Origin of the sequence: Pseudomonas sp. HD6515 (assembly GCF_024971855.1) — a bacterium.
Classification (GTDB): Bacteria; Pseudomonadota; Gammaproteobacteria; order Pseudomonadales; family Pseudomonadaceae; genus Aquipseudomonas; species Aquipseudomonas alloputida.
The window spans coordinates 1,909,238-1,966,908 of record NZ_CP079827.1; the positions used below are offsets into that span (position 1 = coordinate 1,909,238).

General features: G+C 64.1%; 25 protein-coding genes (1 of these 25 cut by a window edge). 20 read left to right on the forward strand and 5 right to left on the reverse strand.

The annotated features are described in order from the left end of the window. Positions 1–113: 113 nt before the first annotated feature. The 4 genes from KW568_RS08905 (at position 114) to KW568_RS08920 (ending at position 3,078) form a co-directional block, all read left to right on the forward strand. Entirely contained in the window at positions 114–1,556 is a 1,443-nt protein-coding gene (locus KW568_RS08905) for a PLP-dependent aminotransferase family protein (RefSeq protein ID WP_003254223.1), read from the forward strand. Between the two features lie 64 nt (positions 1,557–1,620). Continuing rightward, complete coding sequence (locus KW568_RS08910; protein ID WP_033726331.1) at positions 1,621–2,055, forward strand: hypothetical protein; 435 nt, start codon at positions 1,621–1,623, stop codon at positions 2,053–2,055. Positions 2,056–2,184: 129 nt separating this feature from the next. Further along, positions 2,185–2,439 carry a YkgJ family cysteine cluster protein gene (locus KW568_RS08915; protein WP_003254220.1) on the forward strand — a complete coding sequence of 85 codons (255 nt, stop codon included), beginning with the start codon at positions 2,185–2,187 and terminating at the stop codon, positions 2,437–2,439. Between the two features lie 33 nt (positions 2,440–2,472). Then, positions 2,473–3,078, forward strand: coding sequence for an START domain-containing protein (locus KW568_RS08920; RefSeq protein WP_003254219.1), 606 nt, complete (start codon positions 2,473–2,475; stop codon positions 3,076–3,078). A gap of 217 nt (positions 3,079–3,295) precedes the next feature. Here KW568_RS08920 and gltA read toward each other — a convergent pair whose 3' ends face one another. Further along, on the reverse strand, positions 3,296–4,585 hold the full coding sequence (gltA, locus tag KW568_RS08925) for a citrate synthase (protein WP_003254218.1): 1,290 nt from the start codon (positions 4,583–4,585) through the stop codon (positions 3,296–3,298). 352 nt (positions 4,586–4,937) lie between these two features. Between gltA and sdhC the strand changes: the two genes are divergently transcribed. The 11 genes from sdhC (at position 4,938) to KW568_RS08980 (ending at position 18,976) form a co-directional block, all read left to right on the forward strand. Further along, positions 4,938–5,324, forward strand: a complete 387-nt coding sequence (sdhC, locus tag KW568_RS08930; RefSeq protein WP_008091902.1) for a succinate dehydrogenase, cytochrome b556 subunit — start codon at positions 4,938–4,940, stop codon at positions 5,322–5,324. Then, positions 5,318–5,686: a succinate dehydrogenase, hydrophobic membrane anchor protein gene (gene sdhD, locus KW568_RS08935; RefSeq protein WP_003254214.1), complete on the forward strand. Its 369-nt coding sequence runs from the start codon at positions 5,318–5,320 to the stop codon at positions 5,684–5,686. Before sdhC ends, sdhD begins: the two co-directional genes overlap by 7 nt. A gap of 3 nt (positions 5,687–5,689) precedes the next feature. Beyond that, positions 5,690–7,462, forward strand: a complete 1,773-nt coding sequence (sdhA, locus tag KW568_RS08940; protein WP_003254213.1) for a succinate dehydrogenase flavoprotein subunit — start codon at positions 5,690–5,692, stop codon at positions 7,460–7,462. A gap of 11 nt (positions 7,463–7,473) precedes the next feature. Beyond that, on the forward strand, positions 7,474–8,178 hold the full coding sequence (locus KW568_RS08945) for a succinate dehydrogenase iron-sulfur subunit (protein ID WP_003254212.1): 705 nt from the start codon (positions 7,474–7,476) through the stop codon (positions 8,176–8,178). A gap of 246 nt (positions 8,179–8,424) precedes the next feature. Next, positions 8,425–11,256: a 2-oxoglutarate dehydrogenase E1 component gene (locus KW568_RS08950; protein ID WP_003254210.1), complete on the forward strand. Its 2,832-nt coding sequence runs from the start codon at positions 8,425–8,427 to the stop codon at positions 11,254–11,256. 42 nt (positions 11,257–11,298) lie between these two features. Continuing rightward, positions 11,299–12,522 (forward strand): 2-oxoglutarate dehydrogenase complex dihydrolipoyllysine-residue succinyltransferase, encoded by a 1,224-nt coding sequence (gene odhB, locus KW568_RS08955; protein WP_003254209.1) that lies wholly within the window; start codon positions 11,299–11,301, stop codon positions 12,520–12,522. Between the two features lie 93 nt (positions 12,523–12,615). Continuing rightward, positions 12,616–14,052: a dihydrolipoyl dehydrogenase gene (gene lpdA / locus KW568_RS08960; RefSeq protein WP_003254207.1), complete on the forward strand. Its 1,437-nt coding sequence runs from the start codon at positions 12,616–12,618 to the stop codon at positions 14,050–14,052. A 171-nt stretch (positions 14,053–14,223) separates the two neighbouring features. Beyond that, positions 14,224–15,390, forward strand: coding sequence for an ADP-forming succinate--CoA ligase subunit beta (sucC, locus tag KW568_RS08965; RefSeq protein ID WP_003254205.1), 1,167 nt, complete (start codon positions 14,224–14,226; stop codon positions 15,388–15,390). Further along, a complete protein-coding gene (sucD, locus tag KW568_RS08970) occupies positions 15,390–16,274 on the forward strand; it encodes a succinate--CoA ligase subunit alpha (protein ID WP_003254203.1) in 885 nt (294 codons plus the stop codon). Before sucC ends, sucD begins: the two co-directional genes overlap by 1 nt. 403 nt (positions 16,275–16,677) lie before the next feature. Then, on the forward strand, positions 16,678–17,991 hold the full coding sequence (brnQ, locus tag KW568_RS08975) for a branched-chain amino acid transport system II carrier protein (RefSeq protein WP_003254201.1): 1,314 nt from the start codon (positions 16,678–16,680) through the stop codon (positions 17,989–17,991). A 235-nt stretch (positions 17,992–18,226) separates the two neighbouring features. Then, a complete protein-coding gene (locus KW568_RS08980; protein ID WP_003254200.1) occupies positions 18,227–18,976 on the forward strand; it encodes a DUF599 domain-containing protein in 750 nt (249 codons plus the stop codon). 29 nt (positions 18,977–19,005) lie between these two features. On the opposite strand, the gene KW568_RS08985 is transcribed toward KW568_RS08980, so the two are convergent. Both KW568_RS08985 and KW568_RS08990 read right to left on the reverse strand, forming a co-directional pair. After that, positions 19,006–19,548: a hypothetical protein gene (locus KW568_RS08985; RefSeq protein ID WP_004573639.1), complete on the reverse strand. Its 543-nt coding sequence runs from the start codon at positions 19,546–19,548 to the stop codon at positions 19,006–19,008. Then, entirely contained in the window at positions 19,545–20,741 is a 1,197-nt protein-coding gene (locus KW568_RS08990) for a PepSY domain-containing protein (RefSeq protein WP_004573638.1), read from the reverse strand. Before KW568_RS08990 ends, KW568_RS08985 begins: the two co-directional genes overlap by 4 nt. A gap of 248 nt (positions 20,742–20,989) precedes the next feature. On the opposite strand from KW568_RS08990, the gene KW568_RS08995 reads away from it, so the two are divergent. From KW568_RS08995 to KW568_RS09015, 5 genes are all read left to right on the forward strand, one after another. Further along, on the forward strand, positions 20,990–36,679 hold the full coding sequence (locus KW568_RS08995; RefSeq protein WP_004573637.1) for a non-ribosomal peptide synthase/polyketide synthase: 15,690 nt from the start codon (positions 20,990–20,992) through the stop codon (positions 36,677–36,679). Beyond that, a complete protein-coding gene (locus KW568_RS09000) occupies positions 36,679–40,068 on the forward strand; it encodes a non-ribosomal peptide synthetase (RefSeq protein WP_004573636.1) in 3,390 nt (1,129 codons plus the stop codon). The genes KW568_RS08995 and KW568_RS09000 overlap by 1 nt, the downstream gene beginning before the upstream one ends. A gap of 12 nt (positions 40,069–40,080) precedes the next feature. Continuing rightward, complete coding sequence (locus KW568_RS09005; RefSeq protein WP_259538089.1) at positions 40,081–50,379, forward strand: non-ribosomal peptide synthetase; 10,299 nt, start codon at positions 40,081–40,083, stop codon at positions 50,377–50,379. Beyond that, positions 50,376–53,552: an amino acid adenylation domain-containing protein gene (locus tag KW568_RS09010; protein ID WP_004577159.1), complete on the forward strand. Its 3,177-nt coding sequence runs from the start codon at positions 50,376–50,378 to the stop codon at positions 53,550–53,552. Before KW568_RS09005 ends, KW568_RS09010 begins: the two co-directional genes overlap by 4 nt. A gap of 308 nt (positions 53,553–53,860) precedes the next feature. Continuing rightward, complete coding sequence (locus KW568_RS09015; protein ID WP_033726943.1) at positions 53,861–56,353, forward strand: TonB-dependent siderophore receptor; 2,493 nt, start codon at positions 53,861–53,863, stop codon at positions 56,351–56,353. Between the two features lie 57 nt (positions 56,354–56,410). Here the strand turns inward: KW568_RS09015 and KW568_RS09020 are convergent, their stop codons facing one another. Beyond that, complete coding sequence (locus tag KW568_RS09020; RefSeq protein ID WP_003255995.1) at positions 56,411–57,289, reverse strand: formylglycine-generating enzyme family protein; 879 nt, start codon at positions 57,287–57,289, stop codon at positions 56,411–56,413. 37 nt (positions 57,290–57,326) lie between these two features. Continuing rightward, positions 57,327–57,671, reverse strand: the 3' portion of a protein-coding gene (locus tag KW568_RS09025; protein ID WP_259538092.1) for a non-ribosomal peptide synthetase. It continues 3,864 nt past the right edge of the window; 345 of the gene's 4,209 nt are visible here — the last part of the coding sequence; its start codon lies beyond the right edge, outside the window; it ends in the stop codon at positions 57,327–57,329.

Consider the following 57,671-nt stretch of genomic DNA (forward strand, 5'->3'; position numbering starts at 1 on the left):
GCGGTCACGCTGTTGTATTGTCGACTATGTTGCAATCTGTCCCAGTACACTTTGCAACTGTTACGGTATTCTCTACCGTCAGTGACCCGTACAAGAATAACGAGCATGTCGACATGACCAACCTGCTGCTGTACCAGCGTATCGCCCAGCAACTGGCCGATGATATCCGTCGCGGTGTCTACCAGCCAGGCGAGCGGGTACCTTCCGTGCGCAAGATGAGCGCCCAGCTCAACGTCAGCCATGCCACGGTGTTGCAGGCCTATGCCAATCTTGAGGACCAAGGGCTTATCCGGGCGCGGCCGCAGTCTGGCTATTACGTGCACCAGACCCCTGCCTTGACCGCGCAAACCCCGGACATCGCCCGGGTGGAACGCCCCGGCCTGGTCACGCGCGCCAGCATCATCCAGCAGGTGCTGACTGAGGCGCGCCGCGATGGTGTGTTCCCGTTTGGCGCTGCAGTGCCGCATGTCGACTACCTGCCAGTGCGCGCCCTGCATCAGCAAATCGCCAAGGTGACGCGCTTCCACAGCCCGCGCGCCTTCAGCTACATGTTCAGCCCCGGTTTCGAGCCGCTGCGCCGACAGATTGCCATACGCATGCGCGATGCCGGCGTGCTGGTCGACCCGCGCGAAGTGATCGTGACCCATGGGTGTGTCGATGCCCTGCAGATGTCGCTGCGGGTGCTCACCCGCCCAGGTGACCTGATTGCCGCCGAGTCGCCGACCTATTACGGCTTGCTGCAGCTGGCTGACCTGCTGGGTTTGAAAGTGATCGAAATCCCCAGTGACCCGTCCACCGGTATCAGCCTCGAAGCCTTGCAACTGGCGGCTAACCAATGGTCGATCAAGGCGCTGGTGCTCACTGCGCGCTTGAGCAACCCGCTGGGCGGCACCGTTCCCGAAGAGCGGCAAAAGCAATTGCTGCGCCTGGCCTCGGACTTCGATATCCAGATCATCGAGGATGACATCTACGGTGAGCTGATGTTCGAGCAGGGCAAGACCAAGGCGCTGAAGGCGTTCGACCGGCTGGACCGGGTAATCTACTGTTCGAGCTTCTCCAAGACCCTGTCCCCTGGCGTGCGGGTGGGCTGGATGATCGCCGGGCGTTACCAGGACGAGATTCAGCGCCTGCAGACGTTTACCACCCACTCGGCCTGTAGCGTGACGCAGATGGGCGTGGCAGCCTACCTGGAGAATGGCGGCTACGACCGGCATCTGCGCTACATACGCCAGGAATATCGCAAGAACCTCAGTGCCTATCAGTTGGCAGTGCAGCAGCACTTCCCCGAGGGTACCCAGATGACCCGGCCGACAGGCGGCTTCATTCTCTGGGTGAGCCTGCCGGGTCGGGTCAATACCCAGGAGCTGCATGTGCGTGCGCTGGAGCAGGGCATCAGCATTGCGCCAGGACTGATATTCAGTAACACAGAGCAGTTCAACCACTGTGTCCGACTCAACTGCGGCATACCTTGGAATAAGGAGGCCGAGCGGGCTGTGATTACGCTCGGTTTGCTGGCGCAGCAGTTGTGCAGGGAGACTGCGGTTACGCTTTTGTAAGGCTTGCAAGCTGCCTATGGAACAGGGAGCATACGCATTTTTCCTGCCAGTCTGTCCATTTGCCATGAACGTTTTGCGCTGCTTTGTTCTGATCGTGTGCCTTTTGCCGTTTTGCTGCCCGGTCGTCCCTGCCTTGGCTGCGCAACCGGCAAGCGAGGTTCAGGCGGCTCAGGGTAAGCACGTGCCAAAAAAGGCGACAGCCAAGCCCGCGCACAAGCCGGTAAGCAAAGCGGTTGCCAAGCCATTGCCCAAGACAGGGCTGGACCTTAGCTTGCCCGTCGAGATGGTCAACAACCTTGAGCCGAATGTGGGCACGCTTTCCCCAATCCAGCGGCGCAAACCTTTGTTGCCGCCCATGTTCACAGAAAAGCCAGAGACCAATGACAGCCCGTTCCAGCTCAATGGCCGGCTGATCAACAACGAAATGCAGCTGCAACTGCGCAATGATAGCCGTCGTGAGGTGGAGGGCGCTGCCATCGATTTCGAGTATCGCCAATAGGCGAGAACTGACTGCTGGGTCACAGCAGATTTCATCGTGCCAGCAATTTCAAACGACTGTTTGAGCGGTTACTATCCAGGGACGTTCGTCCCGTTTTGTTCCAGGGAGTCCTGATTTTGGTGAATAGCCATGAAATGCCGTGAGGGCTGTGGTGCCTGCTGCATCGCCCCGTCCATCACTTCTGCGATGCCGCGAATGCCCAATGGCAAGCCGGCGGGGGAGCGCTGCCTGCACCTGACTGCGGCCAACCTTTGCGACCTGTTCGGCAAGCCCGAGCGGCCGGCGGTGTGCGGTGGCTTCAAGGCGGATGCCGAGGTGTGCGGCAGTGATCGTGACGAGGCAATCAGGATTCTTGGCTGGTGGGAGCAGATGACGGCGGCGTGACAGGCTGGATCTTCGACAACAAGGATAAACATGATGAGATCGTTCAAGCGTATTGCACTGCTGTGTGGCGTGGGTGTTCTGCTGTCGCCTGTGGCCTGGGCTGAAAACTGGCAAGTGGCCAAGAACGAGGACGGGATCAAGGTATCCCTCAGCGAAGTGGCGGGTTCCAAGTACAAGGCCTATCAGGGCGTTACCGTGATCAAGGCGCCGCTGGCCAAGGTGCAGGCGTTGCAGGAAGATGTGGTGGGTGCCTGCGCATGGATTCATGAGTGCAAGTTGCAGAAATTGCTCAAGCAAGAAGGTGGCCAGACCTGGACCTACACCCAGTTCAATACACCCTGGCCGGTGACGCCGCGTGATTCGGTTTTGCATGTGACCACGGTCAAGGAGACGGACGGCAGCCTGGTGCGTAACCTGAAGGAAGAGCCGACCTATTTGCCGGAAGAGAAGGGCTTTGTGCGGGTGGCCAAGGTTGAGGGCTTCTGGAAGCTGGTGCCCAAGGGCGACAGCACGGAGGTGACCTACCAGGTGCACACCGAGCCGGGCGGCAGCGTGCCGGCAATGGTGGCCAACAAGTTCGTGGTGGATGCGCCGTTCAATACCCTGAAAGCTCTGCGCGAGCGGGCTGAGAAAAACTGAGGTTTAACGCGGCGCGCGGTCTCTGTGGGAGCGGCCTTGCGTCGCGAATGGGGCGCGCAGCGGCCCCCGAATCTTAGGCTTGGCGCAATATTGCGTGGGCTGCTTTGCAGCCCTTTCGCGACGCAAGGTCGCCCCCGCAAAGGCCGAACTGCGACCGGCAGGATTTACAATAAAAAAGGCTGCCCGAGGGCAGCCTTTTACGTTCAGCGATCAACGCTTACTTGCGGTCTTTCAGAGCAACGATGTCACGCTTCTGCTCACCGGTGTACAGCTGGCGCGGACGGCCGATCTTGTACGGGCTGGAGAGCATTTCTTTCCAGTGCGAGATCCAGCCCACGGTACGTGCCAGGGCGAAGATCACGGTGAACATGCTGGTCGGAATGCCGATCGCCTTGAGGATGATCCCCGAGTAGAAGTCGACGTTCGGGTACAGCGAACGCTCGATGAAGTAAGGATCGGTCAGGGCGATCTCTTCCAGGCGCATGGCCAGTTCCAGCTGCGGGTCGTTCTTGATGCCCAGCTCGCGCAGGACTTCGTCGCAGGTCTGCTTCATCACGGTGGCGCGCGGGTCGCGGTTCTTGTACACGCGGTGACCGAAGCCCATCAGCTTGAACGGGTCGTTCTTGTCCTTGGCCTTGGCGATGAATTTGTCGATGTTCGAAACATCGCCGATTTCATCCAGCATGGTCAGTACGGCTTCGTTCGCACCGCCGTGGGCCGGGCCCCACAGTGCAGCGATACCGGCGGCGATACAGGCGAACGGGTTGGCACCCGACGAGCCGGCCAGACGAACGGTGGAGGTGGAGGCGTTCTGCTCGTGGTCGGCGTGGAGGATGAAGATCCGGTCCATTGCCTTGGCCAGCACCGGGCTGATCGGTTTGATCTCGCACGGGGTGTTGAACATCATGTGCAGGAAGTTTTCCGCGTACGACAGGTCGTTGCGCGGGTACATCATCGGCTGGCCCATGGAGTACTTGTAAACCATCGCAGCCAGGGTCGGCATCTTGGCGACCAGGCGCACCGCGGAGATTTCGCGGTGTTGCGGGTTATTGATGTCCAGGGAGTCGTGATAGAACGCCGACAGGGCGCCGACCACGCCGCACATCACCGCCATCGGGTGAGCGTCGCGGCGGAAGCCGTTGAAGAAGGACTTCAGCTGCTCGTGAACCATGGTGTGGTTCTTGACGGTGCTGACGAACTGGGCCTTCTGCTCGGCATTCGGCAGTTCGCCGTTGAGCAGCAGGTAGCAGGTTTCGAGGTAGTCGGACTGTTCGGCGAGTTGCTCGATCGGGTAGCCGCGGTGCAGCAGGATACCTTTGTCGCCGTCAATATAGGTGATCTTCGACTCGCACGAGGCAGTCGCCATGAAACCTGGGTCGAAGGTGAAGTGACCAGTGGCCCCTAACCCGCGGACGTCGATTACATCAGGACCAACGGTGCCGGTTAAAATGGGCAGCTCGACGGGGGCAGCGCCCTCGATGACCAACTGCGCTTTTTTGTCAGCCATGTGGCCTCCTATTAATGCTTGAAATCATCAGACAGACCCCCCACGCAGGGCCCGCACCACTATAGAGGGATAAATTCAGATGTCAATTTGCCTAAAGGCTTGTTGAATCAGGCATTCAAGCCTGATTTTTCCCGAAATTCTCGCCCATTTACGCCTTTTGTTCATTAAAGGCAATGCGCTATTTGGGCTACCCCGTCACGTTGTCATAAGCAGCCTAACTGTCTATACTCGGCACCCGACCGCCAGGGGCTTGCAAGCCCGAACTGCTGGGGGTCGCCGTTCCCTGGGTGGTGGGTACCTGACCAGTACACTTACCAACAACTTTGCCCTGATTCGCTAGGGGCTCTTCAGTGTGAAAAAAGCCGTGAAAAGCCAACGACCTGTAAACCTAGACCTAAGGACCATCAAGCTCCCCGTCACTGCGTACACGTCCATCCTGCACCGTATCTCCGGCGTCATCCTGTTCATCGGCCTTGCCATCATGCTTTATGCACTGGGCAAGTCGCTGGGTTCCGAGGAAGGCTTCGGTGAGGTGAAGGCGTGTCTGACCAGCCCGCTGGCCAAGTTCGTGACCTGGGGTCTGCTGTCCGCCCTGCTTTATCACCTCGTGGCAGGTGTTCGTCACCTGATCATGGACATGGGTATCGGTGAGACGCTGGAAGGCGGCAAGCTGGGCTCGAAAATCGTGATCGTCATCTCCGTGGTGCTGATCGTTCTGGTGGGAGTTTGGGTATGGTAACCAATGTCACGAACCTGTCGCGTTCTGGCCTCTATGACTGGATGGCGCAGCGCGTTTCTGCGGTCGTTCTCGCGGCTTACTTCCTCTTCCTGATCGGCTACGTGGTCGCCCACCCAGGCATCGACTACACCCAGTGGCATGGTCTGTTCTCCAACAACGCGATGCGGATCTTCAGTCTGCTGGCCCTCGTTGCCCTGGGCGCTCACGCCTGGGTTGGCATGTGGACCATTGCAACCGACTACCTGACGCCTATGTCGTTCGGCAAGTCGGCAACTGCGATTCGTTTCCTGTTCCAGGCGGTATGCGGCGTTGCGATGTTCGCTTACTTCGTCTGGGGTGTGCAGATTCTCTGGGGTATCTGATCCATGGCTAGCATTCCAACCATTTCCTTCGACGCCATCATCATCGGTGGCGGCGGCGCCGGCATGCGCGCAGCGCTGCAACTGGCTCAAGGCGGCCACAAGACTGCCGTAGTCACCAAGGTCTTCCCGACCCGTTCGCACACCGTATCCGCCCAGGGCGGCATCACCTGCGCCATCGCTTCGGCCGACCCGAACGACGACTGGCGCTGGCACATGTACGATACCGTCAAGGGTTCCGACTACATCGGTGACCAGGACGCTATCGAATACATGTGTCAGGAAGGCCCGGCTGCGGTCTTCGAACTGGACCACATGGGTCTGCCGTTCTCGCGCACCGAAACCGGCCGCATCTATCAGCGTCCGTTCGGTGGTCAGTCCAAGGACTTCGGTAAAGGTGGCCAGGCCGCCCGTACCTGTGCCGCTTCGGACCGTACCGGTCACGCGCTGCTGCACACCCTGTACCAGGGCAACCTGAAAGCGGGCACCACGTTCCTCAACGAGTACTACGCAGTTGACCTGGTGAAGAACCAGGACGGCGCATTCGTGGGTGTGATCGCCATCTGCATCGAAACCGGCGAAACCCTGTACATCAAGTCCAAGGCCACCGTACTGGCCACTGGCGGTGCAGGCCGTATCTACGCGTCCACCACCAACGCCCTGATCAATACCGGTGACGGTATCGGCATGGCCCTGCGTGCAGGCGTGCCGGTGCAGGACATCGAAATGTGGCAGTTCCACCCGACCGGTATCGCCGGCGCCGGTGTACTGGTCACCGAAGGTTGCCGTGGTGAAGGTGGCTACCTGATCAACGCCCACGGCGAGCGCTTCATGGAGCGTTACGCGCCGAACGCCAAAGACCTGGCCGGCCGCGACGTGGTTGCCCGTTCCATGGTCAAGGAAATCATCGCCGGCAACGGCGTGGGCCCGAACAAGGACCACGTACTGCTGAAGCTGGACCACCTGGGCGAGGAAGTGCTGCACAGCCGCCTGCCAGGTATCTGCGAACTGTCCAAGACCTTCGCCCACGTCGACCCTGTGGTCGCGCCGGTGCCGGTGGTTCCAACCTGCCACTACATGATGGGCGGCGTTGCCACCAACATTCATGGCCAGGCCATCACCATGGACGCCGACGGTCAGGATCACATCATCCCGGGCCTGTTCGCCGTAGGTGAAGTGGCGTGCGTATCGGTTCACGGTGCCAACCGCCTGGGCGGCAACTCGCTGCTCGACCTGGTGGTGTTCGGCCGTGCTGCCGGCCTGCACCTGGAGAAGGCGCTGAGCGAAGGCGTGGAATACCGCGACGCCAGCGACACCGACGTCGATGTTGCCCTGAACCGCCTGAACAAGCTCAACGAGCGTACCAGCGGTGAAGACGTTGCCAGCCTGAAGCGCGAGCTGCAGAGCTGCATGCAGAACTACTTCGGTGTATTCCGTACTGGTGAATACATGCAGAAGGGTATCGAGCAACTGGCCGGTCTGCGTGACCGTATCGCCAACGTCAAGATCAACGACAAGTCCCAGGCCTTCAACACCGCGCGTATCGAAGCGCTGGAGCTGCAGAACCTGCTGGAAGTTGCCGAAGCTACCGCCATCGCGGCGGAAGCCCGTAAAGAGTCCCGCGGCGCTCACGCCCGTGAAGACTTCGAAGACCGTGACGACGAAAACTGGCTGTGCCACACCCTGTACTACCCGGGTGAGAAGCGCGTTGCCAAGCGCGGCGTCAACTTTGCGCCGAAGACTGTTCCAGCCTTCGAACCAAAAGTCCGGACTTACTAAGGGTGGCTGCTATGTTGAAAGTCGAAGTTTATCGTTACAACCCGGACACCGACTCGGCGCCAAAAATGGAGTCGTTCGACGTCGATACCGGCGGCAAGGACCTGATGGTGCTCGATGTATTGGCACTGATCAAGGAAAAGGACGAGGGTTTCTCGTACCGTCGCTCCTGCCGTGAAGGCGTTTGCGGTTCCGACGGCATGAACATGAACGGCAAGAACGGCCTGGCCTGCATCACCCCGCTGTCGGCGGTGGTGAAGGGCGGCAAGCTGGTTCTGCGTCCTCTGCCAGGCCTGCCGGTCATTCGTGACCTGGTGGTCGATATGAGCATCTTCTACAAGCAGTACGAGAAGGTGAAGCCGTTCCTGCAGAACGACACCCCGGCCCCGGCCATCGAGCGCCTGCAATCGCCGGAAGACCGTGACAAGCTGGACGGCCTGTACGAGTGCATCCTGTGCGCGTGCTGCTCGACTTCCTGCCCGTCGTTCTGGTGGAACCCGGACAAGTTCCTGGGCCCGGCAGCCTTGCTGCAAGCCTACCGCTTCCTTGCCGACAGCCGCGATACCAAGACTCAGGAGCGCCTGGCGTCCCTGGATGACCCGTTCAGCGTATTCCGCTGCCGCGGGATCATGAACTGCGTAAACGTTTGCCCGAAAGGTCTGAACCCGACCAAGGCAATCGGTCACGTACGTAACATGCTGCTGCAAAGCGGCACCTGATACAAAGCGTTGTACCTGCAGTAAGCCGAGGTGCGGGTGGTGAGCCCGCACTGAGGTAAAACCCGAACAAGGGCCCACAAAGCCCGCGTTCATTACCTATGAAGATATGAGACCAGCAGGGGCTTTCCGGGCTGGTACCCGGAAAATCAGCAGGATCCAAGTGGCGTGGTTCAGTCGCTGTTTTCGGACTTTTCCAGGTTTGCTGTGGCTCTCGCCGATCAGTCCCCTAATCGAGGGTGACCAAGCATGCAAGAAAGCGTGATGCAGCGCATGTGGGATAGCGCCCACCTTTCAGGTGGTAACGCTGCATATGTGGAAGAGCTCTACGAGCTCTACCTGCACGACCCTAACGCTGTGCCAGAAGAGTGGCGCACTTACTTCCAGAAGTTGCCAGCCGACGGCAGCACCGCTACTGATGTATCGCACTCGACAATCCGCGACCATTTCGTACTGCTGGCAAAGAACCAGCGCCGCGCCCAACCGGTTTCCGCCGGGAGCGTGAGCAGTGAACACGAGAAGAAGCAGGTTGAAGTTCTGCGACTGATCCAGGCCTATCGTATGCGCGGCCATCAGGCTGCCAAGCTCGACCCGTTGGGGTTGTGGCAGCGCCCTGCGCCCGTAGACCTGTCGATCAATCACTACGGCTTGACCAATGCCGATCTTGATACGACCTTCCGTGCCGGCGACCTGTTCATCGGCAAAGAGGAGGCGAGCCTACGCGACATCTTCGATGCACTCCAGAAGACATATTGTCGCACCATTGGCGCCGAATTCACCCACATCGTCGATTCCGAGCAGCGCAGCTGGTTCCAGCAGCGCCTGGAAAGCGTGCGCGGCCGTCCGGAGTTTTCCGCTGACGTGCAGGCCCACCTGCTCGAGCGCGTGACCGCCGGTGAGGGCCTGGAAAAGTACCTGGGCACCAAGTACCCGGGCACCAAGCGTTTCGGCCTTGAAGGCGGCGAGAGCCTGATTCCGATGCTGGATGAAATGATCCAGCGTTCCGGCTCTTACGGCGCCAAGGAGGTCGTGATCGGCATGGCCCACCGTGGCCGCCTGAACGTGCTGGTGAACACCTTCGGCAAGAACCCGCGCGAGCTGTTCGACGAGTTCGAAGGCAAGAAGATGAACGAGCTGGGCTCCGGTGACGTGAAGTATCACCAGGGCTTCTCCTCGAACGTGATGACCCCGGGTGGCGAAGTGCACCTGGCCATGGCGTTCAACCCGTCCCACCTGGAAATCGTTTCGCCGGTGGTCGAGGGTTCGGTGCGCGCCCGTCAGGACCGCCGCAACGACACCGTTGGCGACAAGGTGCTGCCGATCTCGATCCACGGCGACGCTGCGTTCGCTGGCCAGGGCGTGGTCATGGAAACCTTCCAGATGTCGCAGACCCGCGGTTTCAAGACCGGCGGTACCGTGCACATCGTGATCAACAACCAGGTTGGTTTCACCATCAGCAACCCACTGGATGCGCGCTCCACCGAGTACGCGACCGACGTTGCCAAGATGATCCAGGCACCGATCCTGCACGTGAACGGCGATGACCCGGAAGCCGTGCTGTTCGTCACCCAGCTGGCCATCGACTACCGCATGCAGTTCAAGCGTGACGTGGTCATCGACCTGGTCTGCTACCGTCGCCGTGGCCACAACGAGGCTGACGAGCCGAACGGCACCCAGCCGCTGATGTACCAGCAAATCAGCAAGCAGCGCACTACCCGTGAGCTGTATGCCGAGCAGCTGATCCAGGCCGGTCGCATCGACGCCGAGCGCGCTCAGGCCAAGATCGACGAGTACCGCAACGCACTGGACAATGGCCTGCACGTGGTGAAAAGCCTGGTCAAGGAGCCGAACCGCGAGCTGTTCGTCGACTGGCGTCCGTACCTGGGCCATGCCTGGACCGCGCGTCACGACACCCGTTTCGACCTCAAGACCCTGCAGGATCTGTCGGCCAAGCTGCTCGAGCTGCCGGAAGGTTTCGTGGTCCAGCGTCAGGTGTCGAAGATCTACGAAGACCGTCAGAAGATGCAGGCCGGTGGCTTGCCGATCAACTGGGGTTATGCAGAGACCATGGCTTACGCCACCCTGCAGTTCGAAGGTCACCCGATCCGCATGACCGGCCAGGACATCGGCCGTGGCACCTTCTCGCACCGTCACGCGGTGCTGCACAACCAGAAGGACGCCAGCACCTACATTCCGTTGCAGAACCTGTTCCCTGGCCAGCCACGTTTCGATCTGTACGATTCGTTCCTGTCCGAGGAGGCGGTACTGGCCTTCGAATACGGCTACTCCACCACCATGCCGAACGCGCTGGTGATCTGGGAAGCCCAGTTCGGCGACTTCGCCAACGGTGCGCAAGTGGTGATCGACCAGTTCATCACCAGTGGTGAGCACAAGTGGGGCCGCCTGTGTGGCCTGACCATGCTGCTGCCACACGGCTATGAAGGGCAGGGGCCGGAGCACTCCTCCGCGCGTCTGGAGCGTTACCTGCAGCTGTGCGCCGAGCACAACATCCAGGTCTGCGTACCGACGACGCCGGCACAGATTTACCACCTGCTGCGTCGCCAGGTCATTCGCCCGCTGCGCAAGCCGCTGGTCGTCCTGACGCCGAAGTCGCTGCTGCGCCACAAGCTGGCCATCTCGACCCTGGAAGACCTGGCAGAAGGCTCGTTCCAGACCGTGATCCCGGAAATCGACGCAATCGATCCGGCCAAGGTCGAGCGTCTGGTGCTGTGCAGCGGCAAGGTCTACTACGACCTGCTGGAAAAACGCCGTGCCGAAGGCCGCGAAGACATCGCCATCCTGCGTATCGAGCAGCTGTATCCGTTCCCTGAGGACGATCTGGTCGAAATCCTCGCCCCTTACACCAACCTCAAGCATGCGGTCTGGTGTCAGGAAGAGCCGATGAACCAGGGTGCCTGGTACAGCAGCCAGCACCACATGCGCCGTATCCTGGGCCGCCACAACAAGGCACTGGTCCTGGAATACGCCGGTCGCGACGCTTCTGCCGCGCCAGCCTGTGGTTACGCTTCGAAGCACGCCGAACAGCAGGAAAAACTGCTGCAAGACGCCTTCACTGTCTAACGCCTTCGCGCACCTGAAACCGAATTTAAGGAAACACAGATAATGGCTATCGAGATCAAAGCCCCAACCTTCCCGGAATCGGTTGCCGATGGCACCGTTGCCACCTGGCACAAGAAGCCGGGCGAAGCCGTCAAGCGTGACGAGCTGATCGTCGACATCGAGACTGACAAGGTTGTCCTGGAAGTACTGGCGACTGCCGATGGCGTGCTGGGCGACATCGTCAAGGGCGAGGGCGACACCGTCCTGTCCGACGAATTGCTGGGTTCGATCGTTGAAGGCGGTGCTGCCGCCGCGCCTGCCGCGGCCGCCGCACCTGCAGCTGCTCCGGCCGCTGCCAGCGCTGACGCCGGCGAAGATGACCCGATCGCTGCCCCGGCTGCGCGCAAGCTGGCTGAAGAAAACGGCATCGACCTGGCTACCGTGGCAGGCACCGGTAAAGGCGGTCGCGTCACCAAGGAAGACGTGGTTGCTGCTGTTGCCAACAAGAAGTCGGCTCCTGCCGCTGCACCGGCTGCCAAGCCTGCCGCTGCTGCCGCTGCCCCGGTTGTCGTCGCCGCTGGCGACCGTACCGAGAAGCGCGTGCCGATGACCCGCCTGCGTGCCAAGATCGCCGAGCGTCTGGTCGAAGCCCAGTCGAACATGGCAATGCTGACCACCTTCAACGAAGTGGACATGACCGAAGTCATGGCCCTGCGTTCGAAGTACAAGGACCTGTTCGAGAAGACCCACAATGGCGTGCGCCTGGGCTTCATGTCGTTCTTCGTCAAGGCTGCCACCGAAGCGCTGAAACGTTTCCCGGCTGTCAACGCCTCGATCGACGGCAACGACATCGTCTACCACGGCTTCGCCGACGTCGGTGTTGCCGTGTCCAGCGACCGTGGCCTGGTGGTGCCGGTGCTGCGTAACGCCGAGTCGATGAGCCTGGCTGAAATCGAGAACGGCATCGCTACCTTCGGCAAGAAGGCCCGTGACGGCAAACTGTCCATCGAAGAGATGACCGGTGGTACCTTCACCATCACCAACGGTGGCACCTTCGGTTCGATGATGTCGACCCCGATCGTCAACCCGCCGCAGGCCGCCATTCTCGGCATGCACAACATCATCCAGCGCCCGATGGCCATCAATGGCCAGGTCGTGATTCGCCCGATGATGTACCTGGCGCTGTCGTACGATCACCGCCTGATCGACGGCAAGGAAGCGGTAACCTTCCTGGTCACTATCAAGAACCTGCTGGAAGATCCGTCCCGCCTGCTGCTGGACATCTAACCCTCTGGCTGCGTACCGTGCCGGGCCTGGCTTCGCGAGAAGCCATGCCGCGCGGTTCGCGGCTTGTAGCTTGTAGCTGATAAGGAATCTTTTATGACCCAGAAATTCGACGTAGTGGTAATCGGTGCAGGCCCAGGCGGCTATGTAGCTGCCATCAAGGCCGCACAACTTGGTCTGAAGACTGCCTGTATCGAGAAGTACACCGACGCCGAGGGCAAGCTGGCCCTGGGCGGCACCTGCCTGAACGTAGGTTGTATTCCTTCCAAGGCGCTGCTGGACAGCTCCTGGAAATACAAGGAAGCCAAAGAGAGCTTCAACGTCCACGGTATCTCCACTGGCGAAGTGAAGATGGACGTGGCCGCGATGGTTGGCCGCAAGGCGGGCATCGTCAAGAACCTGACCGGTGGCGTTGCCACCCTGTTCAAGGCCAACGGCGTCACTTCGATCCAAGGCCACGGCAAGCTGCTGGCCGGCAAGAAAGTCGAAGTCACCAAAGCTGACGGCACCACCGAAGTCATCGAAGCCGAGAACGTGATCCTGGCTTCCGGCTCGCGCCCGATCGACATTCCGCCGGCCCCGGTCGACCAGAACGTCATCGTCGACTCCACCGGCGCCCTGGAATTCCAGGCCGTACCGAAGCGCCTGGGCGTTATCGGTGCAGGCGTGATCGGCCTGGAGCTGGGCTCGGTATGGGCTCGCCTGGGTGCTGAAGTGACCGTCCTGGAAGCCCTGGACACCTTCCTGATGGCTGCCGACACCGCCGTGTCGAAAGAAGCCCAGAAGACCCTGACCAAGCAAGGCCTGGACATCAAGCTGGGCGCTCGCGTCACCGGCTCGAAAGTCAACGGCAATGAAGTCGAAGTGACCTACACCAACGCCGAAGGCGAGCAGAAGATCACCTTCGACAAGCTGATTGTTGCAGTCGGCCGTCGCCCGGTGACTACCGATCTGCTGGCTGCCGACAGCGGCGTGACCATCGACGAGCGTGGCTACATCTTCGTCGACGATTACTGCGCCACCAGCGTTCCTGGCGTGTACGCCATCGGTGACGTGGTACGCGGCATGATGCTGGCCCACAAGGCTTCGGAAGAGGGCATCATGGTCGTTGAGCGCATCAAGGGCCACAAGGCCCAGATGAACTACGACCTGATCCCATCGGTCATCTACACCCACCCGGAAATCGCGTGGGTCGGCAAGACCGAACAGGCCTTGAAGGCCGAGGGCGTTGAGGTTAACGTGGGCACCTTCCCGTTCGCGGCCAGCGGCCGTGCGATGGCTGCCAACGACACCGGTGGTTTCGTCAAGGTCATCGCCGATGCCAAGACCGACCGCGTTCTGGGTGTTCACGTGATTGGCCCATCGGCTGCCGAACTGGTGCAGCAGGGCGCAATCGCAATGGAATTCGGCACCAGTGCCGAGGATCTGGGCATGATGGTCTTCAGCCATCCAACCCTGTCCGAAGCGTTGCATGAAGCAGCGCTGGCGGTGAATGGCGGCGCCATTCACGTGGCCAACCGTAAGAAGCGTTAATTATAAGAAACCACGGCGGGCTGCCCGTCGTGAGTCTTGCGTGCATGACTCACCGCGGAAAGTCCGCCGGACCGGATCACACGGGAAACCCGGGGTCAACGGTCACAGGTGGTGCGGCGCCACTGATGGCGCAGCGCCGAAGCGCAGTACCTAACGAAGACGGTAAAAAGCATGAATCTTCACGAGTATCAGGGTAAGCAGCTGTTCGCTGAATACGGCCTGCCAGTTTCCAAGGGTTTCGCAGTCGACACCCCTGAGCAAGCTGCAGAAGCCTGCGACAAGATCGGCGGGAACGAGTGGGTTGTAAAAGCCCAGGTTCACGCGGGTGGTCGCGGTAAAGCGGGCGGCGTAAAGCTGGTTCGCAGCAAGGAAGACGCCAAGGCGTTCGCTGCACAGTGGTTGGGCAAGAATCTGGTTACCTACCAGACCGATGCCAACGGTCAACCCGTCTCCAAGATTCTGGTCGAATCCTGCACTGACATCGCCAAAGAGCTGTACCTGGGCGCTGTAGTCGATCGTTCGAGCCGCCGTATCGTGTTCATGGCTTCCACCGAAGGTGGCGTGGACATCGAGAAAGTCGCTCACGAAACGCCTGAGAAAATCCTCAAGGCCACCATCGACCCACTGGTCGGCGCTCAGCCGTTCCAGGGTCGCGAGCTGGCTTTCCAGCTGGGCCTGGAAGGCAAGCAAGTTCAACAGTTTGCCAAGATCTTCGTTGGCCTGGCCAAGCTGTTCAAGGATCATGACCTGGCGCTGCTGGAAGTGAACCCGCTGGTGATCAAGGCCGATGGCGACCTGCACTGCCTCGATGCCAAGATCAACATCGACGCCAACGCCATGTACCGTCAGCCGAAGCTGAAAACCTTCCACGACCCGTCGCAGGACGACGCCCGTGAAGCCCACGCTGCCAAGTTCGAACTGAACTACGTTGCCCTTGAAGGCAACATCGGCTGCATGGTCAACGGTGCCGGCCTGGCCATGGGTACCATGGACATCGTCAACCTGCACGGCGGCAAGCCGGCCAACTTCCTCGACGTTGGCGGTGGTGCTACCAAAGAGCGCGTTACCGAAGCGTTCAAGATCATTCTGTCCGACAGCAATGTCGCGGCCGTTCTGGTCAACATCTTCGGCGGCATCGTTCGCTGCGACATGATTGCCGAAGGCATCATTGGTGCAGTGAAAGAAGTCGGCGTTAAAGTTCCGGTCGTCGTTCGCCTCGAAGGCAACAACGCCGAACTGGGCGCTAAAGTACTGGCAGAAAGCGGTTTGAACATCATTGCGGCAACCAGCCTGACCGACGCTGCTCAACAAGTTGTCAAAGCTGCGGAGGGCAAGTAATGAGCGTCCTGATCAATAAAGATACCAAAGTCATCTGCCAGGGCTTCACCGGCTCGCAGGGTACTTTCCACTCCGAACAGGCCATTGCCTACGGCACCAAGATGGTCGGCGGCGTAACCCCAGGCAAGGGTGGCACCACCCACCTGGGCCTGCCGGTGTTCAACACCGTCAAGGAAGCCGTGGAAGCTACCGGCGCTGACGCTTCGGTCATCTACGTACCCGCTCCGTTCTGCAAAGACTCGATCCTGGAAGCTGCCTTTGGCGGCATCAAGCTGATCGTCTGCATCACCGAAGGCATTCCTACCCTGGACATGCTGGATGCCAAGGTCAAGTGCGACGAGCTGGGCGTGACCCTGATCGGCCCTAACTGCCCAGGTGTCATCACCCCGGGCGAGTGCAAGATCGGCATCATGCCAGGCCACATCCACTTGCCAGGCAAGGTCGGTATCGTTTCGCGTTCCGGCACCCTGACCTACGAAGCTGTGAAGCAGACCACCGACGCCGGCTTCGGCCAGTCGACCTGCGTCGGCATCGGCGGTGACCCGATCCCGGGCTCCAACTTCATCGACATCCTGAAGCTGTTCCAGGAAGACCCGAAGACCGAAGCGATCGTGATGATCGGTGAGATCGGCGGTTCGGCTGAAGAAGAAGCCGCGGCCTACATCAAGGCCCACGTGACCAAGCCTGTCGTTTCCTACATCGCCGGTGTTACCGCACCTGCGGGCAAGCGCATGGGCCACGCTGGCGCCATCATCTCCGGTGGCAAGGGTACTGCGGACGAGAAGTTCGCCGCCCTGCAGGACGCGGGTGTGAAAACCGTGCGTTCGCTGGCTGACATCGGCAAGGCCCTGGCCGAGCTGACTGGCTGGGAAGCCAAGAAGTAATACTGCTACACCCCCCACGCGCACAGAGGCCACCTTCGGGTGGCCTTTGTCGTATGTGGGGTTCGTAGGAGCGGGTTTACCCGCGAAGAGGCCGGTGCTGGCGATAGAGATTCTTCGACAGGTTTAATAGGAATTTTCACGCAGACGAATGTTTCAATCTGAGGATAATGCCTGCTGTCCTCGGTCGCGCAGACGACAAACATGTACGCACATCGGACAAGCAGCACTGTGCCAGTGCGTTTGACTGACAAAACAGTTACATTACGCGTTCACTCTGTGCCCGTGCCCCAAAAGGGAACGACACGCTAAACGGGTCTGGCCTATCAAGCCGGGCAGCATTTCCCCTTACCCAAAGGGAAATCCCCTCTCGAATCCCGATTTCAGCAGTGTGGTACTACCTTAAATGAAAGTTCTCAAAGGCCAGGATATCCTGGCGCTTGGCTTTATGACGTTTGCGCTTTTCGTGGGTGCAGGCAATATCATCTTCCCGCCTATCGTCGGCCTGCAGTCTGGCCCGCATGTATGGATGGCTGCACTGGGCTTCCTGGTGACTGCCGTCGGCCTGCCGGTCATCACCGTGGTCGCCCTGGCCAAGGTCGGTGGCGGCATGGATGCCCTGAGCAGCCCGATCGGCAAGTTCTTCGGTGGCTTGCTGGCTGCTGTGTGCTACCTGTCGGTAGGCCCACTGTTCGCCACCCCGCGTACCGCGACCGTGTCGTTCGAAGTGGGCGTTGCACCGCTGACCGGTGAAAGCCCGCTGGCGCTGTTCATCTACAGCCTGGTGTACTTCATCGTCGTGCTGGCCGTGTCCATGTACCCTGGCAAGTTGCTCGACACCGTGGGCCGCTTCCTGGCACCGTTGAAGATCATTGCCCTGGCCGTACTGGGCATCGCTGCCTTCGCCTTGCCCGCCGGTACCATCGGTGACGCACAGCCTGCCTATGCCGCCGCTGCGTTCTCCAAGGGCTTCTCCGATGGCTACCTGACCATGGATACCCTGGGTGCCCTGGTGTTCGGTATCGTCATTGTCAATGCTATTCGCTCGCGCGGTGTCGAGTCGCCGAGGCTGATTACCCGCTACGCCATCATCGCCGGCCTGATCGCCGGTGTCGGGCTGGCCCTGGTTTACATCAGCCTGTTCCGCCTGGGTGCCACCAGCCACGACATCGCGGCGGACGCCACCAACGGTGCGGCGGTGCTGCATGCCTACGTACAGCACACCTTCGGCTCCCTGGGCAGCGGCTTCCTGGCCGTGCTGATCGCGCTGGCCTGCCTGGTGACCGCGGTTGGCCTGACCTGTGCCTGCGCCGAGTACTTCAGCCAGATCCTGCCGCTGTCGTACCGCGCGCTGGTGGTGATCCTCGCCGGCTTCTCGCTGCTGATTTCCAACCTTGGCCTGACCAAGCTGATCATGTTCTCGATCCCGGTGCTCACCGCCATCTATCCGCCGTGCATCGTGGTGGTTGGCCTGAGCTTCGTGAAAGACCTGTGGAACTCGCCAACGCGCATCCTGGCACCGGTGATGCTGGTGTCGCTGTTGTTCGGCATGGTCGATGCGATCAAGGGCAGCAGCCTTGCCCACGTGTTGCCAGACTTCATGGCGCACCTGCCATTGAGTGATGCCGGCATGGCCTGGCTGGTACCTTCGGTGGTGACCCTGGTGGGTGCCGTGGCCTGCGACCGCATGCTCGGCAAGCCGCGCGAGGCGCTGGCCTGACCGGACAAGTCGAAGCCTGAGGGCGGCACCGGCCACAAGCCGAAGGGTGCCCGCCAAGGGTGAAAACAAGAGAGCCCCGTCTCCGAAAGGATGCGGGGCTTTTTGCTGTTTGCCTGTTTCGGCCGCTTCGCAGCAGGTAATGCATTTTTCAGTGTGCAGGTGTGCCTTTTGCCGCTTGCCAGCGTCGAAATCCGGTCCCTATCCTTTAGGCACATGGCCCTTTCGGTAACCCTGCATGAACTTCATCCAAAGCAACCTCAACAACCTGCTGGCCATCGCCTGGTTCGCCCTGTGCTGGGGTGGCTATACCCGCTATGCGATCTGGAAGGGGCGCGACACCGCGTGCCTGGCCAGTGTGCTGCACTTGTACCGCGAAGACTGGATGCGCCGCATGCTGCTGCGCGACAACCGCATCGCTGATGCCAGCGTGATCGGTAACCTGGAGCGCAACGCTTCGTTCTTTGCCTCCAGCACCCTGATCATTCTGGCTGGCATCCTCACCGTGCTCGGTGCCTCCGACCGGGCACTGTCGTTGCTGGCCGACCTGCCGCTGGTTCAGCAAACATCCCAGGGCATGTCGGAGATCAAGCTGCTGTGCCTGGCCATGGTATTTGTCTATGCCTTCTTCACGTTCAGCTGGTGCATGCGCCAATACAACTTTGCCGCCGTGCTGGTGGGGTCGGCGCCGATGATCGGCGAACGGCTGGTCAATGAGCTGGAGCGCAAGGCGTTCGCCTCCCGCGCGGCGCGGGTGCTGTCACTGGCCGCCAACCAGTTCAACTTCGGCCTGCGCTCGTATTACTTCGGCATGGCCATGCTGACCTGGTTCATCAGCCCTTGGCTATTCATGGTGGTGAGTGTGGGCGTGGTATTGATCCTGTACCGCCGTGAGTTCCATTCCGATGTACTGGAAGTGATGGTCTTCACGCCCACTGAAAGCGCCCCCACGGACGCGGGCAAGGAAAGCGCCGCTGGCAACGCTTGACCCGATCAGGGGGGGCGCCGCCGGGTTGTCTAGCGGCTGCCAACCTGCGCCTGCAGCCAGGCAACTGTCGCCGGCGAGGCCTGGCTGAGGGGGATCGAAGCCTGGTGCACGCTGCCATCCCAGCCTTCCATGGTGATCCACAATTCAGCGTTGGGTCGGGTCTTGGCCGGAACCGGGACGGAAGCGCCCATGCTGTAGGGTGAACCGAAGAAGATGCTCCCGGCCGCGCGCAGGCTGCGTGGCTTACCCACCCGCAGGTAGGTGGCCTTCACTTCGCCGATACAGTGGTTGCACAGCGCCGCACTGAAACTCTTGAAATACCCGGCCGGGCCTTCCTGGCGGGGCGCCGACGCACGGAATTCGGCCAGGCGCAGGCTCCATGGGCCCACTGCGACCACACCCGCCTCACGCTCACCCAGCCCGGCTTCACCTTTGAACAACGCCTGGTCGGCAAAATACCTGGGCATGAACCCCAAGGGGATGAGTATCAGCAGGATGTTCAGGTGAAAGCGCCATTTCAGCCACAGGCGGCGTGAGGCCGAAGGTGCGTCGGTGGTGGTGGCTCGGCTCATCGGGCGGTCTCCGGCAGGTGGGCGTCTTGCGCGGCGTTGGCCGTTGGTGCGCTGCGCGGCTTGCGTTTCAGTGCGGCTGCAGTGGCCTGTGCGGTGCGCTTGCTCCAGATCAACAGGCCGCTGAGCACCATCAAGGTCAGCACCAGGCCAAAAACGAACCAGATCATCTTGACCCACAGCCCGCCGAAGTCGCCTGTGTGCAACGGGCGCATGGATTCGGTGACGAACTCCAGCGACGTGCGATCATCCAGGGTGTGCGAGGTGGCGACCACGCCTGTGTACGGGTTGATGCTGGCGCTCTGGAACATCAGCGGGTACCAGCCGCGGCCACGGATGTTGAAGGTGTCATAGGCATTGCCGGGCAGGCGCACGAAGGATGCCTCGAAGCCGGGGATCTGCGCCTTCACCGTTTCGATGGCATGCTCCAGGCTGACCAGCCGGGGCGCTTCGCCAGCCTGCAGCAGCGGTACGTCCTCGCGGGCCACCACGGCGGGGGCGTCGCGGCTTGAGATCGAGATGTGGTTGTCGGCCAGCAACGCCTGGATCAGGAACCAGGTGCCGGTGATCGCGATCACGGCAATGAACCAGATCGACCAGATACCGCTCAGGCGATGGAAGTCACCCCAGAAGATGCGCGCACCTTGGCGAAAGCGCAGGGTAGGTTTCAGAAAGCCTTTCCAGAAGCGCTTGTAGACGACCAGGCCGGTGACCAGCGAGGCAAGCATCGGCAAGCCCAGCAGCGAGACCAGGTACCACCCCCACGGGTAGCCGTTGCCGAAAGGTACCAGCCACCAGCCATGCAAGGCGCGAGTGAACTGGCGGAAGTCGAAGGAAGGGCTGATGCCCTGGATCTTGCCTGTATAGGGGTTCACGTAGAGGTTCTGGGTGGTGTTGTCCGGTTGCACCACCTGCACCTGCAGCGCGAAGTGCGACTCGTCCGGGCGCATGATGTATTGCACATCCAGATCGGGGCGGGCTTCACGCAGGGCCTTGAGCACCTGGTCGTAAGTCAGCAGTGGCGCATCATCGCTCGGCTTCGCCGCGCGTATCTCCGGTTTGGCCAGCCACACCAGCTCTTGGCTGACCACTGCCAGGGTGCCGGTGAAGCAGACGATCAGCACGAAGAACCAGATGGGCAGGGCCAGCCAGCTGTGAACCAGGAACCAGAGTTTCGAGCGTGACTTTTTGGACATAGGGGCCGGTGCCTTGTGGTTTGGGGGGCTTGCGCGTCGATCCCTCGCGGTATGAGGAAAATCCCGCCGGTACCCTTATGACGCGCGAGGGCAGGCAAACCGGAAAACCGTCTGTCATGGCGAACCCCAGGCCCCCGCTGAGCCTGCCTTTGCCGGTGGCCGTGACGGGTTAATTTTCCCGGTGTTCCATCCGTTTCGTAGGGATAGCCGAGTTGTTACTCGAAACCCATGTGCACGGATGAAACCCGATGAATGTTGAGAAGTCCCTGAAGCTCGCCCGCCGTTTCATTGAGCTGCCGGTGGAAAAGCGGCGGCTGTTTCTCGAAACCCTGGCCAGCGAGGGTATCGACTTTTCACAATTCCCGATCCCTGCGGACGTCGCCGTCGACGATCGCCATGCACTGTCCTATGCCCAGCAGCGCATGTGGTTTCTGTGGCAACTGGACCCACACGGTGCCGCCTACAACCTGCCCAGTGCGGTGGTGCTGAAAGGGGCGCTGGACACCTCGGCGGTACAGCGCGCGTTCGAGCAGGTACTGCAGCGTCACCAGGCCCTGCGTACTGTATTCCAGACCCAGGGTGACGACGTGGTGCAAGTGGTGCAGCCAGCGGCCATCGTCATTGAAGAACACGACCTTCAGGCGCTGGCCGCCGAGGCCCGCGACGCCGCCGTCGCGCAGGCGGTGCGGGACGAAGCCGGTTTGCCCTTCGACCTCCAGCAGGGCCCGCTGTTTCGCGTACGCTTGTTGAAGCTGGCGGCACAGGAGCATGTGCTGCTGTTGACCCTGCACCATATCGTCGCCGACGGCTGGTCGATGAACGTGCTCATCCAGGAATTCGTCCACGGCTACGATGCCTTGGTTCGCGGGCAGGTGCCGGTGCTGCCTGAGTTGCCGATCCAGTACAGTGACTATGCGCTGTGGCAGCGGCGTTGGCTGGAGGCCGGGGAGCAGGCGCGACAGCTGGCTTACTGGCAGGCCAAGCTGGGCGACCAGCACCCGGTATTGCAGTTGCCTGCCGACTACCCGCGCCCGCTGCATGCCAGCCGCCAGGGCCAGCGCCTGCCCATCGCGGTGCCACAGGGCCTGAGCGAGCGCCTGGCTGGCCTGGCGCGTCAGCAAGGGGTCACCTTGTTCAGTGTGCTGTTGGCCGGTTTCAAGCTGCTTTTGCAACATTACAGTGGCCTGCAGGACATCCGTGTCGGGGTGCCGGTCGCCAACCGCAATCGCGAAGAAGTCGAGGGGCTGATTGGCGTATTCGTCAACACCCAGGTGTTGCGCACCGAGCTCGACCCGCAGATGTCCGTCGCCCAATTGCTGGCCGATATCCGCGAAACCACCCGCGCGGCCCAGAGCCACCAGGATTTGCCGTTCGAGCGTTTGGTCGAAGGCCTGCAAGTCGAGCGCAGCCTCAGCCACACGCCGTTGTTCCAGGTGTTGCACAACCATCAGGCGAACGTCGCCGACATCGGCGCCTTGCGCAGCGAATCAGGCCTTGAGCTGCACGTGCTGGAGCGTCACGAGCGCAGTGTCCAGTTCGAGCTCACCCTCGATACCGTGGAGCGCGACGGCCAGGTGCAGGCCGCCTTCACCTATGCCCGCGAATTGTTCGCCCCGGCCACCATCGAACGTATGGCGAGCCATTGGCTGAACCTGTTGCAGGCCATGGCCGCCGACCCGCTGGCGGCCATCGGCGATTTGCCGCTGCTGGGTGCCGGCGAGCGGCAGCGGCTGCTGCAGGCCAGCCAACCGGCCGCCAGCGAGTTCGCCGTCGACAACATACTTACGCTGTTCGCCGCGCAGGTGGCGCAGCAGCCGCAGGCCCCGGCACTGGTGTTCGGCGACCGGCAACTGAGCTATGCCGAACTCGATACCGATGCCAACCGGCTGGCACACCAACTGATCGAGTGGGGCGTCGGGCCTGAAGTACGGGTGGGTATTGCAGTCGAACGGTCGGTGGAGATGATCGTTGGCCTGCTGGCCATCCTCAAGGCCGGCGGTGCCTATGTGCCGTTCGACCCCGAATACCCGCAAGAGCGGCTTGCCTACATGCTCGACGACAGCGGTGTTCAACTGCTGCTGACCCAGCAGGCGCTGCTGCCCCGTCTACCGCAGGACACACAAGTGCGCTACCTGGTGCTCGACCAGGCAGCAGAGGAGCTGGCGCGCTTCAGTACGACGGCTCCGCCTGCACAGCTGAATGCCGATAACTTGGCCTATGTCATCTATACCTCGGGCTCTACCGGGCGTTCGAAGGGTGTCACCATCAGCCATGGCGCCCTGGCCAACTACGTACAGGCGGCCTTGCAGCGCCTGGCGCTGGGCCGGGTCGCGAGCATGGCGGTGGTCTCCACGCTGGCGGCCGACCTTGGCCATACCACCCTGTTCGGCGCACTGTGCAGCGGCAGCTGCCTGCATGTGATTGCCCTGGACATCAGCCTGGACGCCGAGCGCTTTGCCGCCTACATGCACGCACACGCGGTGGACGTGCTGAAAATTGTCCCTTCCCACCTGCAGGCATTGCTCGATGGCCCGCACCCGGCCCGGGCACTGCCGCAGCGTGCGCTGGTGCTGGGCGGCGAGGCTTGCCCCGCCGGGCTGATGGCACAACTGGCGCAGCTGGCCCCGCACTGCACGCTGTTCAACCATTACGGCCCAACCGAAACCACCGTGGGCGCGCTCGCTGATGCGGTCGAGGCGCCACCGGCGACCGGGCGTGCGCCGCTTGGGCGGCCGTTGGCCAACATGCAGGCTTATGTGCTGGACGCTTCGCTGCAACCGCTGAGCACCGGTTGCCAGGGCGAACTGTATCTTGCCGGTGCAGGGGTGGCGCGAGGCTATCACCGCCGCGCGGCGATGACCGCTGAACGCTTCGTGCCCAACCCGTTCGGGGCCGCCGGTAGCCGGGTGTACCGTACCGGCGATCTGGCGCGGCAGTTGGCGAACGGCCAGGTCGATTACCTGGGGCGGGTCGACCATCAGGTGAAGATTCGCGGTTACCGCATCGAACTGGGTGAAATCACCGACACCCTCAAGCGCCAGCCCCGTGTGCACGACGCCGTGGCCGTTATCCACGGCACCGGCAGCGCGGCCCGTATCGTCGCCTACGTGGTGCCCGACAGCCAGGCCGACGCCCCGCAGGTGCTTGCCGACGTACAAGCGGCGCTGGCCAGGCAGTTGCCGGACTACATGCTGCCGAGCCGCTTCATGGCATTGCCCGGCATGCCACTGACACTCAACGGCAAGCTCGATTTACGCGCCTTGCCGGTGCCTGACGAAGGCCCGGCACAGGCCTACCGTGCCCCGCAGACCACCTTGCAGCAGCTGGCGCTGATCTGGCAGGACGTGCTGAACGTCGCCCAGGTAGGGCTTGACGACAACTTCTTTGCCCTGGGTGGGCATTCCCTGCTGGCGACGCAGATCATCGCCCGGGTCCGGCGCATCCTGGGGCGTGACGTACCGTTGCGCAGCCTTTTCGAAAGCAACTCGCTACAGGGCTTTGCCGAACAGGTACTGGGCGCTGGCGCGCAGCACGTCGAGCCGATCGCAGCGGTGCCGCGTGACCAGCCCCTGGTCGCGTCGCACGCCCAGCAGCGGCAATGGCTGTTCTGGCAGATGCAGCCGCACAGCACCGCCTACCACACACCTATGGTCGTGCGCCTGCGTGGCGAACTGGATCGTGCCGCATTGATCCAGGCCTTCGCGATCCTCTGCGAACGCCATGAAGCCTTCCGCACGACGTTCGTCGAGCGCGATGGCGTGTTGCTGCAGCGCATTCAGCCTGCGGGTGAATTACCGCTAACCTGGGGCCGACTGCCAGCAACGGCCGAGCTGGCACAGATACAGGCTCAGGTACTGGCCGAGACCCAGCGGCTGTTCGACCTGGGCACCGGCCCGTTGTGGCGCGCCAAGGTGCTGCAGTTGGGCGAGCAGGACCAGTTGCTGGTGGTCACCTTGCACCACATCATTTCCGATGGTGGTTCGATGAGCGTGATGGTGCGTGAGTTCGTTGCCCTGTACCAGGCCTTGCACCGGGGCGAGGCGCCGGCATTGGCCAAGCTGCCGATCCAGTACGCCGATTACGCCGCCTGGCACAAGCACTGGCTCGACCAGGGCGAGCTCCAGCGCCAGCTGGACTACTGGCGCGGGCAGCTGGGAAGCGAGCAGCCCATCCTGGAGCTGCCAATCGACCACCCGCGCAGCGCGCTGAAAGACCACCGGCTGGGGCGCGTCGCGTTCGCCCTGGACAGCGAACTGGCGCAGCGCTTGCGGCAGTTGGCGCGTGAGCATGAGCTGACCCTGTTCCAGCTGTTCCTCGGGGCTTTTGCCCTGTTGTTGCAACGCTACTGCGAACAACCCGATGTGCGCATCGGCATACCGGTGAGCAACCGTAGCCGGCAAGAGCTGGAAAACGTCCTGGGCTTTTTCGTCAATACCCTGGTCATGCGCGTCGAAGTCGACCCGGCCATGAGCGGCGCGGCGCTGCTCAGCCAGGTCAAGGCCACGGCGCTGGCCGGCCAGGCGCATCAGGACCTGCCGTTCGACCGCCTGGTCGAGGCCTTGAACCCGCAACGCTCGCTGGACCGCAACCCGCTGTTCCAGGTGATGTACAACCACCTCAGCATTGCCGGCCAGCAGGTGGGCAGCACCAGCCTGGCAGGTTTGCATGCCGAGGAAATGACCCTGCAGGGTGGCACCGCGCAATTCGACCTGACCCTGGAAACGCTAGAGACCGACGCGGCGATCAACGTGTCGTTCCTCTACGCTGCCGAGCTGTTCGAAGCCGCTACCCTGCAACGCATGGCTGAGCACTGGTGCAACTTGCTGCGCGGCCTGGCCGCCGACCCAGCCCAGGCTGTCGGCGAGCTGCCGTTGCTGGCGCCGCAGGAGCAGGCGGCCCTGTTGCAGGGCTGGCAACAGGCGGGGCTCACGGCCGCGCCGGCGGCGGTTCACCAGCTGATTGCCGAGCAGGCCCGGCGCCAACCGCAAGCGGTAGCGCTGCTGATCGGCGACCAGCAACTGAGCTACGGCCAGCTTGAGGCCCGGGCCAACCAGCTGGCACACCGCCTGCGGGCGCTGGGTGTCGGCCCGGACGTGCTGGTGGGCATCGCCCTGGAGCGTTCGCTCGACATGGTTGTCGGTTTGCTGGGCATTCTCAAGGCCGGTGGCGCGTTCCTGCCGCTGGACCCCCAGTACCCGGCAGAGCGCCTGGCCTACATGATGCAGGACAGCGGCATCGACCTGTTGCTCAGTCACAGCCGGGTGCTGCCGGGCCTGGACGTGCAGGCCGGCATGCGTACGCTGCTGCTCGACCAACGGGTTGAGCAGCCGGGCGCCGACCATGCGCCGACCGTGGCATTGAGCCCGCAAAACCTGGCCTACGTGATCTACACCTCGGGTTCTACCGGCCAGCCCAAAGGCGTTGCGGTCGCACACGGGCCGCTGGCCATGCACTGCCTGGCCACTGGCCAATGGTACGAAATGACCCCGGCGGACCGTGAGCTGCATTTCCTGTCGTTTGCCTTCGACGGTGCTCATGAACGCTGGCTGACCTCGCTGGTCATGGGGGGCAGCCTGCTGCTGCGCGACGATGAGCTGTGGAGCCCCGAGCGCACCTACGAGGAGATACGCCGGCATGGGGTGACCATGGCCGGATTCCCGCCGGCCTACCTGCAACAGCTGGCCGAGCATGCGGCGCATGCCGGTAACCCTCCACCGGTTCGTCTTTACAGCTTTGGCGGCGATGCCATGCCGCGGGCGACTTACGAGCGGGTGCAGCAAAGCCTGCAACCCCAGGTGATGATCAATGGGTATGGCCCCACCGAGACCGTGGTCACGCCGATGGTCTGGCGTACCCGCGCCGGGGATCATTGCGACAGCGCCTATGCCCCGATCGGCCAGCCTGTCGGCGAGCGCAGTGCGTGTGTGCTGGACGCCGACCTGGGCCTGCTGCCAGCAGGCGTGGCCGGGCAGCTGTACCTGGGCGGTGCCGGCCTGGCCCGTGGCTACCTGGGGCGCCCGGGGCTGACGGCCGAGCGCTTCGTGCCCGACCCGTTTGGCACCGAGGGTGCGCGCCTGTACCGCACCGGTGACCAGGTTCGCCTGCGCGCCGACGGGCAGTTCGATTACCTGGGGCGGATCGATAACCAGGTAAAAATCCGTGGCTTCCGCGTCGAGCTGGGCGAAATCGAGGCGTGCCTGCTGGCCTGCGCCGAGGTGCGCGAGGCCCTGGTGGTAGCCGTCGACGGCCCAAGCGGCAAGCAGCTGGCGGCATACCTGGTGCTGGCCGATAGCATTGCCGCACACGGGCCGGCCGAGCAGCGCGAGCAACTGAAGGCGGCGCTGCGCCAGAGCCTGCCGGACTACATGCTGCCGACCCATTGGCTGGTGCTTGAGCAACTGCCGTTGCTGCCCAACGGCAAGCTCGACCGCAAAGCACTGCCGGCACCCGACTTCAGCGCCCTGCAGCAGGCCTACGTGGCGCCACGCAATGCCCTGGAGCAGCGTCTTGCCGCGTTGTGGCAGCGCGTGCTGAAGCTGCCGCAGGTGGGCGTGAGTGACAACTTCTTCGAGCTCGGGGGCGACTCGATCATCTCGATCCAGCTGGTCAGTCGGGCGCGTCAGGATGGCCTGCTGTTCAGTGCCCGTGATCTGTTCGAGCATCAGACCGTGGCCGCACTGGCCAGCGTTGCCCAGGTCGGCGCATGCGAGGTGCAAGCCGACCAGGGGCCGCTCAGTGGCGAGCAGGTGCTGCTACCGGTGCACCAGCTGTTCTTTGCCCAGGAGATCCCGGCACGTCACCACTGGAACCAGTCGATCCTGCTTGAACCACGGCAGCCTTTGAACGCTGCTGACCTGGACCAGGCCCTGCACGCCCTGGTCGAGCACCATGATGCCTTGCGCCTGAGCTTTGCGCCCGCCGATGACGGCTGGAAGGCGCACTACCGCAGCCCTGCCCAGTGCGCCCAGGCGGCGCTGCTGTGGCAGGCCGCGGTGGATTATGAAGGTGGGTTGCACACTTTGCTCGAGCAAGCGCAGCGCAGCCTTGACCTGGAAAACGGGCCATTGCTGCGTGCCTTGCTGGCAACGCTGGCGGACGGCAGCCAGCGGTTGCTGTTGGTCGTTCATCACCTGGTGGTGGATGGGGTGTCATGGCGCATTCTGCTGGAGGACCTGCAACAGGCCTACGCTGCCGTGCTTGCGGGTAACCAGCCGAACCTGCCCGCCAAGAGCCATTCCATGCAGGCATGGGCCAAGCGCTTGCAGGGGCATGCAGCGCACATGCAGGGCCAGCTTGGCTACTGGTGCGAGCAGTTGCAGGGGCGCGCCGCACTGCCACGTCGGCAGGTCAGCGACCTGGCCGCAGCCAATCAGCAGTGCCACGCCCACACGGTTTACAGCCGCCTGGACCGGGCATGGACCGAGCGGCTGCTGCGCGAGGCGCCGGCCGCCTACCGCACACGGGTCAACGACCTGCTGCTGGCAGCCTTGGTGCGGGTGATTGCAGGCTGGACCGGGCGCGACGAAGTGTCGGTGCTGCTGGAAGGTCATGGCCGTGAAGCACTGTTCGACGACCTGGACCTCAGCCGCACGCTCGGCTGGTTCACCACGGTGTTCCCGCTGAAGCTGGCGGTGCCCAGCGAGCGTTCCCACACCTTGAAGCAGGTCAAGCAGCACCTGCACAGCATTCCCGACAACGGCATCGGTTTCGGGGTGCTGGGCCAATGGGGCAGCGCCGAGGCGCGCCAGCAACTGGGCCATGCACCGCTGCCGGAAATCACCTTCAACTACCTGGGCCAGTTCGATGGCAGCTTCGATCAGGCCGAAGCGCTGTTCGTGCCGGCCAAGGAAGACAAGGGCGCCGATCACGACGCGCAGGCGCCGCTGGGCAACCTGTTGAGCCTCAATGGCCAGGTGTACGGCGGTGAGCTGAGCCTGGGCTGGACGTTCAGCCGCGAGCTGTTCGATAGCGCCACCCTTGAGCGCCTGGCCGCAGATTACACCCGCGAGTTGCAGGCGTTGATCGAGCACTGCTGCACACCGGGGGTGTGCGGTGTAACGCCGTCCGACTTCCCGCTGGCGCGCCTGTCGCAGACCCAGCTGGACCAACTGCCAGTGCCCGCGGCCGAGATCGCCGACCTCTATCCGCTGGCGCCGATGCAGCAGGGCATGCTGTTCCACGCCTTGTACGAGCAGCAGGCGGGGGATTACGTGAACCAGATGCGCGTCGATGTCGACGGCCTGGATGTCGAGCGTTTCCGCCGTGCCTGGGAGGCTGTACTGCAGCGCCACGATATCTTGCGCACGCAGTTCCACTGGGAACACGAGCAGGCCCTGCAGGTGGTACGCAAACACGTTGAACTGCCGTTCGTGGTGCACGACTGGCAGGGGCGCGAAGGCCTTGAGGCTGCCCTCGAGCAACTGGCACTCGACCAGCGCCAGCAGGGCTTCGACCTCAGCCAGGCGCCGTTGCTGCGCCTGGCGCTGGTGCGCACCGGTCCGGCTCGACAGCACTTGCTCTATACCAGCCATCACATCCTCATGGACGGCTGGAGCAACTCCCAGCTGTTGGGCGAAGTGCTGCACCAGTACGCCCTGCTGGGCGACGGGCAGCCCTCGGCATTGCCACCGGTCACCAGCCGCTACAGCGATTACATCGGCTGGCTGGGCCGGCAGGACGCCGCTGCTGGTGAAGCGTTCTGGAAAGACTGCCTGCGCGACCTGCAAGGGCCCACCCGCCTGGCGCAGGCCATTGCCTACGAGGCCCAGGCCGAAGCCGGGCAGGGCTACGCCGAGCATGTGCAGGTGATCGATGCCGCCACCACCGGGCAACTGGTGGCACTGGCGCGTCAACACAAGGTCACCCTCAACACCTTGCTGCAGGGTGCCTGGCTGTTGCTGCTGCAACGCTATACCGGGCAGGACAGCGTCACGTTCGGGGCCACGGTTGCCGGGCGCCCGGCGGCGCTCAAGGGCATCGAGCAGCAGGTGGGCCTGTTCATCAACACCTTGCCGGTCACTGCCAGCCCGGCCCCGCAGCTGCCGTTCGCGCAATTCCTGCAGCAGCTGCAGGCGCAGAACGTGGCCATGCGCGAGTTCGAACACACCCCGCTGTTCGACATCCAGCGCTGGAGCGGGCAGGGCGGCGAGGCCCTGTTCGACAACATCCTGGTCTTCGAGAACTACCCCGTTTCCGAAGCACTGCAGCAGGGTGCCCCGGCAGGCTTGAGCTTCGGCGAGGTCTACAGCCGCGAACAGACGCATTACCCGCTGACCTTGTCGATCAGCCAAGGGCAGACCTTGCAGTTGCACTACAGCCATGCGCTGGAGCATCTGCAGCGCCCGGCGCTGGCTGCGCTGGCGGACAACTTCCAGCATGTGCTGCAGCAGTGCCTGAGCTTGCCGCTGGACAGCTGCCTGGGCGCGTTCTGCCTGGTAGCCCCTGCCACCCGCGAAGGGCTGTTGCAGCACGTCAACCAGACGGCTGCCGATTACCCGCTGCAGCACAGTTATGCCGAGCTGTTCGAAGCGCAGGTCGCCCGTACCCCACAGGCGGTCGTTGCGCGCTGCGGCGACCGGCAGTACAGCTACAGCGAGCTCAACCGCCGTGCCAACCGTGTGGCCCATGGGCTGATTGCGCTGGGGGTCGGGCCTGACCAGCCAGTGGCATTGCTGGCGCAGCGCAGCCTTGAGCTGCTGGGCATGATGGTGGGCACCTTCAAGGCCGCCGCCGGCTACCTGCCACTGGACCCTGGCCTGCCACAACAACGCCTGAGCCATATCGTCGCCTTGAGCCGCACCCCGGTGTTGCTCTGCACCGAGGCGTGCCAGGCGCAGGCCGAGGCTTTGCTGGACGCACTGGACGAAGCACCGCGGCCGCAGCTGCTGGTGCTGGAAACCCTCGACCGGCCTGGCAGCGCCGAGCACGACCCGCAGCGCTACAGTGGCCCGCAGCACCTGGCATACGTGATCTACACCTCGGGCTCGACCGGGCAGCCCAAAGGGGTGATGGTCGAGCAGGCGGGCATGCTCAACAACCAACTGAGCAAGGTGCCTTACCTGGGCCTGGGGCCGGACGACGTGATCGCCCAGACTGCGTCGCAGAGCTTCGACATCTCCGTGTGGCAGTTCCTTGCAGCGCCACTGTTTGGCGGCTGTGTACAGATCGTGCCAAACGAACTGGCCCATGATCCCGAAGCCTTGCTGCAGCACGTGCGCGAGCAGCGCATCAGTGTGCTCGAGAGTGTGCCGTCGTTGATCCAGGGTATGTTCCAGGCCCCGGCCATTGCCGTGCCGTCGCTGCGCTGGATGCTGCCCACTGGCGAAGCGCTGGCGCCGGAGCTCGCTCGTCAATGGTTGCAGCGCTATCCCGATGTCGGGCTGGTCAATGCCTATGGGCCGGCCGAATGTTCCGATGACGTGGCGTTCTTCCGCGTCGACCTGGCGAGCACGCAAGGCGTGTACCTGCCCATTGGCAGCCCCACTGACAACAACCGCCTGTATGTGCTGGACGCCGCGCTGGAGCTGGCGCCGCTGGGCGTCACCGGAGAGCTGTGCGTGGCAGGAACCGGCGTGGGCCGTGGCTATGTCGGCGACCCACTGCGTACTGCCCAGGCCTTTATTCCGCACCCTTGCGGGGCGCCCGGCGAGCGCCTGTACCGCACTGGCGACCTGGCCCGGCGCCGTGCCGACGGCGTGCTGGAATACGTCGGCCGGGTCGATCACCAGGTCAAGATCCGCGGTTTCCGTATCGAACTGGGCGAAATCGAAGCCGCGTTGCTCGACAGCGATCAGGTACGCGAGGCGGTGGTGATGGCCCAGCCCGGCGTCAACGGGCCGCAGTTGGTGGCCTATTGCGTGGCGGATGACGCTGTGGCTGCCGACGCGCTCAAGCAACAGCTCAAAGCCAGCCTGAAAGCCCGTCTGCCCGACTACATGGTACCTGTGCACTGGGTGCTGATGGCGCGTCTGCCGCTGACGCCGAACGGCAAGGTAGACCGCAAGGCGCTGCCGCTGCCGGACATGAGTCAGGCACGCCAGGCCTATGTTGCCCCGCGCAGTGAACTGGAGCAGCAGCTGGCCGCGATCTGGCAGGACGTGCTCAAGCTTGAGCAGGTGGGGCTGGACGACAACTTCTTCGAACTGGGTGGCGATTCGATCGTTTCCATCCAGGTGGTCGGGCGCGCCCGCCAGGCCGGCATCGCCTTCAGCCCCAAAGATGTTTTCGAGCAGCAGACGGTGCAGGGCCTGGCGCGTGTCGCTCGGCGGGGTGCCGCTCAGCAGCAGATCGACCAGGGCCCGGTCAGCGGTGAGCTGCACCTGCTGCCGGCCCAGGCCGAATTCTTCGCGCTGGCTATTCCCGAGCGCCATCACTGGAACCAGTCGGTGCTGCTGGACGCCCTGCAGCCGCTGGATGCCGACCGGCTGGAACACGCCCTGCACCAGTTGGTGGTGCACCATGACGGCTTGCGCCTGAAGTTCGACGAAAGCGAACAGGGCTGGCGCGCCAGCTTCGGCGAAGCGCACGTGCGCCACGCGCTGTTGTGGCAGCGTGACTGTGCCGATGCGCAGGCGCTGGAGGCATTGTGCGACCAGGCCCAGGCCAGCCTGTGCCTGGGCAGCGGCGACCTGGTGCGTGCGGTGCTGGTAACGCAACCGGGCGAGTGCCAGCGCTTGTTGCTGGTGATCCATCACCTGTTGGTCGACGGGGTGTCCTGGCGAATCCTGCTGGAAGACCTGCAACGCGCTTATCGTCAATGCGTGGCGGGCCAAACGGTGGTGCTGCCGGCCAAGACCAGTTCGCTCAGGGACTGGGCCGGGCAGTTGCAAGCCTATGCTGGCAGCGAAGGGCTTGGCAGCGAGCTGGCGTACTGGCAGGCGCAGTTGCAGCACGACCACGCCGAGCTGCCCTGCGACCACCCAGGTGCCGGGCAACAACGCCGACGTGCGCGCACGGTCAGCACGCAACTTGACCGCGAAGTGACCCGGCAGCTTCTGCAAGAGGCTCCGGCCACCTATCGTACTCAGGTCAACGACTTGCTGCTGACTGCGCTGGCGCGCGTGGTGGGTCGCTGGAGCGGCCAGGCCGCGACGCTGATTCAGTTGGAAGGGCATGGCCGAGAAGAACTGTCCGCCGACCTTGACCTCAGCCGAACCGTCGGCTGGTTCACCAGCCTGTACCCGGTGTGCCTGCGCGTCGAGGGCGAGCTGGGCGCGTCGATCAAGCAGGTCAAGGAGCAGTTGCGCGCCATCCCCAACAAAGGCCTGGGTTACGGTGTACTGCGTTACCTTGGCAGTGACGAGCAGCGTCAGGCCCTGCAAGGCCTGGCAACACCACGCATCACCTTCAACTACCTGGGGCAGTTCGACGCCAGCTTCGATGGCGCCGGTGATGCCTTGCTGCAACCTTCCCGGCTGGGCGTCGGCGCCGAGCAGAGCGCTGACGCGCCGCTGGAAAACTGGCTCAGCCTCAATGGCCAGGTCTATGGCGGTGAGCTGCGCATGGGCTGGACGTTCAGCCTCGACCTGTTTGACGAACAGACCGTGCAACGCCTGGCGGACGATTACGGGCGCGAGCTGCGCAGCCTGGTCGAGCATTGCCTGCAGGCCAACGAGGCCGGTGAGCAGGGCATGACACCTTCGGACTTCCCGCTGGCGGGCCTGAGCCAGGCCCAGCTCGATGCGTTGCCGGTACCGGCGGCGCAAGTCGAAGACATCTACGCGCTGTCGCCGATGCAGCAAGGCATGCTGTTCCACTCGCTGTACGAGCAGGGCAGTGGTGACTACATCAACCAGATGCGTGCCGATGTGCAGGGGCTGGATGCCGAACGGCTGCGGGCCGCCTGGCAGGCAGTCTACGACCGCCACGAGGTGCTGCGCGCCAGTGTGCTGTGGCAGGGCCAGCAGCAACCGTTGCAGGTCATTCACAAGCACCTGGCCGTGGCGCTGGTGTACCAGGATTGGCGCGAGCGGCGGGAGCTGCCCACCGCGCTCGACCAGTTGGCCAACGCCGAACGCCTGCGCGGGTTCGACCTGGGCAAGGCGCCGCTGCAACGCATCCAGGTCATCCGCATTGGCGACGATCGCTACCACCTGATCGATACCAACCACCACATCCTCATGGACGGTTGGAGCTATTCGCAGCTGCTGGGGGAGGTACTCGAACAATACGGCGCCCAGGCCCGCGGCGAGCCTCGCCCAGCGGCGCCGGCAGGGCGCTACCGCGATTACATCGGCTGGTTGCAGCGCCAGGATGCGCAGGCCAGCGAGCAGTTCTGGAAAGCCCGCCTGGCGGACCTGGAACAGCCCACACTGCTCAGCCGCAGCCTGGCGACCGGCCAGCCATTGGCCGAAGCCGGCATGGCCGGGCAGGGGCAGGTTGTCCTGCTGCGTGATCGCCAGCAAACCCGCCAGCTCAGCGATTTTGCCCGGCAGCACAAGGTCACGCTCAACACCTTGATGCAAGGGGCCTGGTTGTTGCTGTTGCAGCGTTATACCGGGCAGGCGGCGGTCGCATTCGGTGTCACCGTCGCGGGCCGTCCTGCCGAGCTGCGCGGCGTCGAAGCGCACATCGGGCTGTTCATCAACACCTTGCCAGTGGTTGCCAGCCCGCGCCCGGAACAACCCGTGGTGCAATGGCTGCAAGCGTTGCAAAGCCTCAACCTGCAATTGCGTGAACACGAACACACGCCATTGTTCGAGATCCAGCGCTGGGCCGGTCACGGCGGCGAGGGGCTGTTCGACAGCATCATGGTGTTCGAGAACTACCCGGTCTCGGAGATCCTCCAGCAAACGGCACCCGAGGGGCTGCGTTTCGATGCGGTGCACAACCATGAGCAGGCCAACTACCCATTGACCCTGGCGGTCAACCAGGGCGAGACGCTGTCGGTGACCTTCGGCTACGACCGTGGCTGCTTCGCTGCCGTGCAGGTCGAGCAACTGGCTGGGCACCTGCGACAGTTGCTGGAGCAGATTGTCGAGGCCTCGGCGCACCAGGCGCTGGGCAGCCTGACGCTGCTCGATGCGCAACAGCAGCAGGCCACCTTCGCCCAGTGGAACCCTGCCCCCGCCGAGCACCCGGCCAACCAGGCCCTGCACAGCCGCATCGAGGCCCAGGTGCAGCGCACCCCCGATGCCATCGCTGTCACCTGCGAGGGCCAGGCCCTGAGCTATGCCCAGCTCAACCAGCGTGCCAACGCCCTGGCCCGGCGCCTGGTCGACGACGGGGTCGGGCCCGACGTGCTGGTCGGCCTGGCTGCCGAGCGCTCGCTGGACATGGTTGTTGGCATCTTCGCCATCCTCAAGGCTGGCGGTGCCTATGTGCCGCTGGACCCGGCCTACCCGGCCGACCGTTTGGCCTACATGATCGAAGACAGCGGCCTGCAGCGCGTGCTGGCACAGCCCCAGGTGCTGGCCAGCCTACCGGTGCCGGCAGGCGTGCGCGTGCTCAGCCTGGAAAGCAATGATGACAGCAGCCAGGCCGACCCGCTGGCCTGCTCGCCGGTCACGGTCAGCCCGGACAACCTCGCCTACGTGATCTACACCTCCGGTTCCACCGGCAAGCCCAAGGGCGTGCTGCTGCCGCAGCGCAACGTGCTGCGCCTGTTCACGGCCACCGACGCCGACTTCCGCTTCGGCAGCGACGACGTGTGGAGCCTGTTCCACTCCTATGCCTTCGACTTCTCGGTGTGGGAAATCTTCGGCGCCCTGCTGTACGGCGGGCGCCTGGTGATCGTGCCGCAGCACACCAGCCGCTCACCCGAGGCCTTCTACCAGCTGCTGGCCGATGAACAGGTCACGGTGCTGAACCAGACCCCGTCGGCGTTCAAGCAACTGATGGCGGTGGCCACCACGGCTGAGCCGCAGCGGCCACTGGCACTGCGCAGCGTGGTGTTCGGGGGCGAGGCGCTGGACGTCAACAGCCTGGCACCGTGGTTCGAACGCTTCGGCGACCGCCAGCCGCAGCTGGTGAACATGTACGGCATCACCGAAACCACCGTGCATGTCAGCTACCGGCCGCTGTCGCTGGCTGACCTGGGCAAGGCGGCCAGCAGCCCGATGGGCGTGCCGATCCCCGACCTGTCCTGGTATGTGCTCGACGGCGACCTGAACCCGGTAGCCAAAGGCTGCATCGGCGAGCTGTACGTGGGCCGCGCCGGCCTGGCGCGCGGCTACCTCAAGCGCAGCGACCTGAGCGCCACGCGCTTCGTGCCGGACCCGTTCGGTGCCCCTGGCGGGCGCCTGTACCGCACCGGTGACCTGGCGCGCTACCACGCCGACGGGGTGATCGAGTATGTGGGACGCATCGACCACCAGGTGAAGATCCGCGGCTTCCGCATCGAGCTGGGGGAAATCGAAGCCCGCCTGCAGGCCCAGCCGCAGGTGCGCGAGGCCCTGGTGCTGGCCCAGGAAGGCGCGACCGGCCAGCAGCTGGTGGCCTACCTGATCCCCGCTGCCGAGGTAGCGCTGGAGCAGCAGGCCGGGCTGCGCGCGCAGCTGCGCGAACAGCTGAAGGAAGCGCTGCCGGACTACATGGTCCCGGCGCACCTGCTGCTGCTCGACCGGTGGCCGCTGACAGCCAACGGCAAGCTCGACCGCAAGGCCCTGCCCAAGGCCGATGCCAGCCTGTTGCAGCAAGGTTATCGCGCCCCAGGCAGTGAGCTGGAACAGCAGCTGGCAGCCATCTGGCAGGACGTGCTCAAGCTTGAGCAAGTGGGCCTGGACGACCACTTCTTCGAACTGGGCGGCCATTCATTGCTGGCCGTGAGCGTGGTATCGCGGGTGCAACTGGAACTCGGCCTGAGCCTGACCCCGCAACTGATTTTCCAGCACCCAACCCTGGCGAGCTTCGCCGAACAGCTGGCCCAGGCATCTGCGCCGGCGGACACACAAACACTCAGCAAGCTGTCGGCTCTGCTGGACGAAATGGAGGAGGTGTGATGGACACCGCAGTCGCCACGAAAATTGCTCAGCGCTTCATCAATCTGCCGCTGGAAAAGCGTCGCCAATACCTGCAGAAAATGCTTGAAGAGGGCGTATCCCCGGCCAACCTGCCCATTCCGCTGGTGCGCGACGACACCACCGTGGTGCCGTTGTCGTTTGCCCAGGAGCGCCAATGGTTCCTGTGGCAGATGGAGCCTCAGGGCACTGCCTACAACATCGGGGTCAGCCTGCGCCTGCATGGCCCGCTGAACCTGCAGGCCTTGCAAGGCAGTTTCGATGCGCTGCTGGCGCGGCACGAGAGCTTGCGCACCACGTTCACCCATGACAGCCGCGACGGTGGCCCACGCCAGCAAATCGCCCCACAGCTGACGGTAGCGATCGAATGCCGTGAGCGCGGTGTGGGCGATGAGCAGGCGCAGATTCAGGCCTTTGTCGAAGCCCACCGGGAGCAGCCGTTCGACCTGCAACATGGCCCCGTGTTGCGCGTGGCGTTGCTGCGCCTGGCGGCCGAGGACCATGTGCTTAGCCTGGTGGTGCACCACATCGCCGCTGACGGCTGGTCGCTGAAGGTCATGGTCGATGAACTGCTGCAGGGTTACAGTGCCTGCTGCCAAGGGCATGCCGTGGCTGTTCGGCCGCTGCCCATCCAGTACGCCGACTATGCCATCTGGCAACGGCGCTGGATGGAGGCCGGTGAGCGCGAGCGGCAGCTGGCCTATTGGCAAGCGCAGTTGGGTGGCCAGCAGCCGGTGCTGGAACTGCCCACCGATCGGCCCCGCCCGGGGCTGATGAGCTACCGCGGCGCACGGCACGACTTCAGCTTACCGGCCGAACTGTGCCAACGCCTGCAAGACCTGGCCCGCCACGAAGGGGTGACCTTGTTCGTGCTGTTGCTGGCCGCGTTCCAGGCCTTGCTGCAGCGCTACAGCGGGCAGCAGGACATTCGCGTGGGTGTGCCCATCGCTAACCGCAACCGGGTAGAAACCGAAGGGTTGATCGGGTTTTTCGTCAACACCCAGGTGCTGCGCGCGCAAATCGAGCCGCAGCAGACCTTCCGCGCGCTGTTGCAGCAAGCCCGCCAGGCCGCCAGCGACGCCCAGGCCCATCAAGAGCTGCCGTTCGAACAACTGGTCGAAGCCTTGCAGCCGGGGCGTAGCCTGAGCCACAGCCCGTTGTTCCAGGTCATGTTCAACCACCAGCGCCAGGGCAATGGCCAGCAGGCCGCCAGCGACACAGCGCTGCGTATCGAGGCTTTGCCTGGTGAAACGCGCACCGCGCCGTTTGACCTCACCCTGGAAACCTTCGAAGCGCCAGGGCAGATCGGCGCTTCTTTCAACTACGCCACCGATCTGTTCGATGCCACGACCGTGGCGCGCATGGCCGGGCACTGGCTGCAATTGCTGGACGGCATCGTGGCGGACGCGGGCCAGCGAATCGCCGCGTTGCCACTGCTCAGCGACCGCGAGCTGGACGTGATCGGCCAGGCCTGGAATGACACGGCGGTGCCGGTTGCCGACGCCTGTATCCAGCACCTGATCGAGCAGCGTGCCCATGCCACACCGCATGCACCGGCCGTGCAGTTCGAAGACCAGACGCTGAGCTACCAGCAACTCAACGAACACGCCAACCGCCTGGCCTGGCGCCTGATCGAAGGCGGCGTGGGGCCGGACGTCAACGTCGGGGTGGCCCTCGAACGCTCGCCACAGATGCTCGTCGCCTTGCTGGCCGTGCTCAAGGCCGGGGGTGCCTATGTACCGCTGGACCCCCACTACCCGGACGAGCGGCTGGCCTACATGATGGAGGACAGCGGCATCAGGCTGCTGCTGACCCAGCCGTCGCTCCAGGCACGCCTGCCGATACCGGCCACGGTCCAGTGCCTGTTGCTGGCGCCCGAGCACCCGCTGGGCAGTGGCTGCAACGTGGCAGCCTACAGTGTGCACAACCCGCAGCCGCACCTGTCGGCCGAGCACCTTGCCTACATGATCTACACCTCGGGCTCCACCGGCAGGCCAAAAGGGGTGATGGTGCCCCACGGCGCGCTGGTCAACTTCATCGCCAGCATGGCCAAGGCGCCGGGGCTGGCTACCGGCGACCGCCTGTTGTCCTTGACCACGTTCTCGTTCGATATCTTCGGGCTGGAGTTGTACTTGCCGCTGGTGCAGGGCGCCTGCGTGGTCCTGGCCGGTCCGGATACCGCACAGGACCCGCAGCGGGTGCTGGAGCTGGTAGCGCAGCAGTCAGTGACCGTGCTGCAGGCCACCCCTTCGACCTGGCGCATGCTGCTAGACAGCGGCCGCGGCGAGGTGCTGGCCGGCTGCACGAAGCTGTGTGGCGGCGAAGCGCTGAGCGATGACCTGGCCCAGCGGCTGCTGGCCCTGGGCGGGCCGTTGTGGAACCTGTACGGGCCCACCGAAACCACCATCTGGTCGGCGCTGCACCGCTTGCAGCCCGCCAGGCCGCAGGCGTTGCTAGGCAGGCCGTTGGACAATACCCGGCTCTACCTGCTGGGTGAGGACCTGGCGCCAGTCCCTGTTGGCGTTGCCGGCGAGCTGCTGATTGGCGGGGCGGGGCTGGCGCGCGGGTATTACCAGCGGCCAGGGCTGACCGCCGAGCGTTTCGTCCCCGACCCGTTCGCCGGGAACGGTGAGCGGCTGTACCGCACCGGCGACCTGGCGCGTTACCGGGCCGAGGGTGTGGTGGAATACCTTGGGCGAATCGACCAGCAAGTGAAGATGCGTGGCTATCGTATCGAACTCGGTGAAATCGAGGCACAACTGGCGCGTCATCCCGCCATTCGCGAAGCGGCGGTAGTCGCCCGGCCGGGGCCTGGTGGCCAGCAGCTGGTGGCTTACCTGGTGCCGCAGGACGTGGCCGTGGTCGACGATGCGCAAACGCGGGAGGCACTGGGCGAGGCGCTGAAGCGGCAACTGCGCAGCGTGTTGCCGGAGTACATGGTGCCGACCTGGACGACGTTCGTCGCAACCTTCCCCCACACCCCCAATGGCAAGCTTGACCGCAACCGCCTGCCAGCCCCTGACCTGAGTGTCGCCCGGGTGGCCTACCTGGCACCGCAGAGTGAGCTGCAGCAGCAGGTGGCGCAGATCTGGCAGGAGGTGCTGCACGTCGATCAGGTCGGCCTTGCCGACAACTTCTTCGACCTCGGCGGGCATTCGCTGCTGGCCACCCAGGTCACCGTGCGGCTGCGTGAGCAGTTGAAGCTGGAAACAGCGGTCAAGGCGCTGTTCACCACCCACGACCTGCAAACCTACTGCGCCGAGATCGCTGGTGCTCAGCCGCACACCCAGGCGGTCAACGATGCCTTGGCTAAATCCTTGGAGGCCCTCAAACGTCTATCAGCCGAAGATCTGGAAAATCTGATCTCTTGACAGGGGAAGGGCGTGCAAAAGTTAATCGAATCGGTAGCAACACTGTCGGCAAAGCAACGCAAGGCGCTGGCGGTGCTGCTCAAGCAGCAAGGTGTCGATCTGTACAGCGTGGCACCTGTTTTTCGACGCGATCCGACCGAGCCGCTTTCGCTGTCCTTCGCCCAGGAGCGGCAGCTGTTTCTTTGGCACCTTGAGCCAGACAGCGCCGCCTATCACCTGCCCAGTGCGCTGAACCTGCGCGGCGCACTGGACCTGGCTGCCCTGCAGCAAAGCTTCGATGCGCTGGTGGCGCGCCACGAGTCGCTGCGCACCACCTTCGCCACTGACGGTGAGCGCACCACACCAGTGATCCATGCTCCCGCGCCGGTGAGCATTGCCAGGCATACCCTGGCCCTGGCGCCCGGCGAGGACCGGGCGGCGCGGCTGCGCACCTGTATCAACGAAGAAATCCGCCAGCCGTTCGACCTGGCCCAGGGCCCGCTCCTGAGGGCCAGCCTGCTGTGCCTGGGGCCGGACGATCATGTGTTGCTGATCACCCAGCACCACATTGTCTCGGATGGCTGGTCGCTGGCGCTGATGGTACAGGAGCTGGTGCACCTGTATCGCGCGTACAGCGGCGGCCAGCCAGCCAGTCTGCCGGCGTTGCCGATCCAGTACGCCGACTATGCCGCCTGGCAGCGTCAATGGATGGATGGCGGCGAACGGCAGCGCCAGCTAGCCTACTGGACCGCCCAGCTGGGCGGTGAGCAGCCTGTGCTGGCGCTGCCCGCTGATCGCCCGCGGCCGTTGCACAGCAGCTACCGTGGCGCCCGCATCGACCTGCCACTGAGCCCGGCACTGGCCAATGGCCTGCGGCAACTGGCACGGCGCGAAGGGGTGACCCTGTTCATGCTGTTGCTGGCGACCTTCCAGTGCCTGTTGCACCGCTATACCGGGCAGTCGGACATCCGCGTCGGCGTGCCGGTCGCCAACCGCACCCGCAAGGAAACCGAAGGCCTGATCGGCTTCTTCGTCAATACTCAGGTGCACAAGGCTGAAATCGATACGCACCAACCGTTCGTGCGCCTGTTGCAGCAGGTCAAGGCCACTGCGCTGGAGGCCCAGGCGCACCAGGACTTGCCCTTCGAGCAGTTGGTGGATGCGCTGCAGGTCGAACGCAGCCTGAACCGCAGCCCGTTGTTCCAGGTCATGTTCAACCATCGCAGCGCCGAGCGCCGGCTGCCAGGGGCCACACAGCTGCCAGGCTTGAGCGTGGAAGTGCTGGCGTGGGAAGAAGTGAACGCCCAGTTCGACCTGACCCTGGACACGGTCGAGACCGCGGATGGCCTGTGGGCATCGCTGACCTACGCCACCGACCTGTTCGACGCGCCAAGCGTCGAGCGCATGGGGCAGCATTGGCAGCACCTGTTGCACAGTGTGGTAGCCCAGCCGCAACAGCCGGTGGGCGAGTTGCCGATGCTGAGCCCGCAGCAGGCGCAAGCGGTGCTGCACGACCTTAACGACACCGCCACCGACTACCCCGGCGACTGGCGCGTGCACCAGCTGTTCGAGGCGCAGGCGCGTCGCCAGCCGGATGCCACGGCACTGCTGTTCGGCGACCAGCGCATGAGCTACCGGGCGTTGAGCGAGCTTTCCAGCCAATGGGCGCACAAGCTGATCGAACAGGGTGTCGGCCCGGAAAGCCTGGTGGGTATCGCCGCCGAGCGTTCGCTGGAAATGGTCGTTGGTCTGCTGGCGATCCTTAAAGCCGGCGCCGCCTATGTACCGTTGGACCCGGACTACCCGGCCGAGCGGCTGGCCTACATGTTCGAAGACAGCGGCATTGAGCTGCTGCTGACCCAGGCGCACTTGCGCGAGCAGTTGCCGGCGTTTGCCGGGCAGGTGCTGCTGCTGGACCAGCCCGGCGAGCTGGGCGGTTACGCGCGGCACGTGCCGGCGTGCCGGCTGCACCCGGAGAACCTGGCCTACGTGATCTATACCTCCGGCTCGACCGGGCGGCCGAAGGGTGCCGGCAACCGCCACCTGGCGTTGTATAACCGGCTGGCATGGATGCAGCAGGCGTATGCGCTGGACGGCGCCGACACGGTGTTGCAGAAAACCCCGTTCAGTTTTGACGTGTCGGTGTGGGAGTTCTTCTGGCCGCTGATGACCGGTGCACGGCTGGCCCTGGCGGCGCCGGGGGAGCATCGCGAGCCGGAGCGGCTGATCGACACCATCGAGCGCCACCAGGTCACCACTTTGCATTTCGTGCCGTCGATGCTGCAGGTGTTCGTCCGTGAGCCGGGCCTGCAGCGCTGCCACAGCGTGCGGCAGGTGATCTGCAGCGGCGAGGCGCTGGCGGTGGACACCCAGCAGCAGGTGTTCAGCCACCTGCCCGGTGCCCGCCTGCACAACCTGTACGGGCCGACCGAGGCAGCGATCGACGTCACCCACTGGACCTGTGTCGACGAAGGGCGTGACAGCGTGCCGATCGGCCAGCCGATCGCCAACCTGTACACGCACATCCTTGGCCCGGCGTTCGAAGCCTTGCCCCAGGTGGCCATGGGCGAGCTGATGCTCGGTGGCCAGGGCCTGGCGCGTGGTTACCATCGTCGCCCGTCGCTGACGGCCGAGCGTTTCGTGCCCGACCCGTTCGGCAGCCACGGCCAGCGGCTGTACCGCACCGGGGATTTGGCGCGCTACCGCGACAGCGGGGTGATCGAGTACTGCGGGCGCATCGACCATCAGGTGAAGGTGCGCGGGCTGCGTATCGAACTGGGTGAAATCGAGGCACGGGTGCTGGAGCACCCGCAGGTGCGCGAGGCGGTGGTGCTGGCCCAGGACAGCGGGCATGGCCAGCAGTTGGTGGCCTACGTACTGGCCGAAGAGCAGGGCATCGCGGTAGACGCCGCCGAACTGCGCGACAGCCTTCGCGAGCAGCTCAAGGGCAGCCTGCCGGACTACATGGTGCCGACGCACATCCTGCAGGTGCAGGCCTGGCCGGTGACGGCCAACGGCAAGCTCGACCGCAAGGCCTTGCCCAAGCCCGACAACAGCGCCCTGCAGCAGGCCTACAGTGCACCGCAAGGTTCGCTGGAACAGCAGATCGCGGCGATCTGGCAGGACCTGCTCAAGCTGGAGCGGGTCGGCCGCAGCGACAACTTCTTCACCCTCGGTGGCGACTCGATCGTCTCGATTCAGGTGGTCAGCCGCGCCCGCCAGGCGGGCATCCGCTTCACCACCAAGGACCTGTTCCAGCACCAGACGGTACAAGACCTGGCCGCAGTCGCCCAGGTGGGGTGTGCGGCACAGGCCGACCAGCGCCCATTGCACGGGCCAACCCCGCTGCTGGCGGTGCAGCATGCCTTCTTCGACACAGCCATTGCCGAACGCCAGCAGTGGAACCAGTCGGTGCTGTTCCGCCCGCTGCAGGCGCTTGATGCACAGGCACTGGAGCAGGCGCTGCAGGCCCTGGTCACGCACCACGACAGCCTACGCCTGAGCTTCGTCGAGGTTGATGGGCAGTGGCAGGCCAGCTACCGGCCTGCCGGGCAGGTACAGCCACCTTTGCTATGGTGCGCGACACTGGCCGATGCCGGTGAGCTGCAGGCATTGGGCACCGAGGCCCAGTGCAGCCTCAACCTGGCCGATGGGCCGATGCTGCGCGCGGTGCTGGCAACCTTGGCGGACGGCAGTCAGCGCCTGTTACTGGCGATCCACCATCTGGTCGTCGATGGGGTGTCCTGGCGTATTCTGCTGGAGGACTTGCACCGGGCCTACCAACAGTGTGCGGCCGGGCGGGCGCCACAGTTGCCCGCCAAGACCAGTGCCTTCAGGGCCTGGGCCGAACAGCTGCAGGCCTACGCCGGCAGCGACACGTTGCAGGCCGAACTGGGCTATTGGCAGGCGCAGTTGAGCCATGCCAGCGGCAGCCTGCCGCAGGACAACAGCGCTGGCGCCCTGAGCAACCGGTACGCCCACACGGTCTACAGCCACCTGGACGGGGCGCTGACCCGACAGCTGTTGCAACAGGCCCCGGCCGCTTACCGCACCCAGGTCAACGACCTGCTGCTGACTGCGCTTGCGCGGGTAATCTGCCGCTGGAGCGGCGAACCCTCGACCCTGATCGAGCTGGAAGGGCACGGGCGCGAAGCGCTGTTCGACAACCTCGACCTGGGCCGCACGGTCGGCTGGTTCACCAGCCTGTTCCCGCTGCGGCTGAGCCCGGCGGCAACGCTGGATGGGTCGATCAAGCAGGTCAAGGAACAACTGCGCGCCGTGCCCGAAAAGGGCATTGGCTATGGTGTGCTGCGCTATCTGGCAGACGCTGCCAGCCGTGAGTGCCTGCGTGCCTTGCCTGTGCCGCGCATCACCTTCAACTATCTGGGCCAGCTGGATGGCCACCTGGCGACCGATGAGCAGGCGCTGCTGGTGCCCTGCGCAGACCCCAAAGGCGATGAGCAAAGCCTGGACGCGCCATTGGGTAACTGGCTGACGCTCAATGGCCAGGTCTACGCCGGTGAGCTGAGCCTGGGCTGGACCTTCAGCAGCGACATGTTCGAAGTCGCCACCGTACAGCGCCTGGCCGATGAATACAGCCACGAGCTGCGTGCCCTGGTCGAACACTGCTGCCAGCGCGAACACGCCGGCATGACCCCGTCGGACTTTCCGCTGGCCGGCCTGACCCAGGCCCAGCTCGACAGCCTGCCGCTGCCGCCAGCGATGGTCGAGGACATCTTCCCGCTTTCACCCATGCAGCAAGGCATGATGTTCCATACGCTGCTGCAGCAGGGCGGGGATTACATCAACCAGCTGCGGGTCGATGTGACTGGTGTGGATCCCGAGCGCTTCCGTGCTGCCTGGCAAGCGGCAGTCGACTGCCATGACCTGCTGCGTGGCAGCTTCATCTGGGGTGAGCTGGCCAGCCCGTTGCAGATCATTCAGCGCGAGGCGCAATTGCCGTTCGCGGTGCATGACTGGCGTGGCTGTGACGACCTTGCCGATGCGCTGGAGGCGTTCGCTGCTGCAGACCGCGCGGCCGGCTTCGACCTGGTCCGGCCGCCGCTGTTGCGCCTGACCCTGATTCGCCTGGACGCGCAGCGTTATCACCTGATCTACACCAGCCACCACATCCTGATGGACGGCTGGAGCAATACCCGGCTGCTGGGCGAGGTGCTGCAGCGCTACCACGGCAGCGTGCCGGAGCAAGGGCCGGGGCGCTTCCGTGACTACATTGCCTGGTTGCAGCGCCAGGATGGCGAAGCCCGGCAGGCGTTCTGGATCCGCCAGTTGCAAGACCTGGATGCACCCACTTTGCTGGCCAGGGCCACGGACTGGGCAGCCGGTAGTGAAGGGCAGGGGCAGGTCGAGCGGGTACAGCAACTGGATGCCCGGCAGACCGCCCGCCTGGACGCCTTTGCCCGTGAGCGCAGGGTCACCGTCAATACCGTGGTGCAAGCGGCCTGGCTGCTGGTGCTACAGCGCTATACCGGCCAGGCCTGCGTCGCCTTTGGTGCGACCACGGCTGGGCGGCCGGCCGAACTCAAGGGCATCGAGCAGCAGATCGGCCTGTTCATCAACACCTTGCCGGTCATTGCCAGCCCACGCCCGGAGCAAGCGCTGGGTGACTGGCTGGACACCGTGCAGGCGCTGAACATCGCCCTGCGTGAGTACGATCACACGCCATTGTTCGATATCCAGCGCTGGGCCGGGCAGGGCGGCGAAGCGCTGTTCGACAGCATCCTGGTGTTCGAGAACTACCCGGTGTCCGAAGCGCTGCAGGCCGATACCACCAGCAGCCTGGTGTTTGGTGAGGTGGCGAACCACGAACAGACCAACTACCCGCTGACGCTGGTGGTTAACCTGGGTACGCACCTGTCGCTGCAGTTGAAAGCCGATCGGGCACGGTTCAGTGCCCGGTTGGCCGAGCAACTTGGCGAGCACCTGTTGCAGGTGTTGCAGCAGATGCTTGAGAGCAGCGCCGAAACGGCGTTGGGCGAGTTGCCGATGCTGAGCCCGCAGCAGGCGCAAGCGGTGCTGCATGACCTTAACGACACCGCCACCGATTACCCCGGCGACTGGCGCGTGCACCAGCTGTTCGAGGCGCAGGCGCGTCGCCAGCCGGATGCCACGGCACTGCTGTTCGGCGACCAGCGCATGAGCTACCGGGCGTTGAGCGAGCTTTCCAGCCAATGGGCGCACAAGCTGATCGAACAGGGTGTCGGCCCGGAAAGCCTGGTGGGTATCGCCGCCGAGCGTTCGCTGGAAATGGTCGTTGGTCTGCTGGCGATCCTTAAAGCCGGCGCCGCCTATGTACCGTTGGACCCGGACTACCCGGCCGAGCGGCTGGCCTACATGTTCGAAGACAGCGGCATCGAACTGCTGCTGACCCAGGCGCACTTGCGCGAGCAGTTGCCGGCGTTTGCCGGGCAGGTGCTGCTGCTGGACCAGCCCGGCGAGCTGGGCGGTTACGCGCGGCACGTGCCGGCGTGCCGGCTGCACCCGGAGAACCTGGCCTACGTGATCTATACCTCCGGCTCGACCGGGCGGCCGAAGGGTGCCGGCAACCGCCACCTGGCGTTGTATAACCGGCTGGCATGGATGCAGCAGGCGTATGCGCTGGACGGCGCCGACACGGTGTTGCAGAAAACCCCGTTCAGTTTTGACGTGTCGGTGTGGGAATTCTTCTGGCCGCTGATGACCGGTGCACGGCTGGCCCTGGCGGCGCCGGGGGAGCATCGCGAGCCGGAGCGGCTGATCGACACCATCGAGCGCCACCAGGTGACCACTTTGCATTTCGTGCCGTCGATGCTGCAGGTGTTCGTCCGCGAGCCGGGCCTGCAGCGCTGCCACAGCGTGCGGCAGGTGATCTGCAGCGGCGAGGCGCTGGCGGTGGACACCCAGCAGCAGGTGTTCAGCCACCTGCCCGGTGCCCGCCTGCACAACCTGTACGGGCCGACCGAGGCAGCGATCGACGTCACCCACTGGACCTGTGTCGACGAAGGGCGTGACAGCGTGCCGATCGGCCAGCCGATCGCCAACCTGTACACGCACATCCTTGGCCCTGCGTTCGAAGGCTTGCCCCAGGTGGCCATGGGCGAGCTGATGCTCGGTGGCCAGGGCCTGGCGCGTGGTTACCATCGTCGCCCGTCGCTGACGGCCGAGCGTTTCGTGCCCGACCCGTTCGGCAGCCACGGCCAGCGGCTGTACCGCACCGGCGACCTGGCGCGCTACCGCGACAGCGGGGTGATCGAGTACTGCGGGCGTATCGACCATCAGGTGAAGGTGCGCGGGCTGCGTATCGAGCTGGGTGAGATCGAGGCACGGGTGCTGGAGCACCCGCAGGTGCGCGAGGCGGTGGTGCTGGCCCAGGACAGCGGCCATGGCCAGCAGCTGGTGGCCTACGTACTGGCCGAAGAGCAGGGCATGGCGGTGGACGCCGCCGAACTGCGCGACAGCCTTCGCGAACAGCTCAAGGGCAGCCTGCCGGACTACATGGTGCCGACGCACATCCTGCAGGTGCAGGCCTGGCCGGTGACGGCCAACGGCAAGCTCGACCGCAAGGCCTTGCCCAAGCCCGACAACAGCGCCCTGCAGCACGCCTACCGGGCGCCGCAAACCCCGCTCGAGCAGCACGTTGCGGGTATCTGGCAGGAGGTGCTCGGCCTTGAGCGGGTGGGCCTTGGCGACCACTTCTTCGAGCTGGGTGGTCACTCGTTGCTGGCGACCCAGGCGGTATCGCGGATGCGCAAGCTGCCGGGTGTGCAAGTGACTTTGCGTGACCTGTTCGATCACCCGGTGCTGGAGCGCCTGCTGGCAGCGCTCGGCGGCGCTGGCAAGGCTGCGACCGCGCACGGTGTCGAGCTATTGGCCCATGGAGAAAAAGCCACCGCACCGTTGTCGTTGATGCAGCGGCGCTTGTGGGTTGCCGAGCAATTGTCCGGGGGCAGCGCTGCCTACGGCATGCCTTTGGCCCTGCGCCTGCAAGGGCCGCTGCAGGTCGAGGTGTTGCGCAACAGCCTGAACGCGCTGGCGCAGCGACATGAAGTGTTGCGTACGGCCTACGTGCAGGACGACGAGGGTGATCCGCTGGCGCTGATTGCCGACCGGATCGAGGTGGATATCGCCCTCGACGACTGGTCCGGGTTCAGCCCGCAGGAGCAGCAACGGTGCATTGCCGAAGCCACCCTGGCCAACGCCAGCACACCGATTGCACTGGAGCATGCGCCGTTGTTGCGCTGCCGTCTGGCGCGCCTGGCAGACCAGGAACATGTGCTGTTCTTCGCCATGCACCACATCATCTCCGATGGCTGGTCGATGGGCGTGCTGGTCCGCGACCTGGTTGAAATCTACCGTCACAGCGCCCCAGGGCAGACCCACCTTCTGGCGCCGTTACCGCTGCAGTATTCAGACTTTGCCTTGTGGCAGCAGGCCCTCGAGCAGGCGGGTGAGCTGCAGCGCCAGGCAAGCTACTGGCAACAGGCCTTGGCGGGCCATACCGGCCGCCTTGAGCTGCCACTGGAACAGCCGCGCAGCGAGCAGGCCTCCCATGCCGGCGGTGCGGTGGACTTCAGCCTGTCGCCGGCATTGACCGATGCGCTTGGCCAGTTCGCGGTCAAGGCCGGGGTGACCCTGTACAGCACGCTGCTGGCGGCGTTCCAGTGGTTGATGCACCAGACCAGCGGTGCCCACGACGTACTGGTCGGGGCCGACACCGCAGGCCGCCAGCACAGCGAACTGGAAGGCCTGATCGGCTTCTTCGTCAATGTGTTGCCGCTGCGTTCCAGGGTGAGTGATGGGCTGGCCTTCGGTGACTTCGTGCAGGGCACCCAGCGCACCTTGCTCGCGGCCCTGGAGCATCAGGACCTGCCGTTCGACATGATCGTCGAGGCCCATGGCGCCCCGCGGGTGCGCGGCATGAACCCGCTGGTGCAGGTGCTGTTCGTGATGAACAACCTGCCCGTACGCAGCGAAGCCCTGGCCGACATTACCGTGCAGGCGCTGCCCGCCCCGGCGCTGTATTCGAAGTTCGACATGGCCCTGTTCATCGAACAGGAGGCCGGGCAGCTCAGTGGCAACTGGCAGTTTGCGACAACGCTTTTCAGGCAAGAGCATATCCAGCGACTCGTCAGCGCATGGATCGCGATGCTCGAACAGATCGTCAGTGTTCAGGATATGAGGTGGCAAGCGATGAACGTTCCATTACAGGGTGGCGCCCTGGCTGGCAGCACACCGGTAAGCGCCCCGGCCAGCAAGGCCGACAAGCTGGGCAAATTCCTCAAGCGCTCTGCCGGTGCCACTGCAGCTGCACCGCCACGGGCGGCGGTGCGCGAGTCGCTGCTGGTACCAGGCCAGCTGTTCCCGTTGCTCGTCGAGCCTGGCGACGCATCGATCGACCTGATCGAGTGGGTGCGCAACAACCGGCCGCTGGTCGAGCGCAAGCTGGGCGAGCATGCGGGGATCCTGTTCCGCGGCTTTGCCCTGGAGGGTATCCAGGGGTTTGAAGCATTCGCCGAAGCTGTACAGCCGGGGCTTTACGGTCAATACGGTGACCTGCCGAAGAAGGAGGGGGGCAAGAACACCTACCGCTCCACGCCGTACCCGGAAACCAAAATGATCTTGTTCCATAACGAGAGTGCGCACCAGGACAGCTGGCCGCGCAAGCAGATGTTCTATTGCGAGCAGCCTTCGCCGGTCGGCGGTGCCACGCCGGTGGTCGACTGCCGCCTGATGTACGAAAAGCTGCCGCAGGCACTGCGGCAAACCCTCGAGGACAAAGGGCTGCTTTACGTGCGCACGTTCGCCGACAAGCTCGACGTGCCATGGCAGCATTTCTTCCGCACCGATGACCGCGCCGAGGTCGAGGCCCGTTGCCGTGCCGCTGGCATCGAATGGCGCTGGCTGGACAACGACGAGTTGCAGACCCGCACCCGCTGCCCGGCAATCATCACGCACCCGATCACCGGCGCACGCTCGTTCTTCAATCAGGTGCAGCTGCACCACATCTATTGGCTGGAGCCGGATGCGCGTGAAGACCTGCTGGCCATGTTCGGCCTGGAGCGCATGCCACGGCATGTGTACTTCGGCGATGGTTCGCCGATCCCCGATCAGGACATGCAACTGATCGGCGAGCTGTATGAGGCCTGTGCCGTGCGGTTCCAATGGCAGAAAGGCGACGTGATCCTGGTCGACAACATGCTGGCGGCGCATGCCCGTGACCCGTACGAGGGGCCGCGCAAGATCGTCGTGGCGATGGGCGACATGTTCGACCGGGCCGCGCTGGAGGCGGCTGCGGCCATGCAGGTGATGGCGACCGAGGAGGCCCAGGGATGAACAGTTACGTAGACCAGGCCGAGGACATCGGTTTTGCCCTGACCGTCGACCAGCAACACTGGCTCGATGCCTTGCCCGCTTGCCCGGACTGGTCACAGGCCGCGACGCTGCTGAAGATCAGCGTTCAGGGCCGGCCGGACCCGGCGCGCCTGAGCCAGGCGCTTGAGCGCTTGGTCGAGCGCCACCCGATATTGGCCGGGCGCCTGGGCACTGCCCCGGGATACCGCGGCATGCGCCAGTTCATCGGCGCCCGGCGGCCAGCCCTGACGCTGGCAGTGCAGGCCGAGGCAGGTGCGCCGGCACTGCTCGAGCCTTGGTTGCAGCAGCGCTTCGAAATCGACCAGCTGCCAGCCGCCCAGGCCTTGCTGGTACCGGCCGCCGATGCCGGGCAATGGCATCTATGGCTGGGGGTGGCGGGCTTTGCCTGCGACGCGGCTGGCATGGCCATGCTGTACCGTGACCTGGCGGCGTTGTATGACACGCCAGCCGTGCCGGATGAAGACCTGCCTGAAGCCTTCGGGCAGTATCTGGAGTGGCGTGCCGAAGTGGCCCAGGATGAGGATGCAGCGGCAGCCCGTGGCTACTGGCAAGGGCACCTGATGCCAACGGAGCAGGGCATGAGCGCGCCTTGGCCAGCCTATCGCCAGGACCAACCAGCGACGCATCAGGCACACCATCAGGTGAATCTGCCGCTGGCCTTGCAGGGGCAGTTGCAACGCCTGGCCGACGCCCGTCAGGCCAGTCTGGACACGCTGCTGCAGGCGGCCTGGTGGGCCTTGCTGGGCCGGCTTGGCGACAGCAACCGGTTGTTGGGCGCCTGGCAGCACGATGCGCGACAGGATTATGACTACTTCGCGAACAGTGCGGGGGCGCTCAGCAAGTTATTGCCGTTGTGCCTGCAGTGGGCTGACGAAACCCGTTTCGGCGAGCACCTTGCAGCGCTCGGCGCCGCGCTGGAGCAGCATGTGGCGTGGCAGGAGTACTGGGTACCGGAATGGGTGCCCACAGCCGTGCCGACCGTGGCGTTTTCCACTACGCCGGCGCTCGCGCCGCAGGTTGCCGGCGGGCTGTGCTGGCAGGGCGAGCTACTGGCGCCACGCCTGCCGACGGGCATCGAGCTGCAGCTGCGCATTTGCCCAGCAGCGGGTGCTGACCAACCGATTACCGTGAGCCTGGATTACCTGGCCGGGCGCTACAGTGCGCGCGGCATGCAAGGCCTGCTGGAGCAGTACATTGAATTGCTGCGCAGCATCGTCCAGGCGCCGGACCGCCCGCTGCGGCAGTTGAACCTGCTGGGTGAAGCCGAGCGCCAGCGCCTGCTGTCGATCAACCCCGCGCCGCAACCACTGGCCGAGACATCACTGGCGGCCCAGATCAGCCAGTGGGCAATCGACACCCCCGACGCGCTGGCGCTGGTCGCAGGTGACGCGGGCCTGAGTTACGCCCAACTGGAGTTGGCAGTGCAGCGCCTGGCGCTGGCGCTGCAGCAGGCTGGCGTGCAACCCGGGGCGGTGCTGGCACTGGCGCTGCCGCGTTCGCTGGACTGGGTCGTGGCGATGTTGGCCAGTTGGCGTGTCGGCGCAGCCTACCTGGCGCTGGAGCCGCACTGGCCCGTTGCCCGGCAGGTGCGCCTGATGACACAGGCCGGCGCCACGCAGGTGCTGGTCGAACAGGCAGCGGTGGCCAGCCTGCGTGAGCAGGGCATAGCGGCGCTGAGCCTCGACAGCCTGTACCCGCTGGCGGTTGACACTGCACGGCTGCAACCGCACGCCGCCAGCGCCAGCGATGCCGCCTATGTCCTGTTCACCTCGGGCTCGACAGGCACCCCCAAAGGCGTGGTGGTCGAGCACCGGCAACTGCTGAACTACACCGCAGGCGTGTGCCACACGCTGGCGCTGGAGGGCTGTCGTCACTTCGCATTCGGCTCGACGGTGTCGGCCGACCTTGGCCATACGACGCTGTTCGCAGCCTTGTATGTGGGTGCGACACTGCACGTGGCCGCCGACGAGGTGATGAAGGATGCTGAACTGTTTGCTGCGTACCTCGAGCAGCAGGCAATCGACTGCCTGAAGATCGTGCCGTCGCACCTTGGCGCGCTGCTGGAGTCGAAGGCACCGGCAGTACCGGCCACCGTCATCCTGGGCGGGGAAGCCCCGAGCGCGGCGTTGCTGCAGCGCCTGTTGCAGATACGTCCGGACTGCAAGCTGTTCAACCATTACGGCCCGACCGAAACCACGGTTGGGGTCATGGTGCACCCGGTTCGGGCGGTACCGACCGGCACCCTCGGGTTGTCGCAGGTGTTGCCCAACAACCAGGTCTATGTGCTGGATCAGCACTTGCAGTTGGCGGTCACCGGCGTGCTGGGCGAACTGTATGTCGGTGGGCAGCAGGTGTGTCGCGGCTACCTGCAAGACGTGCAGAGTGGCCCGCCGGCGTTCGTCGAGAGCCCGTTCGTGGCGGGCGAGCGGCTTTACCGCACCGGCGACCTGGCCCGCTATCGCCCGGACGGTGCTATCGAGCTGCAAGGCCGGCGCGACCATCAGGTGAAGATACGCGGCTTCCGCATCGAGCTGGCGGAGATCGAGGCACAGCTGTCGGGTGCACCGCAGGTGGTCGAGGCGGCGGTGTTGTGCGATGGAGAAGCGCTGAGCGCGTATGTCAGCTTGCGCGACGAGGCCACGGTGGCTGCCCTGGACGCGGTCCGCGAGTACCTTGCCCGGCAACTGCCGGCGGTGATGCTGCCGCGTACCCTGCAGGCATTGCCGCGGTTGCCGCGCCTGGGCAACGGCAAGCTCGACCGGCAAGCGTTGCGGCAGGTGGGCAATGAACCTGCGGCGGGTCTGCTGGCCCCGCGTGATGCACTGGAAACCGTGATTGCGCAGCGCATGGCGCAACTGCTGGGGCTGGAGCAAGTGGGCATCGAGCAGGACTTTTTTGCACTGGGCGGGCATTCGCTGCTGGTCATCAAGCTGGCGGCAGGTATTCGCAAGTTGCTGCAGTGCGACATCAATCCAGGCGTCATCTTCGACCACGCTACGGTTGCCACCCTTGCCCAGGCGCTGCGCGAGCGCGAAGCCAACCCTGGCCAGTTGCTCAAGCTGGCCCAGGCCCGTCTGCGGCTCGACAGCATGAGCCCTGAAGAAAAAGCCCGGCTGCTGGAAAAGAGCCGCTGAGCCTTACCACGCCCAGGGGCGGGCAACCCGCCCCTGGGGTCTTTTGCATTGCCTCCCCCGTACTGCCGTGCCGATTGCGTGGAAGGATGCCGGCGAGATACTAATGCAAAAAATTCTCATTCTGGATTTTCCAGGGTGATGCGTCTTATGTAGGAGCGCGCTGAAAGCCACACGTGGCAAGCCGTTTTGACTTGCGTGTCAGGCGTCTGTCGCGGGATCTGCCCGGGGGAGGATGGGCAGCTCGGCCGTTTGGGGGCCGTTGGCGGGCGCGGGACGATTTCATTACACGATATAAATAGAGAAATACCATGCCAGCAGGATTTTTCGAGTTCAAACCATTGGTCAAGGCGCTTTGCATGTCCCGCTCGATCAGCGCCCGCTCATCCCGGGCGTTGCTCGGCAAAGGGGTGCTGGGCGCCGCATTGATGCTGCCCATGGCCGCCCAGGTCTGGGCTCAGGGGGTCAACTTCGACATCGCTGCCCAGTCGCTGCCCAACGCCCTGCGTGCGCTTGGCGAGCAGGCCGATGTGCAGTTCATCTACAACGCCTCGGAAATGGCCGACCTGCGTGGCAATGAAGTGCGTGGCAGCTACACCGTCGACGCGGCAGTGGCCAAGCTGTTGCGCGGCTTGCCGGTCAGCTACAGCCTGGAGGGCGATACCCTGACCCTGGTGCGGCGTGAGCGGCCAGCGTCCTCGGCGCTGGAACTGGGCACCACCAGCATCACGGGCAACACGTTGGGCGTGACCACCGAAGGCAGCAACTCGTATACCACCGGTGGCGTCACCATCGGCAAGAGCGAACACAAGCTCAAGGACATTCCGCAGAGCGTGTCGGTGATGACCCGCAAGCGCATGGATGACCAGAACATCACCGACTTGCCGACGCTGTTGGCCAACGCGCCGGGCATGACCTTCGCCAAAAGCCCGGGTACCGGCGGCTTCATCACCTCGCGCGGCTTTGAGATCGACTCGCTGCAGTACGATGGCGTGCCCATGACCCGTGGCATCTACGCGCTGGGCAGCTACCTGACGGAACCGACGGCATTCTATGACCGTGTCGAACTGCTGCGTGGCGGCGCTGCGCTGCTGCAGGGGGCCAACAGCCCCGGTGGCGCGATCAACTTCGTGCGCAAGCGCGGCCAGGCCAAGCCGACAGTCACCCTGACCGCCCAGGCCGGTTCCTGGGACCACTATGCCACCCAGGTTGACGTTGGCGGCCCGCTGAACGAGGCGGGCAACATCCGTGGGCGTGCCGTGGTCGACTACGATACGCGCAACTCGTTCATCGACTATGTGGGCGGCTGGGAGCAGAAGGTCTACGGTGCGCTGGACTTCGACCTGTCTGAAGACACCACCCTCGGTGTCGGCATCAGCGATCGCAAGACGCGTTTCACGCCCATGGTCGCCGGTTTGCCGCGCTTCAGTGATGGCCGGGACGTAGGCTTGTCGCGCTCGACCTTCACCGGCTCCGACTGGAACCGCGGCATGACCGAGCAGCTGGCGTTGTATGTCGACCTCGAGCACCGCTTCAACGACCACTGGAAGTTCAAGACCGCGGCGGTGGCGATCAACGAGCGCAACGAAATGACCTACGCCTACGTGGTAGCGCCGACCGGCCTGGCCAACGATGGGTCTGGGTTGTTCGACTGGCGCTATGCCACTGATTTCAACTCCCACAGCCGTGGCCTGGACATGTTCGTCGATGGCGACTTCAACGGTTTTGGCTTCGACCAGGAAGTGGTCTTCGGCGGTAACTACTCACGCTTCACCAGCGACAACACCATGGCGGTGGTGCGCAGCGCCGGGGCGAACATTTTCGATCTCGACAACCACTTGCCCTTCGAGAACTACGACAGCCTGGCGGCCCGTGGCACGCGTACCGACAGCCAGTACAAGATCGTGCAGAAAGGTATCTACGGTACCTGGCGCGTCAAGCTGACCGACCCGCTGACCTTGATCCTGGGCGGGCGTACCAGCTGGTACTCCTATGATTACGATTCCCAGGTCTATCAGGCCGGCGTCCATCAATACGACAGCCCGGCCTCCAAGGCCAACAACGGTGTTGTCACCCCTTACGCGGGCCTGGTTTACGAATTGACGCCGCAATGGTCGGCCTACGCCAGCTATGCCGACGTCTTCATCCCGCAGAGTGCCATTGGCGTGGGTGGTTCCACGATCGAGCCGATCACAGGTAGCAACTACGAGCTGGGCTTGAAGGGCGAGCTCAACGACGGCCAGGTCAATACCAGCGTCGCGCTGTTCCGCTATGACCATGAAAACCGCGCGGTGCCGATTCTGAACACCGAATCGTTGTGTGGCGGCTCCAACTGCGCGGCAGCGTCTGGCAAAGTGCGTAGCCAAGGCCTTGAAGCCGAGATCAACGGTGAGGTGCTGCCAGGCCTGCAAGCGTCGGCCAGTTACGTCTACAACACCACCAAGTACCTCAAGGACAACACGTACGAAGACAAGATTTTCTCCACCTGGACGCCGAAACACTCGGTGAAGGTGTGGACGGACTACACCCTGCCTGGTGACTTCAGCCGCTTCAGTGTCGGCGGCGGTTTCAACAGCCAGAGCAGCACCGTTGCCTACGACCGCAAATTCGATTCGCCCGGCTTCACCATCTGGAATGCGCGCCTTGGTTACAAGGTCAGCGATGAAGTCAGCCTGGCGGTCAACTTCAACAACATCTTCGACAAGGTGTACTACATCCCGTCGTATGCTGCGGTCAGTGCCAACAACTACTACGGCGACCCTCGCAACTTCATGTTCTCGGTCAAATACACCCCACAGTTCTGAACCTGGGGCCACGCAGGCCATCTTGGCGGGTACCCCGCCCAGATGGCCTGCGCCAGGTCACAGCTCCCGCGCTACACGAAAGCCCAGGAAGTCGCCACGTACCGTGCGTTCGCGATCATTGCGATTGCCCGAACGCGAGAAGATCGGCGCTTCACCCCAGTCATTCCCGCGCATGTGCGCCGCCTGGCAAAGCCCGCCGTCGGCCTCCATCCAGGCGCTGCCATCGCTGGGCGCGCCGACGTAGTCCTTGTGGTAGCAGTCGGCGACCCATTCATACACGTTACCGTGCATGTCATAGACGCCAAAGGCATTGGGCGGGTAGCTGCCTACCGGTGAGGTGTAGCTGTAGCCGTCCTTGGGGCCGTAGGTATTGGCGTGCTTGCTGATCTGGTAGTCGCCTTCTTCATCGAACGGGAACGGGAACGGCCCGGTGGAGCCGGCCCGTGCCGCGTACTCGCGTTCGGCCTCGCTGAGCATGCGGTAAGTGTGGCCGGTCTTTTTGCTCAGCCACTGCGCATAGGCCTGCACATCGTAGTAATCAACGCACACTGCCGGCTGGCGCGGCCCTTGCGGGTAGCGAGGCTTGCTGGCCTGGCACAGGCGCCCTGGGCGTTTGTCACCGTCCTTGATGACCACGCCGGTTTCCTTGATATAGGCATCCAGCTCGCCGGCGGTGACCTGGAAGCGGCTGATGGCGAAGGGTTTGGCGAAGGTCACGGTATGTTGCGGGCCTTCGTCGGGCTGCTTGCCCGGTTCGTCATCCGGCGTGCCCATGACGAAACTGCCCGCAGGCAGCACGACCATTTCCGGGCAGCCGGCCTTGCAATCCTGGAAGACCTCGCCCGGGGTTTTGCTGGCAGCCTGGGCGAGTAGCGGGCAGGCCGCCATGGCCAGGGCAAGGGCCAGGCCGGTGACGGTGTAGGGGGCGCACTTCATGGCGAACGTTTCCTTTTTGGCAGGTGTGACGGGGTATTCAGGGTGCCGGGCAGCTACGGCCGAACGCCTCGATGAACGAGTCGATCAGGGGCTGCTCCAGCATCATGGTTTCGTGTGGGTAGGGTGAGTGCAGCGAAACGTCCAGCTCACCCCCTGCGCAGAACTGGCGGATGACCTGCTCGGCGGCGTGAATGTGTGCTGCGCTCTTGTGCACCTGCGACCACCAGCAACTGGGCTTGACCCTGAGCGGAGTGAGGGTGAAATCGGCGAAGCTCGCTTCCAGCTGATCGTGGATGTCGAACGCCTGGGCATTCATGATCTGGGCCTTGGCACTGGCCAGCACGCCCTGGACATCGCTGCCAGCGTCAGCCAGGTGCGCCGT

Coding starts and splice junctions, on each gene's coding strand:
- KW568_RS08905 (WP_003254223.1), top strand. CDS start 114: ATGACCAACCTGCTGCTGTACCAGCGTATCGCCCAGCAACTGGCCGAT.
- KW568_RS08910 (WP_033726331.1), top strand. CDS start 1,621: ATGAACGTTTTGCGCTGCTTTGTTCTGATCGTGTGCCTTTTGCCGTTT.
- KW568_RS08915 (WP_003254220.1), top strand. CDS start 2,185: ATGAAATGCCGTGAGGGCTGTGGTGCCTGCTGCATCGCCCCGTCCATC.
- KW568_RS08920 (WP_003254219.1), top strand. CDS start 2,473: ATGAGATCGTTCAAGCGTATTGCACTGCTGTGTGGCGTGGGTGTTCTG.
- gltA (WP_003254218.1), bottom strand. CDS start 4,585: ATGGCTGACAAAAAAGCGCAGTTGGTCATCGAGGGCGCTGCCCCCGTC.
- sdhD (WP_003254214.1), top strand. CDS start 5,318: ATGGTAACCAATGTCACGAACCTGTCGCGTTCTGGCCTCTATGACTGG.
- sdhA (WP_003254213.1), top strand. CDS start 5,690: ATGGCTAGCATTCCAACCATTTCCTTCGACGCCATCATCATCGGTGGC.
- KW568_RS08945 (WP_003254212.1), top strand. CDS start 7,474: ATGTTGAAAGTCGAAGTTTATCGTTACAACCCGGACACCGACTCGGCG.
- KW568_RS08950 (WP_003254210.1), top strand. CDS start 8,425: ATGCAAGAAAGCGTGATGCAGCGCATGTGGGATAGCGCCCACCTTTCA.
- odhB (WP_003254209.1), top strand. CDS start 11,299: ATGGCTATCGAGATCAAAGCCCCAACCTTCCCGGAATCGGTTGCCGAT.
- lpdA (WP_003254207.1), top strand. CDS start 12,616: ATGACCCAGAAATTCGACGTAGTGGTAATCGGTGCAGGCCCAGGCGGC.
- sucC (WP_003254205.1), top strand. CDS start 14,224: ATGAATCTTCACGAGTATCAGGGTAAGCAGCTGTTCGCTGAATACGGC.
- sucD (WP_003254203.1), top strand. CDS start 15,390: ATGAGCGTCCTGATCAATAAAGATACCAAAGTCATCTGCCAGGGCTTC.
- brnQ (WP_003254201.1), top strand. CDS start 16,678: ATGAAAGTTCTCAAAGGCCAGGATATCCTGGCGCTTGGCTTTATGACG.
- KW568_RS08980 (WP_003254200.1), top strand. CDS start 18,227: ATGAACTTCATCCAAAGCAACCTCAACAACCTGCTGGCCATCGCCTGG.
- KW568_RS08985 (WP_004573639.1), bottom strand. CDS start 19,548: ATGAGCCGAGCCACCACCACCGACGCACCTTCGGCCTCACGCCGCCTG.
- KW568_RS08990 (WP_004573638.1), bottom strand. CDS start 20,741: ATGTCCAAAAAGTCACGCTCGAAACTCTGGTTCCTGGTTCACAGCTGG.
- KW568_RS08995 (WP_004573637.1), top strand. CDS start 20,990: ATGAATGTTGAGAAGTCCCTGAAGCTCGCCCGCCGTTTCATTGAGCTG.
- KW568_RS09000 (WP_004573636.1), top strand. CDS start 36,679: ATGGACACCGCAGTCGCCACGAAAATTGCTCAGCGCTTCATCAATCTG.
- KW568_RS09010 (WP_004577159.1), top strand. CDS start 50,376: ATGAACAGTTACGTAGACCAGGCCGAGGACATCGGTTTTGCCCTGACC.
- KW568_RS09015 (WP_033726943.1), top strand. CDS start 53,861: ATGCCAGCAGGATTTTTCGAGTTCAAACCATTGGTCAAGGCGCTTTGC.
- KW568_RS09020 (WP_003255995.1), bottom strand. CDS start 57,289: ATGAAGTGCGCCCCCTACACCGTCACCGGCCTGGCCCTTGCCCTGGCC.